Origin of the sequence: Prochlorococcus marinus str. MIT 9401, from assembly GCF_000760095.1 — a bacterium.
Lineage (GTDB): Bacteria > Cyanobacteriota > Cyanobacteriia > PCC-6307 > Cyanobiaceae > Prochlorococcus_A > Prochlorococcus_A marinus_I.
Map to the genome: position 1 here is coordinate 57,672 of NZ_JNAR01000017.1, position 57,671 is coordinate 115,342.

Below are 57,671 nucleotides of genomic sequence, written 5' to 3' on the forward strand. Positions count from 1 at the left end.
ATATTATTCCTGAAGGCTTTAATTTGAAATTAGAAATTATTTTCCCAAAGGGTAAATTTTTAGCTGAAAGAACTAGTAATAAGTCATTTGGTATTGTTAATGGATTATCTATTATTGGTACTTCTGCTGAGACTTATTCGAGTGCTTCACCGGATCAATTAGAAAATGCTAAGACTAATCTAGCAAAGTTAATTAAAAATGATTTTAAAGGGAAAGTTGTTTTTGTTATCGGTGAAAATGGGTTAAATTTAGCCAAAACTTATAATGTTAATTTGCCAATTATCAAAATTGGAAATTGGATAGGCCCATTATTAGTTGATGCTGCGATAAAAAAAGTTAAAACTGTAATTCTTTTTGGTTATCACGGAAAATTAATTAAATTAGCAGGTGGTATTTTTCATACACATAATCATTTAGCTGATGCAAGAATTGAGATTCTTGTTTATTTAGCAGTTAAAGAGAAGGTACCACCTGAAATAATAGTTGAATTATCGCAGTTAAATAATCTTGAGGACGCATTACTGCTTCTTGAAAGATTTAATCAATCTTTAACTGATAAATTATTCAAGAATTTATCAAATACGATTGAAAAGCGTTCCTTTAATTATGTAAATAGGTATGTAAAAACTGATATGGAAATCGCCTCAATTATTTTTGATAGAAAAAGGAAAATAAGGTGGGCTGGAATTCAAGGTAATAAGTATATTTCTTATTTTCAATGAGATTATTTTTGAATCATTATGCTTTTGTAAATAAATTGAGCTAACTTTTATACATGAGTCAAACATCTTTAAAAAAAGAACGAGATCCTTCAATATTAATTTTAGATTTTGGATCTCAATATTCTGAATTGATTGCAAGAAGAATTAGAGAAACTAATGTTTTCTCTCTTGTAGTAAGTAATTTTATTTCAATTGAGGAAATCAATAAAATTAATCCTAAAGGGATCATTTTGAGTGGAGGCCCAAATTCTGTATATGAACAAAATGCTCCTAGATGTGATGAAAAAATTTTTAATTTAGGAATTCCTATTCTTGGCATATGCTATGGAATGCAATTAATGGTAAAAGAACTTGGAGGATCTGTTATTTCAGCAACCAAAAAAGCTGAATATGGAAGAGCACCACTAAATATAGATCAACAATCTGACCTCCTGTTTGATGTCAAAGATAAATCTATAATGTGGATGAGTCATGGCGATTCAATTAATTATTTGCCTGATGGATTTAACAAGATTGCTCATACCGAGAACACACCCCATGCAGCAATTTCAAGTGATGTAAAGAAATTATTTGGCGTGCAATTTCATCCTGAAGTTGTTCATTCAGAGTTTGGAATGACGGTAATCAAAAATTTTGTTTATAAAATTTCTTGTTGTGCGCCTGATTGGACAACCGAAACATATATAGATGAAACTATTCCAAGAATAAGAGAGCAAGTTGGCAACAAAAAAGTATTGCTTGCCTTGTCAGGAGGAGTTGATTCATCAACTCTTGCATTTCTTCTCAATAAAGCAATTGGAAATCAGCTTACTTGTATGTTTATAGATCAAGGTTTCATGAGAAAAGGTGAACCAGAATTTTTAATGAATTTTTTTGATAAGAAATTTCACATTAAAGTTGAATATATTAATGCAAGGGAAAGGTTTATTGCCAAATTAAGAGGGATTACTGATCCAGAACAAAAAAGAAAAATTATTGGTGAAGAATTTATAAGAGTATTTGAAGAAGAAAGTAATAGATTGGGACCTTTTCAGTATTTAGCTCAAGGTACTCTTTATCCTGATGTTATTGAAAGTGCTGGTACTAATATTGACCCGAAGACTGGTGAAAGAATAGCTGTAAAAATAAAGAGTCATCATAACGTGGGTGGGTTGCCAAAAGATTTACAATTTAAATTAGTTGAGCCATTAAGAAAACTTTTTAAGGATGAAGTCCGAAAAGTGGGAGCTGCTTTAGGTTTGCCGGATGAAATTATCAAAAGGCATCCATTCCCAGGACCTGGATTAGCTATAAGAATTTTGGGAGAGGTAAATAATGAGAAACTTGATTGTTTGAGAGATGCAGACTGGATAGTAAGAGATGAAATTAAAAAAGCTGGTCTTTACGATGATATTTGGCAAGCTTTTGCAGTATTGCTGCCTGTTAAAACTGTGGGAGTGATGGGAGATAAAAGGACTTATGCATGGCCAATAGTTTTACGTTGTGTATCAAGTGAGGATGGTATGACTGCCGATTGGTCAAAAATTCCTTTTAAGATTTTGGAGAGGATTGCAAATAGAATCGTTAACGAAGTAGATTCAGTAAATAGAGTTGTTTATGATATAACAAGCAAACCTCCTGGAACTATTGAGTGGGAGTGAAGAATAAAGAGAATAAATATTGACTGAAAATTAGTTTTTTAGTTTTTTAATTTTTTCTAAATTCCATTTATCAAATATTAATTTCATTTCTCTTTCGTAGTATCTTACTTTCTTAGAAAAAGGTAATGTTTGAATAATTATCCCAAAGGGAAATTTTAAAAAAGAAGAAACATAAACAATATAAAACTCGACAAATGAAGGTTTTGGTGGGAGAGGTAAATTTTTTATATATGCCCATTCAATGCATGGTTTAAGTTGCTCATCACTTGCAGTAATATTTTTTCTACATCTCCAGTAAGAGAATAGATAAATTCCTATAAAAATCGGTAGTGGAAGAAGTCGCAACATTAAATATCAAGGATAATTTTTCTCCTCATTAATTCATATTAAAGTGATAGTTTATTTTTTATGAAAATTCCTGATAATACCCTAAAGCAATACCTTTCCTTCTTAAAAATAAAATAAGAGGGCATTTGTTTGCCCTCTTCGAGTCTTATGCACTTCACTGTCCACAAAGTCGATGAAGTACTTTTGACTCCTGAGTTATTTCTACTCCTACTGAATAGAAAAAAGATAGTCGTACAAACCACAAAGCACTTCTACTCGGGTAATAATACTCTATGAATTTATAGTTAATAGGAGGACAATATAGATATAGATCTAGGAGGTCTTATGAAACTATTTAATCAATTCAATGTCCTTCCAAGATACCTAAGTGCATTCAATTATGCAGGGTTAAACTTGAATGAGACTCCACAAGAATTACAAAAATGTACTTCGGAGTTGCAAAACTTTTGGGATAAAGAATGTAGAGAACATCCAACTAATCAAAATTGTTTAATTTACTGTGACTGAGTAATTAATTTTTAGTTTTTTATTAAATAATCTCGATCTAAAAAGTGGTTTAACACGGGTTTCACACGAAATAATATTGAAAATTATGCCTTGAGATGTATTGATATGAATGACTTTTTCTCTTGCATAAATTGCAGGATTATAAATTGGGAATAAACTGATTATAAGAAACTAGTTATAACCTCAATTAATCGGTTTTACGTGGATTTTACGTAGCACTTTTTCTATGTCTCTTAAGAGAAATCGTGTTAAGTCAATTTTCTCTACAATTAGTCCATATTATGATAAACATAATTTATAAGTGTTTATGAAATTACGCCTTTAAATTGATCTGTTGCAGATAATATTGAAATAGCAGGTTTGAGCATTTCTTTGTAGTTTTTCCATCCTCCTATGGAGTTTGGATTAATTGGGGATCGAATTTGTACATCACTTGCAGTTAAAACTGTTCTTTCATTTTTATGAGGAGATAAATAATTTTCATTCCATTGCCATCCCAACCAATTAATTAATGATTTAATTGTTGATTCTGGATTAGTAACTAATAAATCATAATCCATTTCATAAATACTTGAACTGAATAGATTTTTATAGGTGTTCATTACGTTGTTTTGATTTAAATAAACCTTGGTGCAATCTACTAATGAGGAGGAATAGGAATTTCCAGTTGAAAAATTTGCTCTTGTAATAGAGAGAATATTATCTAAAGGGTTTCTTAAACAGTGTATTATTTTTGAATTTGAAATTTGATTAGCAATAATTCCAGCGTAAAGATAATTATATAACCATTTATTTGTAGTAATAGAGGGATTTATCCCTAATTCAGCTATTTTTTTAAAATATAAATCAGTCAAGGAAAGTGCTTGATCATTTTTTATGCTTTCTTGATATGCTTTTTCAAATATATTAATTTCTCCAAGATCTTGTACTTTTTCATTAAGAGAAATAATTGATTCAACTAAAGTTGTTCCACTTCTTGGCATGCCTACGATAAAAATACTACAAGGGTATTTCTTCTCGTTTTTAACATTTTTTCCAGTATTGGATTTATTTAATAAAAAATTTGATCGATTTATCAATGTATCAACATTTGAAGGATAAATCTTAAGTTTTAGTTGATTTGCAATTTGCAAATTTTCAGCACTTTCTTCATATCTTCTTTCTTTATGTAGAACGTTTGATCTTGCGAAGTAAATTTCAATTTTATCTTTCACATTCTTTTGCTCTAAAATTTTCTCTGAAAGTAAATATTTTTGCCAACTAATATCATCGCTATTCAAAGAAAGTTTTGAGAGTGAATAAAATGCTTTAACTAATGATGGATTAATTTCTATTGCTTTTCGAAGTAATTTTTTTGCCTCTGCTAATTGCCCTTTGTTTTTTAAGATATCTCCAAGATTGGCGAGCGCTATACTTGAATTGGGGTCTATTTGTATTGCTTTTCTGAGCATTATTTCTGCTTCTTGGAATTTTTTCAATTCTCTCAAAACATTTCCTAGATTTAAATATGCAAGAGCAAAATTAGGATTAATTTCTATTGCTTTTCGATGATACAATTCTGCTTCATTAAACTTTTTAAGATCTTTTAATATAGATCCAAGATTTGAATGCGCACTATCGGAATTAGGATTAATTTCTATTGCTTTTCTAAGCAATTTTTCTGCTTGTATTAAATTGCCTGAATTTTTTAAGATCAGTCCGCAGTTAGAAAAAATTCTGTAGTCATTAACTCCTGCCTCGATACAATATTTGTAATATTTGAAAGCGTCCTTAATATTTCCTTTTGAATGAGATAAGAATGCTTGACTAATTAGTTTTTCTTTATTTTTATCAATTTTTGATTGTGAATTTTGTTTTTTATTTTCAAATTCATTTCCGAAACCTTTCATTTTTGAATTTTTTATTAACTTATACATTTTCAATTTTCAGTTGAAATTAAAAACGATTTATCTAGAATAAGATCATATTAGTAAAATAGAAAACACAAAATATGGAGTTAACTTGTTTTAGGTGGATTTTATATGATAGTTTTGCAGTCAATCAAGTCAAAGATACCAATTTTTTTAAAGGATTAAAACCGTTGAGTTTTATTGTTTGGAAGTAAGTAAAAATTTTTTAAAAAAATTTAAAGTCTTTTAACTAATATGAGAATTTTCAAAATAGATTTAAAATGTGATGAGTGAGATTATTAAATTAAGTCGATCTACCGTTGAGAAATATCTTAGTTGTCCAAGATGTTGTGTGCTTGATAAAAAACATCAAATAAAACCACCATCATTACCATTTACTTTAAATATCGCTGTAGATCATTTATGTAAAAATGAATTTGACAAATACAGAATAATTCAGAAGCCACATCCTTTATTTATTGAATATGGTATTGATGCTGTTCCTTTCAAACATAAAGATTTAGAACGTTGGAGAAGTAATTTTCAAGGAATACGATATAGGTCGATTAAACATAATTATGATTTTGGTGGAGCTGTGGATGATATTTGGCAGAAAAAAAATGGCGATCTTATCATTATTGATGTAAAAGCAACATCCAGAAATAATTTTGATTGGTCTGAGACTTTTAATAAATATGAATACGCAAAAGCTTATAAGAGACAATTGGAAATGTATCAATGGTTATTTAAAAAAAATGGTTTTAAAGTCGCTAATGAAGCTTATCTTTTATATTTTAATGGCAGGAAAAATGAAGAAGTATTTAATAATCAATTAAATTTTGATGTACATCTAATTAGATTAGAATGTTCTACATTATGGGTGGAAGATAAGATTATTGATACGGTAAATTTATTACGATCAGATACTTTCCCTAAATCTTCACCAAAATGTGAATATTGCAATTATTTAAAAAAGCGTTGGCAGCTTTCTATTACTTAAGAGTAAAAAAACTATTTGATATTTCTGGAAAAATAGTGAATAAAAGATAATCTTTAATTAGATTATTAATTTATCCTTTTGATTAAATCGAAAAATTCTGAAAGAAACATAACCAATCATCTTCAACAAGATGTAGTCAAAGTATCAGGTAAAACAATTTTTATTAACCCTTTTTTGTATTGGCGGAGGTTTGATGAAAATACCAATAGGTGGCTTAGAGAACCTGGTCAAATGTCAGAGGATCAAATTCAGCTTAATAGGAATCGTTTTTATCCAGAAATAGAATGGGCTGATTTAAGTCATGAGCAAAAGCTTATAAAAGACGCAACTGTTGAAATGTTTTTAAAGACACTTGAGTTGATAAGTACATTTCATCCTTATCTTAATTCTGGACAGCTATTAGAAGTTGAGAGAAAAATGGCGATTATAAAAAAGATCCCTTTTGAAAAGTGGGTTACAAAAGCTTTCGCCAAAAAAGCAAGATTATTAGAAAATGAAAAAAGAAAATTTCAAAGAGAAAGGTTTTTTAGTAGCTGGAGGGAATGGTTTAGTCTTGAAAATACTCAACAAGCTATTTTGCCATTGATTGTTACGATATTTATTTCATCATTTATTGGCTGGTCTTTAGGAATTTCAAAAAATAGTTGTAATCCTTATTTTGAACAAAATATAGATCAAATAAATTAAATGGTTTATGATAATTCTTCCTTATAGTACTTAGAGTTAAAATTATTTTGAAAAATTAAATTTTTTATTTAAAATTAGATTATTAGAAATTGTAATCTTAAAAAATCAAGAGTGTTATGAGTGAAAATTTGAATTCAAATAATATTAAAAATGATGATTTAAATTTGAGCGTTGAAGATAGTGATTATAAAAATTTAATAACTAGACTTAAAGAGATTAAAAAAACCATCACATTATTGGAAAAAAAAATTAAATAAATTTATTATTTTTGACAAAAATTAATCCTAATAAAAAACTGATTTCATTTAAAAGACAACCTTTAGTATTACTTGTTTTTTCTTCTATCTCTTTTTTATTGATTTTATTAAGGTTAATTTTTCTACAACTTTTAAATTATGAAACTTTTAAAGAATTGTCTGATGAAAATAGGATTAGACTAATTGCTTCGCAACCAATAAGAGGAAGAATATTGGATAAAAATGGTTATGTAATGGCAGATAGTAGAGTTCAATACTCCTTAATAATTAAGCCTCAATCTGTTAGTAAAAGCAATTGGGAAACACAGAAATTATTCATTTCCAATTTGTTAAATGTCGATAGTAATGAAATTCAAAATAAATATTTTAATGGTCTCATAAACCAAAAACTCTCAGTAACTATTCTTGATGATTTAAATGGAGATGAATTAATTAAATTTAAGGAAAATGAAGATAATTTATCTAGTTTTGAAGTGGCGACGAAAGTAATTAGAAATTATCCTTATCAATCTGTTGCTGCTCATGTAATTGGTTACACTCAGCCAATTACTGAATCAGAATATAAATTTTTAGCTAAGAAGGGTTATAAATTAAATGATTTAATAGGAAGAACTGGAATTGAATATGTTTACGAAGATTATATAAGAGGTGAATGGGGTGGAGAAATGGTTGAAGTAAATTCTTTAGGCAATTTTCAAAGATCATTAGGTATAAAACCTTCAATACAAGGTAATGATATTGAATTGACAATTGACATGAATTTACAATTAGTTGCTGAGGAAGTTCTCAAAGATAAAAAAGCTGGAGCGATAATAGTTATGGATCCAAGCGATGGTGCAATAAGAGCGATGGCTAGTAAACCTACTTTTGATTTGAATTTTTTTTCGAAGGACTTTAAGCCTGAAAAAGAATACAATAAGATATTTAATTCTCCTCAAAAACCTCTTTTAAATAGAGCTTTAAATGCTTATGATCCAGGAAGTGTTTGGAAAATTGTAACTGCTTTAGCTGGCTTAGAAAGCGGCAAATTTCCTATTGAAACTAAGTTAGAAACGAAACCATGTATCACTTATGGGCGTCAATGTTTTAGAGAGCATAATGATTTAGGTTTTGGGGTGATAGGTTATGAAGATGCTTTAAGAGTTTCAAGTAATACATTTTTTTATCAAGTGGGATATGCTGTTGGAGTTGACCAAATTCATGAAGTCTCTAAAAAGCTTGGTTTTAATTCTTTATCTGGGATTGAAATCTCTGAACAAGAAAATATAGGTTTAGTTGCCAGTAGTCAGTGGGCAAAGGGAGGAAGAGGATGGGGAGAGCCCGGAAGAACTCCGTGGGTGCCAGAAGATATTGCTAGCATGTCTATAGGACAAATGGTTGTTCAAGTAACCCCAATGCAAATAGCAAGGGCATATGCTGCGATTGCTAACGGAGGTTATTTAGTAACTCCTTACTTAACCAAACAATATAAAGAATCTTTGTCTGATAAATCAAGAACTAGACTTGATATTGATCCTAAGCATATCCAGTTATTAAAAAGTGGTTTGCGAAAAGTTGTTGAATCTGGAACAGGTGTAGGAATTAATACTGGAGTTTCTAATCTTCCTCCAATCTCTGGCAAAACGGGAACCGCTGAAGATTGGAAGACTGGTTTGGACCATGCTTGGTTCGTTTGCTTTGCTCCTTCGGAAAAGAGCGAGTTGCTTATAGTAGCTTTTGCACAAAATACGCCTGGAGGAGGTGCAGTACATGCCTTGCCAATGGCAAAAGAAATTTTAAAAGTTTGGAATAAGAAAAAATGAGATTAATTTTTAGCCACTAAAAGTTTATGTTTTTAATTTTTTCATTTGTAAAAGTCTTTGAATAATATCTTCAATAGTTTTTGTATCTATAGGTTTACTATATGATGACAAAAGTTGTCTTCCTAATACTTGACTTCCTAAATGCACTAATTGAATTCGTAATGAGGTCAGTAGTTCTAACCCTATGCCACCAGAAAATGTTGCAATTGCAATCGGTTGACCATTAAATAAATTCCTAAAGTCATCGCCCGAAATAGAAAGCCATGCTATGAAGTTGGAGAGAATGGGAGGTATAGATCCATTATATTCAGGCGCACAAATAACCCATCTTTCAATCTTGAAAAGCTTTTTTTTTAATTCTTCTATTTCATTTGGAATATTTTCCTTGCTGTGAATTCTTGGATTAAATAATGGAATATCGAGAGTAGTAAGATCTAAAATTTCAGAACTTATTTTAAGTTCATTACTTTTTTCAAGAAATTTTTCAGCAAGTTCTAGATTTTTACCACAACTAGCCGTAATGATTATAAGATCTTTTGTTTCAGTCATAAATTAGATAAATAAATTTAATAATTAGCACCTGTTTTGCGGTGATGAACTGCCGTTAGACTATCGGATTTTAGTATATTACCGTGTAAAACTTCGGCGTAAATTACCCAATGATCTCCACATTCCATTCTCTCTTTTACAGAAGCATCTAACCATGCGAGCGATTCAGGAATGATTATCTGTTCATTAGGAGTTAATTTAATATTTATTCCTTCAAATCTATCTTCTCCAGGTGCAAAGGGTTTTGTGAATCTTTTTAAAGGTTCTTTAAAATCTTTTTCACTAAGAATATTTAATGCGAAGGAATCTCCTATTTGCAGAAGAGACTCTACCGATCTATCTTTGGCAACTGCAATACTTAACCCAGGCGGAGAAAAACTGGCTTGACTAACCCAAGAGGCAAGCATGGCACCTTTGATATTATTCTCATCTTTGCCTTTAGAGGCTGTCAGGACACAAAGTGAACCAATTACTCTTCCAAGGGCCTGTAGCTTTGGATCAGTTTTGCTAGTAATCATCCCAGTATCTGATTTTCTGGGTTTTTTCTTTCCTTTTTTTATAATTTTTCTTCCAAAGTGAGTTCCTATTTCTTCTAACTCTTTAATCTTTGGTTTATTTGGACTGAATTTAATCCTAATAGGGTCAAAACTAAATTTAAAACCACCGTCTTTTAATTTTGTTTCAAGTAAATCTATAGCTTCGCCGCTCCAGCCAAAACTGCCAAAAATTCCAACAGGCTTATCTCTATTGCCCTCTGCTAACAATGTTCCTAGCGCACTAACTATTGGAGTTGGGGCGTGACCACCCAATGTGGGTGAGCCTATTAAATATCCATCAGCATTTTGGATGGATTTTACAAGTAAATTATTAGGTGTAAATTCACAATTAATACTTTCAACTTCTACAGAGGTTCTATTTATTCCTCTAGCCAACGCATCGCCTATAGAGGCTGTGTTTCCATATGCACTTGCATATATCAGAGCGATCTTATGGTTATTAGTTGAAAGATTCTCTCCCCATCTAATATAGTCGTTTAAGAAGCTTTTTAAGCTATATTCGATCGCGGGACCATGTAATGGTGCAATAGTTTTAATGTCATAATCTGCAATTTTTTCAGTTATTGATACTACTTGATTAGACATTGGTGCAATCAAGCAATCATAAAAATGTTTCCTATCAATTTCTGTACTAACTCGATTTGTTTCAGACCAATAATTAGATGCAATATGTGCAGAGAAAATTTTCTCACTAAGAAGTATTTCTTGATTACGTTCATAAATTATCAGGCCACCAGGCCAACGTGCTGTTGGAATAGGAATTAACTCTAGTGAGATGTTATCTAATTCTAAATTAAGTTCTTTTTTGATTATGTTTATTTCAGGTAATTGAATTTCAATAAAGTTTTTTAAGGTAGGATTCCTTTGATTCCAAAGTTCACTAATAAGTTTATAACCTGGATTAGAGCAAGTAATAGTTGTGTTTTGAAATTGGGTACTTATACACTTTATAGTTTCAATAATTTGGGGATTAATATGACCAGAAATGAAGTTGATTTTACCTAATTTAAATTGATCGCAAAACTTAGAAATTACTCTATTAAAAGAATCTAAATATTGTTTCTCAGGTGGATGAATAATAAACAGTTCTTCATGATTTCTAATGAAAAAAGTATTAAAAGAGGTTCCTTTTTCAAGGTTAAATTCAAGTTCAAATCTTTCTTTATTTTGGTCTAAGAATCTTATACAAGAAAAATTTTCAGTAATTTTAAATTCTGATAAATTTTGATTTTCTGCAAGGAAACTTATATTTGACATTTCAAAGACTTATTTTCTAATAATGATTAGCAACTTTTCTGTGATGAACTGCTGTTTTACACGATAAGTCAGAAACATTACCATTTTCAACAATTCCGTAAATTATCCAATGGTCTGGAGTCTCCAGTCTTGAACTGACTTTACAATCTAAAAAGGCGAGTGAATCTGAGAGAACTGGGCCTCCTTCAGCGATGTTGCTAATTACATCTACATCCGCAAATCTATCAGCTCCAGGGGCAAATCTTTTTAAAAAATGTCTGAACATTTTTTGATAGTTATCTTCTCTTAAGATATTCACAACAAAACCTTTCCCAACTTGCATATATGATTCAATAGCTCTATCTTTTGCAACTGCAACTGTAATACCTGGTGGAGAAAAACTTGCTTGACTAACCCAACTTGCGACCATTGCACTTTGTCTAAATGTCGAGCCTTCCCCTTGGCTCGCTGTTACTACATATAATCCTCCACTTAATCTACCTAACGCTTTATCTAAATTTGAATCAAGACTTTTCATAGAGGCAATATTCTTTTTTTTATTGATTAATTGACCCAAGTCAGTTCCAGCTTCTTCGAATTGTTGATAAATAATGGGATCTGGAATATTTTTAACTCTTAAAGGGGAGAAAGCTTCTTTTTGGCCAAGTTCTCTTAATTTATTTGCTAAGGAATCTATTGGTTCATCATTTCCACCAAATGCATCATAGACTGCAGTAAATTGTTTTGGTTTAAGTGCAGCAAATAAAGTACCGAGAGATTCTTTTAATTCATTATCTGAGTCCACTGGCCATGTGGGAATGACTACCGCTTTTGATTCGGAAATTAAACTTGTTAGTTCTTGCGGGTCAGAAGATCTTAAATCTATTAATTGAACTTGTGCATCTGCTTTACTTATTCCATGAGATATAGCTTGACTTAGTCGATCACAAAAACCATAGTCGCTTATGTAGCAAACTGACACAAAATCATTACCTTTGCTTTTATTGCTACTCCATTCTAGATATTTTCCTTTCCAAAAATTGACCTGATTATGTAGCAAAGGTCCATGACCAACAGCAATTGTTTTTAATTCAGGTAGTTTATCTATTCTTTTAATTGCTTGCAGAACGCTTCTGGCGTTTGGACCCATAAGGCAATCGTAATAAAACCGGAAATCTTCGTATATTTCTTTTTGATCAGTGTCATAAAATTCATCAGAACAATAATGGAGTCCAAATGCATCGCATGTATAGAGAACATGCGTGCTGTGATCATATGAAAATATGGTATCTGGCCAATGTAAATTTGGTGCACTTATGAATTCAATATTATGTTCTAAACCACTATTAGGATTAGTTCCGAGATTTAAAAACTCTCCACTCTTAACCTCTAGACGCTTAAAGGGAATATGTATTTGGTCTTCAATAAATTTTAGGGCTAATTTGGATCCAACTATTGTGATATTTTGGTTTAATTCTAGAAGATTACCTATTAAGCCAGAATGATCAGGTTCTGTATGGCTTGTAATTAAATAATCAACTTCTTGTGGATTTATATTTTTCAGTAATTCTTCAAACCATAATTCTTCGAACTTTGCGTGACTAGTATCAATTATTGCTAGTTTTTCGCCTTTAATAATAAAACTATTGTAAGTAGTTCCATTTCTTAAACCAAATTCAATATCAAATCTATTGCGATCCCAATCCAAAGATCTTATGGCACAAGAATCATCGGCAAAGTTTTGAGATTGAACCGTCAGCTTGTTATTAGTTTGTGCCAATTTAGAATTACTTGTCTGGGCAGAGGTTATCATAAAATAATTAGCTTTATATTTTAACTTTAGTTATATAGAATATAAATTCGCGTGATTGTTTTTGCGAAATAACCGAAATTACGCTTTTCTTTAATTTTTAATCTACTTATTCTGGATAAATGACATCTCAACTAATTAAAAAAATAGTTACTGGAGATGAGATAAGAAATGCTTTTTTAAAATTTTACAGTGACAAATTACATAAAATCATTCCAAGTGCATCTTTGATTCCAGATGACCCAACAGTTATGCTCACAATTGCTGGAATGCTACCTTTTAAACCAGTTTTTTTAGGTTTAAAAGAAAGACCATCAAAAAGGGCTACATCTAGCCAAAAGTGCATCAGAACAAACGATATAGAAAACGTTGGAGTTACAGCTAGACACCACACTTTTTTTGAAATGCTTGGTAATTTCTCTTTTGGAGATTATTTTAAACGAGAGGCTATTCAATGGGCTTGGGAATTAGTTACTAATATTTATCAACTTTCTGTTGAAAATATAATTGTGAGTGTTTTTCACGAAGATGAAGAGTCTGCAAAAATTTGGAGAGATGAAATTGGTATTCATCCAGATAGGATAGTGAAACTAGGTGAGGAAGATAATTTTTGGTCATCTGGTAAAACAGGTCCATGTGGACCTTGTTCAGAACTTTATTATGATTTTCATCCTGAAAAGGGTCTGCATAATATTGATTTAGAAGATGGAGATCGTTTTATTGAATTTTATAATCTTGTTTTTATGCAATATAATCGTGATCATAATGGAAAATTGACAGATTTAAAATTTAAAAATATTGATACAGGAATGGGTCTTGAAAGGATGGCTCAAATACTACAAAAAAAGCAAAATAATTATGAGACAGATTTAATTTTTCCTATTATTCAAAAAATTTGTGAAATTGCAAATATTGATTATTTTTCTTCAGATGATAAAAACAAAATTTCTTTAAAAATCATTGGTGATCATACAAGAGCTGTTATTCATTTAATTTCTGATGGAGTAGCAGCAAGTAATCTCGGCAGGGGATATATATTAAGAAGGCTTATTAGAAGAATGGTCAGACATGGCAGATTATTAGGTATAACAAATGAATTTTTACCTCATATTGCTACTGTCGGGATCGATTTAATGCAAAATAATTATCCTGATTTAAAAAATAATAATGATTTAATTTTGAATGAAATAAAAATTGAAGAAATAAGATTTAGGGAAACTCTTGAAAGAGGAGAGAAATTGCTAGATGAGTTAATTTCTTCAGGGCAGAAATTAATTTCTGGTTTTAAAGCTTTTGAACTTTATGATACTTATGGATTTCCTCTAGAACTTACTGTAGAAATTGCTGAAGAAAATAGTATCAGCGTTGATTTAAAGGGTTTTGAAGAAGAAATGAATGCACAAAAAGAGAGAGCTAAAGCTGCTTCAAGTAATATTGATTTGACGTTAGAGGGATCATTAGAGCGAGAAATAGATCTTTTTAATAAAACTGTTTTTAATGGTTATAGTTCACTCCTTTCGGAAGCTGAAATAAAGGGTATATTCTTGGATTCAACATTAGTTAAGCAAGCAAGTGAAGGTCAGAAAGTTTTAATTGTTCTTGATCAGACAACTTTTTATGGAGAATCTGGCGGGCAAGTTGGTGATATTGGAACGATATTTTCAAAAGATGTGGAGGTCTTGGTTGATAATGTTATGCGAAAGAAAAATGTTTTTTTACATTATGGAACGGTCAAAAAAGGAATATTAACTATTGGACAAAAAGTGAAGACTAATGTTAGCTCCTCTAATAGAGCTAAGGCTGCTGCAAATCATACAGCTACTCATTTATTACAATCTGCACTTAAATCAGTTCTTAATGAAAGTGTTGGACAAAAAGGGTCATTAGTAGCCTTTAATAAATTACGATTTGACTTTAATTCCTCTAATCCTATTTCTAAAGATCAAATTTCTAAAATTGAGACTTTAGTTAATTCTTGGATTATGGAAAATCATGCCCTAGAAGTAAAAAATATGTCTAAGAGTGAGGCTCTTGAAAAGGGCGCAGTCGCCATGTTTGGAGAAAAATATGATGATGAAGTGCGTGTCGTTAATGTACCAGGAGTTTCTATGGAACTTTGTGGTGGCACACATGTTAAAACTACATCCGAATTAGGTTCTTTCAAAATAATTAGTGAGGAAGGAATCTCAGCTGGAGTCAGAAGAATCGAAGCATTATCAGGTCAATCAGCATTAGACTATTTCAGTAATAGAAATGCTTTAGTTAATCAACTAAGTGATTTGTTAAAAGCAAATCCTAATCAACTTTTTGAAAGGGTTAATAATTTGCAAGCAGAGCTTATTAATAAGAATAAAGAGATACAAAAAATGAAAGATGAAATTGCATATTTCAAATATTCTTCTATAAAATCATCCGCAGAAATAGTAAATTCTTTTTCAATTTTAGTAAATCAGATTGATGGCTTAGATGGGAATTCTTTGCAATCTGCAGCACTTAATTTAACTTCTCATTTGGGAAATAAAGCAATAGTGATTCTTGGGGGAATACCAAATCCACAAAATAGAAAGTTGTTATTTGTAGTTTCTTTAGGTGATGAAGCAGTAAAAATAGGATTGCATGCAGGTAAATTAATTAATGAGATTGCAAGAATTTGTTCGGGAGGTGGAGGAGGAAAGCCTAACTTTGCTCAAGCAGGTGCTAAAGATATTGATAAGTTAAGTGATGCTCTAGATTATGCTAAAAATTATTTGCAAAAAACATTAGATAGTCATTCTGATAAATAACTACTTTTTCTAAGACTAATTTCGATTTGATCCATTAATTTTCTTGCTTCTTCTATAGTCAATTTTTTTTGATCAATTGCTGATTCAGTATTAATTCTTATAGATTCAACCAAAGAAGCTGAACTGTAATCTAATAATTGTAAAATTTCAGATTTACTGTCCTCTCTAATTATATTTTTGACTCTATATGAATCATCTTGATTTATGTCTATATGAACAACATTTGTACTGCCAAATAAATTATGCAAGTTTCCTAATGCCTCTTGATAGGCTCCAGTCATAAAAATTCCAATTAGATAATCTTTATCTTCCTCTGGCTTATGTAAATTTAGTAAAGATTTAATTTTCCCATCATTAATAAAATTATTTAGTTTTCCATCTGAATCACAAGTTAAATCTGCAAAGTTGCCCTTGCAGAACGGCTCCTCTAAGTGCCTATGTATTGGTACTATTGGAAAAATCTGATTTATTGCCCAGCTATCGGGAATAGATTTAAAGATAGATAAATTTGCATAATATGTTGATGCAAGAGTTTCTGTAATTTCAGATAAATCAGGATGATTGATTTCATCATTATTCAGGTTATTAGAAATTTCTTTTGCGCAAGCCCAAGTAAGTTCTTCGGCATAAGCTCTCTCTGCCAAGCTTAAAAATCCTAATCTAAAAGCGACTAAGCAATCTTCTTTAAACTTTTTTGCATCATTCCATAGTTCAATTATTTGAGATAAATTTACTTTTTTATTTTTAAGTTTTTTTAATGCATAGAGAGTTTCAAGTAAATTTGAAATTATTAATTGTTGATTTTTTTTATCAAAAATTTGTAGTTTAGAACTGACATGGCTTGTTCCTAAGACATTAAAAATTAAAACTGAACAATGACTAATTATTGCTCTTCCACTTTCTGAGATTATGGTTGGATGCTTGATATTATTTAATTCACATGAATCCTTAATAGTTGCAATTACATCGTTAGCATAATTTTGAAGAGAATAATTAGTGGAGGTGTTTGAGGAGGTTTTAGTGCCATCAAAATCTATTCCTAATCCTCCTCCAACATCGATATATTGCATTGGGGCTCCTAGTTTGCATAGTTCAACATATATTTGACTTGCTTCTTGCAATGCATCTTTGATCACGGCAATATCACTTATTTGACTGCCTATATGAAAATGGAGCAATTTCATTTCGTTGATAAGATTTGCTTCTTTTAGTTCTTTTATTGTCAACATAATTTCTGGGATTGATAATCCAAATTTGGAATTATCTCCAATAGATTTACTCCACCTACCACTACTTTTACTTGATAACTTTGCTCTAATTCCTATCAATGGAGTCGCTTTAAGTTCTTGAACTGCTTGAATAATTCTTTTTACCTCATCTCTTTGTTCAATAACTATTATTGGATTTTTGCCGAGTTTTCTGGCCAAAGTAGCAATCTCAATATATTTTTTATCTTTATATCCGTTACATACTAATAATGAATTTTGGTTTTCAAGAAGTGCAAGGCCAATTAATAGTTCTGATTTACTTCCTACTTCTAAACCAAAATTCCATTGGCTACCAAACTCTATTATCTTTTCTAGGACATTTTTCTGTTGATTACATTTGACAGGAAAAACGCCTTGATAAATGTTCTTATATTTATAGGTTTTTATTGCTTTTAAAAAAGAGTCATGTAATGCATATATGCGATCTTTCAAGATATCATTAAATCTTATGATTAATGGAGGATTTATTTCTCTACTCTTAAGTTCTTTGACAAGCTTAAAAAGATCAATCTTATTTTCAGATTTGATATCTTTAGTTACTGATATATTTCCTTTGGAATTTATAGAAAAATATTTATCTCCCCATTTGTCTATGTTATAAGTCGAAATACTATCTTCAATAGTCCAAATATTCTTTAATTTTTTCGGCTCAAAATTGGTCAATTTATGTCTTAGTGATTAATAAATGTTTTTGAAAATAACTCAAAACATTATCTTTTATTTTAATGATTACTTGCCAAGTTACCACCCAAAAGTTGAATATACATAGAGTGATTATTAACTAAATGACCAAAGACAGAACCTTTATTGCAATTAAACCAGATGGAGTTCAAAGAGGATATGTTTCTGAGATTATTGGCAGATTTGAAAAGAAAGGATTTAAATTGGTTGGATTAAAGCAATTAATTCCTTCAAAAGAACTTGCTCAAAACCATTATGGAGTACATAGAGAAAGACCCTTTTTTGGTGATTTAGTAGACTTTATTTCAAGTGGGCCAGTTGTAGCAATGGTTTGGGAAGGAGAAGGAGTTATTTTGAGTGCTAGAAAACTAATAGGTGCAACAAAACCTCTAGAAGCAGAGCCTGGAACAATTAGAGGAGATTTAGCTATTGATATTGGGAGGAATATTATTCATGGTTCTGATGGAGAAGATACAGCAAAATTTGAAATTGATCTATGGTTTAATGAAGAGGAATTATGTGAGTGGGAAACTTCTGATTCGAAATGGCGATCTGAAAATTAAAATTTAAATAGAAAATCTATCTAAACTAAATTTTTTTAAAAAGCTTTTTTCTATTTCTTTGAGATTTTTATTTTGGACTATTTTTAAAAGAAGATCACTTGTTATTGCAGAAAATAAAACCCCATTTCTGTAATGTCCTGTAGCTATAAAAAGATTTTCAATTTTTGATTTTCCAATTATTGGTTTTAGATCTGGTGTGCAAGGTCTAAATCCCCACCAATGTTCCATTTGTGGCCAATTAATAGCTTCTGGCAATAAGGAGCGAATGCCTTCTTGCAGTTTTTTTATTCCATTAGGAGTATTACCCGGATTAAATTTTGAATCTTTTTCAACTGTCGCTCCAACTATAATAAGTCCATCATCACGGGGAACTAGATAAGTTTTTGGACCAAAAATAATTCTTTTCAAAAAATTTGTTGGACCTTGTATTGATAGCATTTGTCCCTTTACGGGAAAGACTGGAATCTTATTAAAAATTTTTTTACTCCAAGCACCGCTGCATATAATTGCTTTTTCGCAGTTAATTTTTTTTATTTCCCCAGTTGCACATAACACTGTTGCACCTGTAATTTTGTTTTTTTCGAATATCAAATCCTCTACTTCTGATCCCTCTTGAAATTCGACTCCATGCGAGGAGCATGCTCTCTCAAGAGCACGCATCAGTCTTCTTCGGTTATCTATTTGACCATCTTGTTCGAAAAGTAAACCATGTTTCCAAATAGAATTCATTCCATTAATTTCTGTTTGAAGATCTTTGTGATTTAAATATTTTCCATATTCATAAGTGGGAAACTCTTCAAGATCTTCTTTGTTTTTAAAAGGCACTACTATGCCACATTTTTTTAAGCCGCATTTAATATTACTATCTTGTTCAATATTTTTTATCCACTTTGGAATTAGATTTTGACTTTCTTGGCCAAATTTTAGTAATTCATCTTCGAGCCCTTCGGCATGAGTAGCTAACATTCCTGCAGCAACAAATCCAGCTGATTCATTTCTGTTTTTGCTTAAAACTAAAACTTTGAAGTTGTTTTTAGAAAATTCATAAGCAATAGATAAACCTAAAAGTCCACCGCCAATGATTAATATTGAATTTTTGGTTTCTTGATCCATTTAAGAATTAATATTTTTATTTGTGATTTGGTCCTCTTTTCCTTTATATCCAATATTATTAATAAAGAGACTTTTGATAATGAACAATTTGGAATCTTGGGAAGCTGTGATTGGTTTGGAAACTCATGTACAGCTTAATACGAAAAGTAAAATATTCACATCTGCGTCAACAGCTTTTGGCGATGCACCTAATACGCATATAGATCCCGTAGTTTGTGGTTTACCAGGAACTCTTCCCGTTTTGAATGAGACTGTTCTTGAGTATGCTGTAAAAACTTCTTTAGCATTAAATTTAAACGTTGCAGAACATTGTAAATTTGATAGAAAACAATACTTTTATCCTGATCTACCTAAAAATTATCAAATTTCACAATTTGACGAGCCACTAGCTGAAAATGGTTGGTTAGAGGTTGAAATAATTGAAAAGGACAAAGAACCTTATATTAAAAAAATTGGTATAGAAAGGCTCCATATGGAAGAAGACGCAGGAAAACTAGTCCATTCAGGCAGTGATAGATTAGCTGGCTCTAAGTATTCTTTAGTTGATTATAATCGTGCCGGAATAGCACTTTGTGAGATTGTAAGTAAACCAGATATTAGATCAGGTAAAGAGGCATCTGAATATGCCTCAGAGATTAGAAGAACAGTTAGATATCTAGGAGTATCAGACGGAAATATGCAAGAGGGTTCATTACGCTGTGATGTCAATATTTCAGTTAGAAAAGGACCTAATGCTCCTTTTGGTACCAAAGTGGAAATAAAAAATATGAATTCATTTTCTGCAATTCAAAAGGCTTGTGATTATGAAATAGCCAGACAAATAGAAGTTTATGAAAATGGAGGAAAAATTTTGCAAGAAACAAGGTTATGGGATGAAGCTAAGCAATTAACGAAAAGTATGAGATTAAAAGAGGGTAGCAGTGACTATAGATATTTTCCTGATCCTGACTTAGGTCCAGTTGAAATAACAAAAGCCCAACAAGAAATATGGTTTAAAGAACTACCTGAATTACCTTCAAAGAAAAGAAATAAATATGTAAGTCAATTTGGGTTGTCTGCATATGATGCAAGGGTAATTTCTGATGAAATAAGTATGGCAAACTTTTTTGAAGATACAGTAGCAAATGGTGCCGATGCCAAACTAGCTTCAAATTGGGTAACAAGTGATATTGTGGGCTATTTAAAATCAAACAAACTAAGTTTTAGTGAATTAAAGCTTAGCCCTGAAAATCTTGCTGAAATGATTGGTATGATTTCAAAAAATATAATTAGTGGAAAAATTGCAAAAGAAATTTTACCTGAACTTATTAAAAAAAATATTTCTCCGAAAAAATTAGTTGAAGAAAAAGGGTTGGCAATGATATCTGATTCTTCAAGTATTGTACCAATAATTGATGAACTTATACATGAACATCCAAATGAAGTTCAAGCATTTAAAAATGGCAAAACTAAGTTACTTGGTTTTTTTGTTGGTCAACTTATGAAAAGAACAAAAGGTAAAGCTGACCCTAAACTTGCAAATAAACTTCTTATGGAAAAATTAAATAGCTAAATCCTAAAGAAGCTCTTTTATCTTATTGATCCATTTATTTTGATCATCCGAGTTATCTAGAATAATATCTGAAAATTTTCTTTTTTCTTCAAAACTTAATTGAAAATTTATCAATTCATCTGCTTCTTTTTCGCTAATTTTATCTCTTTTGATAAGTCGGTTTTTTTGTAGTTCTTTAGGACATTTAACTAACCATATTTCAGTACAAATATCTTCAAATTTTGCTTCAAACAATAAAGGAATAACCAATACTATAGTTTGATTATTTCTGTATTGACTGCATTCTTCTATCATTCTTTCTTTAATTAAGGGGTGAAGTAGTTTTTCAATCCATTTCTTGCTTGCTAAATTTTTAAAAATAATGTTCCTTAAAAGTTTTCTGTTTATTTCCCTTTCTGAATTGCTCTTATTATCAATAATTTTATTTCCAAAATAATCTAAAATTTTCTTATATCCATATGTGTTTGGTTTGATTAATTCTCTTGAAAAATGATCTGCATCTAATATTGGTATGTTTTTATTTTTTCTAATGTAATTAGTTATGGTTGTCTTCCCACTTGCAATACCTCCTGTTAAACCAATCCTTCTTTGGTTGTTTTTTGATTTTTGAAGAATATTCATATAATAATAATAATCTAATTACTTGGTTTCTTTAGTATTAAAGAGTGGTTAGTATGAATTAAAATACTAAAAAATTTGAGCCGGTTAGATTCCAATTGGTCGTTTGTTGATGACAGTAAGGTAACACCCAAGGGGTTCCTTTTTGCTGGGATATCTGCTGGATTAAAATCTTCCAATAAGAAAGATTTAGCACTTATACTCGCTCCAGAAGGAAGTATTTTTAGCGGGATGTTTACCCAATCTATAGTTCGTGCATCATGTGTGGATATTTGTGAGAAAAGGATAAAAAAAACTTCGGGCTTCCTAAGAGCAATATTAATTAATTCTGGGCAAGCCAATGCATGCACGGGAGATCTTGGTATTAAACATTTTCAAATTGCTACAGGAAAGATTTCTGAACTTTTAGGAATAAAAGAAGAAGAAGTTTTAATGTGCTCAACTGGTGTAATTGGTGTCCCAATACAAATAAATGATTTAGTAAAAAATTTACCTAATTTAGTAAGCGATTTAAAGGTTAATAATTTTCAAAATGCAGCAGAAGCAATTTTAACTACTGATTTGACTTCGAAAAAAGTGTCAATAGAGACGATAATTCAAGGTAGAAAAATAAAAATAGCAGGATTTGCAAAAGGTTCAGGAATGATTTACCCCAATATGGCGACAATGCTTGCCTTTTTAACCTGTGATGCGGGTATTGAAAAGGCAGAATGGGATAAGATGATTTCTATTTCAGTTAAGAGATCTTTTAATGCCATATCAGTTGATGGAGAGACAAGCACAAATGACTCATTTGTTGCAATAAATTCTGGGGAGAAAATCGATAAAAGTTTTTTCCCAATTATCCAAAAAGGGATTGATATTGTGTGCCAAAACTTGGCAAAAAATATTGCAAGAGATGGAGAGGGAGCAAATTGTTTATTAGAAGTTTTGGTTCAAGGAACAAAAAATACTGATGATGCAATTATGGTTGCTAAATCTATTTGTAATTCCTCATTAGTAAAAACTGCGATACATGGCTGTGATCCTAATTGGGGAAGAATCATTTCTGCTGCTGGTAATTCCGGAGTTAAATTTAACTTAGTTGACGTTGATCTTTATATAGGTAACGATCAGATTTTGGGAAAGGGGAAATTAAAAAAATATGATTCGCAGAAAGTAACAAACTATATTAAGAATAGAATGAAAGGAAAATATTTAGTTGATGATATTGTACAAATTGTGATGAATTTAAATTCTGGCAAATCGGAAGGTACTGCTTGGGGATGTGATCTTTCTAAAAAGTATATTGCAATAAATAGCGAATATACGACGTAGAAAACGTGATCTCTGGAAGCACTTGATATGAATATATAAAGTCTCAAAAAGATTACACACCTTTTGAGACTGTGATAATAATGTGATTATTATTTCTACTCAACTAAGGTAGTTTTATAGTCGCTAAATCTTTTGAATTTGTTTCATTAATCGCTATTTTCTCCAGTCTTTCTAATCTTGCTAAAAGTTCTAATTTTTCAGTTTGGAATTTTGTTATTTTTTTATTTAAAATTTTATTTTCACTTTTTAGATCAGTTATTTCATTAGTTAGTTTTTGCTTATCTTTCATACTTATCAGAGAAGGTTTAACAGACTTTCCTAATTTCCAAACAAATCCTGCCCTTGCAGAAAATGTATCTTCGAAATCTCCTGCATAATCTTGACCTGGCATAGTCATTGATGCTGCATAGTTAATAGAAAGTTTTTCATTAACCTTAGAGGCACAACCCCCAGAAAAAGCGAAATCACCACCATGAGTTCCAGTTCCTAACCCACAAGCAAGGGTTGTGTCAGTTGGAACTGCAGGTAATCCAGTTAGAGCAGCGCTTAATGCTCCTACATTATTTATTGATTGTTCTACATCTCTTCCGTTGATAAGTAATTTAGTTCCATTTGTATAGTCAATTGGAATTGGGTTTCCATTAGCATCTTTTGCGTAAACTTTTTGTCTTCCATTCTCTTCTTTTGTTATCCAAGAATTATCTCCAATATGTATTTCTCCATTACTTTTTCTTTTCACGCTAAGTCTTTGATAAACAGAACCACTTGAATTTGTATATGTTGCTTTCCAAGAAGTACCTTCGTTAGTCCATGTATCAGTATCTAAATCATAAGAATGTGTTTCACCATCAGCATTTTCAAGGAAGAACTTACCTGTTTCAGGGTCTACATATGTATTAGTTCCGATTTCCTGTTTACAAGGATTTATTCCTGATTGAGGAAAGCATTTTGTTGTCCTTAATGTTGCTTCCCCAGTGGCAGAATTAACTGTATAAAACTGTAAACCGGTAGAACTAAGAGCATCTGATGCTTTAATTGCCCAATGATCCCAGGTATCTGCTTTTACAGAGTTCCATCCCATTATGAAACTGGAACTGAGAATTCCAATGGTCACAAATTTTTTCATTTTAATTTTATTTTTATTTTATTTTGACAACTTTTTTATTTTCGTTTTTATCTTTTTATTTTTTTTTAATCAATTAAATAAGAATAACTATCCAACAAAAATTTCCTATATATACCTTTGGCATAAATGTGATTATTCTGTGATTAATCCAAAGATCACATAAATTAATCCTAATTATTTCAATGATTTTTATTCAAAATTCTAAAAATGTGATTATTATTTGCCGGACTGTGACTATGGTGTGATTATTTTCTGGCAATTTGCTCAAGTGATATCAATGGATTACAGCAAGGTGAATATACTATTTGCCCTAGGTGGAAATTAATAGCGAACATATTACTTAGCCCTAAATCCATTGTGGCAGATGCGATAACAAGGGTGCTATAAAACAAGATACCACTAAACTACTATTAGCTTTTTTTATATCAATTATTAAAAATTATTTTTTTCGAGTTCTTTATTCAGTGACTTGAAATTAATTTTATTCGATGCTAAATCTTTGGATTGAATACTTCCAAGTGCGACTTTTTCTAATTTTTCTAATCTTGCTAAAAGTTGTTTATTTGTTTCTTCAAGAGTATTAATTTGTGTCTCGAATTCTTTTTTCTCTTTCATACTAATTAGTGTAGGTTTTACTGGTTTTCCCAATTTCCAAACAAATCCTGCTCTAGCAGAAAAAGTATCTTCAAAATCACCAGCATAATCTTGTCCTGGCATAGTCGTTGATGCTGCATAATTAATTGAAAGTTTTTCATTAACTTTAGAAGCACAACCACCAGCAAAGGCAAAATCACCTCCATGGGTACCTGTTCCAAAACCACAGGCGAGAGTAGTATCAGTTGGAACTGTTGGTAGTCCAGTTAAAGCAGCACTTAATGCTCCAACATTATTTATAGATTGTTCTACATCTCTTCCGTTAATTAATAATTTAGTTCCGTTTGTGTAATCAATAGGAATCGGATTTCCTGCAGCATCTTTTGCGTAAACTTTTTGTCTACCACCCTCTTCTTTTGTTATCCATGAGTTCTCACCAATATGAAGTTCATCGCCTACATATTTCACAAGACTCTTACCAGTTGAACCTCCTTGACTAATTCCATCATTATCTATTCTTAGTAATTCATCATCGCCATCTCCTCCTAAAGATACAAATTTTGTATCTGAAGTATCATCACAATCACTATCAGATGATTCACATTTTTTCTCGATAGTGTCATTTAGTTTCTGGATGACACCCATTAAATGTGGTTCTCCACCTTCAGGTAATCCTGTTATGGTTATGTACCCTTCAAATTCATTATTCTCGATATCATATTTTCTATATCTTCTTGGCAAACCACCACTTCTTTGGTTTTCTAAAAAATAAATTTTCCCTTCGCGCTCATCAACGGTAAATTGGCTTGCAGAAAAAGAGACAGTAGTATTATCTGGAAAAACATCTGATTGTAATCTTGTAACAGATCCATCTGAAGATAATTTATATAATCCAAGTGTATTATTGCTACCATCTCTCGCAACTGTTGGATCTTCCGCAACGAAGAATCCCAAATCTGTTGTGTTAGTAGAAATCTCCCCGGAAAAGGATGCTAAAGGTGATAAAAGTATGGTAGAAGTGAAAAGAGAACTAAAAAGTTTTTTTGTGATTTTTTTCATACCATTGAATAATTAAATAAGACTTATCATACAACAAATAGGTATTATTACGCAGTCACAAAAAATACTATTAATTAAAGGGGATTGTATTAGGTTAATTTCTATAATAATAATATTGATCTATACATTTATGTGCCACCAAGATACCACCGTTCAATTTATCAATGGAGTATCAAAGATTAAAATATACTAATATCACCAAGATACCACTAATTTTGAGAGTCTAAGCTTTGTTAAAGCAATGTTTTTAGAGGCATGCGGAAATAAATAAAGAATTTACTAATTAAGTTTGATTAGCTCTATTGGAAGGTAGTCATTTATAAAAAGAAATAGTATTGTTAAAGTTCCAATTACGGAGCCTATAAAACCTCCAAAAAAATTAACTAATAATCCAGATTTTTTAATTGTTGTTTCTTCGTTTTTTTCTTCTTCAAAATCAGGAGAATCAACTACTTTTAAGCGCTGATTGGTTGTTGGTTGTTTAAGTTGTTGGTGTCGGATGAGGGCTTCGAAATCAGGCATGGAATTTGTGAGGCAATTGAACAATAAGCAGACCAGCCCGTCATTCGACGAGGATCTGATCTACCTAAATCGTCTACAGCTTCAAATACAGCATTTCCCGAGGCTTCTGCTTTGTCAAATGCTGAAAGTAAGGGTATAAATGTATCAAAAACATATAAACCAAAATTTTCTAGAGCTGCTTTTGCTTGTTGCGCTGCTTTTTGTTGTCTAAAATCAACTTTTACTATTACTACTGCATGGTTAACTTTTAAGTTACTTAATAAATTAGCTAGTTCAACAGTTAATTCCACTGATCTTGCTTTTGCAGTTGTGGGTAAGATAACTAAGTCTGAACCATACGCTAAGTGTTTGAGTTCTTCTTGATCACTGCTAGCCTGACCATCGGTTATTACAATTTCTGATGATCTTGATGCTTTTGCAGCTGAACTGACGGGGAAAACTGGAAATGGAAGATTGCCTCGTGATGCATATGCTAATGCAGATCTATTCTTGTCAGCGTCGACTATGCAAACTTTTTTTCTTTCAGAATGCCAAACACTAGCTAGGTGAATACTTGTGCAGGTCTTTGCCACCCCTCCTTTTTGTCCGCAAACGGTAATAAACAATTTTTTATTTTTATTTCTCTTACTTTGAAGAATAATTTCTTAATGTCAAGAGAAATTGATTTTTAATGCTTTAAAACTTATTTTTTGAAATATTTTAAAGAAGTTAATGTTTTTAGATAACCTTATAAAGTTCTTTATTTAAATTGGCTAATGAAGAAAAGAATTGGATTAGGTACGTGGTCTTGGGGGAATAAGCTTTTTTGGAATTACCAATCTACAAATGACGATGATTTACTTGAGACATATAATGAAGCGTTACGAAGAGGTTTCGATTTAATTGATACTGCGGATTCTTACGGAACTGGGAATCTTCAGGGTAGAAGTGAATTGTTGATAGGCAAATTTTTACTAAATACGCCTTCAGCAAAGAAAAAAAGAATTCAAGTAGCAACCAAACTTGCACCTTATCCATGGAGAATAGGTAACAGAGGTTTTAATAAACCTTTTTTGAAAAGTTTAGAAAGACTTAATAACAAATTAGATATAGTGCAATTACATTGGTCAACTGCAAAATACAATCCTTGGCAGGAATTTGGGCTGTTGAATAATCTTTGCGATTTAAAAGATGAAGGCTTTGATTTTCAAATAGGCTTATCAAATATAGGTCCTAAAAGATTAATGAAATTAATTAATTTCTTGGCAAAAAGAAATCAGAGCCTAAGGAGTGTCCAGATACAGTTTTCTTTGCTTGCTCCCGATTTAGGAAAACAATATCAAGTAAAAAAAATTTGCGAAGAAAATAATATTGATTTCTTTGCTTATAGTCCTTTGTCCTTTGGAATACTCTGTATTGATCCAGATAAAAAAGAAAATAAAGAAAAAAGTTTTATTCGTAATGTATTATTTGAAAACTATAAAAAACCAACATATGAATTGCGGAGATGTTTAAAAAGAATTGCAAATAAAAGATCAGTTTCCCAAGCGCAAGTAGCAATTAATTGGTGTTGTTATCAAGGCGCTATTCCACTCGTTGGAATGCGAACAAAATCTCAAGTTATAGATGTATCCAATGTATTCAAGTGGAATTTAAATAAAAGTGAATTTAATGAACTTCAGGAATTTTCAAAAAAATGTTTAAAAAAAATGCCTAAAAATCCTTTTTCAAGTATTTAATAAAATTTTTAGCTAGATATCTTTTTATTTTTTTTCATTTGAAAACTATTATTCCATAGTTCAGTGGGAAATTTTTTGCCAGTGAATCTAATAACTTTAGGTTTCAGATTTATTATCAATTCATCTAGGTTTTTATTTGGTTCCATTTTGCAGGTTTTGGGTTTCTAATAAGATAAATTAATTCACAATCAATCTTCTCAGTATTTATACTCATAAAATTAAAAAATTTTTTTTTAATACAAGCAACTGCAGCAATGTTTACACATCAATAAATTATCTACTACAACTTTTTATTTATTTAAAAAAGTGGAGTCCTTCCAGACTCCGAGCATCATTTGGTTGATAAGGCTGATATGACCCCATCTCCTTAAGGATCAAGCAGCAACTGGTGCTGTTTGACGGGAGAAACTAACGATTTTGTTAGCATTTGTGTTTTTGCTCTAACCGAGCCGGCTTCAGTCACCTTCCTTATGCCCCGTCGAAACCATTACAACCCCAAATAGTGGAGTTGAGCGGAATCGAACCGCTGTCCGAAACATCGGTTGAGATCACCTAGTCCAATTGGACATTTATATTCTGACAGGCAAAATGAGTATTGAATAGTTTTTTTAAGTTTTTATCGTATATGAATGTAGTGGCATCAACTCCAGAGGGACTAGAGAAATATTTAGCTAAAGAAATTTCAAATTTAGGTGGCTTTAATATTAATACTTATAAAAGATTCATTAATTTTGAATGTGATTTTGAAACTTTTTATAGAGTTCATTTTTATTCCAGATTAGCTTTTCGTTTTTATAGAGAAATTTCCAGTTTTAATTGCTATGACAAGCAATCTTTATATGAAGGGGTTAGGGATTCATTTGATTGGTTAAATTGGTTGCACTATGAAAAAACGTTTAATGTTCAAGTCACTGGCAGAACATCTTCCTTAAGTCATTCACATTTTACTGCTCTTGAAGTTAAAAATTCTATAACTGATTTGCAAAAGGATGTTTGGAATAAAAGATCAAATATTTCTTTAGAAAATCCTGATTTTATCATTCATCTTCATTTAAATAATAATAAAGCAATTATTAGTCTTCAAAGCAGTGTGGAAAGCTTACATAAAAGAGGCTATAGACCAGCAGTTGGAAATGCCCCATTAAAAGAAAATTTAGCTTCTGGATTGATAAATATGACTCAATGGAATGGCAAAGTCCCTTTAATTGATTTTATGTGTGGCTCAGGAACTTTTTTAATTGAGGCAGTTAACCAATTTCTTGAAGTTCCCATAAATATTGAACAAGAATATCTTTTTGAGAATTGGTTGGACTTTAAGAGGGATATTTATCTTAATGAAAAAAATAAGGCAAAAAGTAAAATTATAAATTATGAAAAATTACCAAAAATAATAGGGTGTGAAATTAATAAAAAGGTTTTTGAACAGGCAGAAGTAAATATATCATTGGCTGGACTCGAAAATTATATTGAACTTATAAATAATGATTTTTTAGAACTCAATTTAAAATGTATACCTGGGATCATTTTGTGTAATCCTCCATACGGCAAAAAATTGGGAGATGAAAATGAATTGATTTGTTTGTATGAACAAATGGGAGTCTTCCTAAAGAATAATTTTTCAGGTTGGGAATTTTGGCTGCTAAGTGGAAATCCAAAACTAACAAAATATTTGAAAATGAAATCTTCATTGAAAATTCCCGTTAGCAATGGGGGAATAGATTGTAGATGGATAAAGTATTTAATAAGGTAACTTATTTTTTGCCTAAAACGGCTTTTGTTGTTTTGCCTAAACCCTCTAAAGTTTGTGGAAGATAAGGTCCTTTGGCTAATTTTCCTCCAAGCTTCAAACTTAAGCCTGCAAGAAATAAATCGATAAATATTATGAGTAATAAATTATATTCAATATTCCAGCTATAATATTTCGATAGAAAAAGATAAAAAATAATATGTAAGCAGATTAGTACTAATAATAATAATGTGCTGCCAATTGCCAAAAATATTCCACCACTTATTAATCTTCTTTTTTCTCTATCTACTTCTTGAAGAGCTATTCTTACATGCAAATCCATCACTGAACTTGCGATCGCTGAAATTCTGGAGGCGGTATTTGAAAAGCTTTTATTTTTTGGTTTTTCCATATTATTTTCTTCCACTGTTAAGGATACTTCCAATAAGTAAACCAATACCAGCTGCAATAGCAATAGATAATAGTGGTTTTTTTCTTATTGGATTTTCTATTTTTGGTCTAAGTGTATTGTTAAGTTCTTCTAATAATTCTTCTAATTGACTTTCGATAGGTTCAATTTTTTCTGATATTTCCCATTTGTTTTCTTTTATTGAATCAATGATTTCAAATAGTTGGCTTTTTATTCCAATTACTGGGGTTCCACTATGGCTAGCTATTACTTCAACTAAATCATCAATACTCCCTTTTGTCGCTTCAAGGGTTTGTTGTGCAATGTTAGGCCATTTTTCTTTTATTAAAGGTATTAAACTGTCAATTTTTTCAAGTAACCATTTTTCTGAAATAACTTCTTTTTCAGGAAGATCAGAGTTATTTTCTTTGTCTTCTATTTCTTTGGGAGGATGGTAAGTCTCCATTATTCGAACTTATTTATTTTAAGATTAGACCCTATTTTCTTAATTTGGAACCCTTATCTAAAGAATTGTTCGATTTATATAGAATAAAAACATATAAAAGTTTATTTACATTTTATTTATCTACTCTATTCTGCAAGAAGGTTTTGTTAAGCTATTACTGAATTTATTAAATAAGTTTAAATTTCATCATGGATATTACATTTGCATCATTAATTTTTGCATCTCGCACAATCCCTACAGATTTTGGATTAGTAGCTGCAGCTATTGCTGGAGCTGGAAGTTTGCTCTTCATTGCTTTAAGATTTGTTCCTGATGCAAGTAATTAAATAAAAGGGACCATCTTTAATAAAATATATCTTTAGCTCAAATTCGTTTTGAAAATAAATTCGATTTATTTATCAATTAGATTATGAATAAATGGGTTTTGTTGGAACATAAAGTTTATTCTGCTAACTCTTTCGATATTCATTATGATTTTCTTGTTGAAAATGGCATAGATTGTTTAACTTGGAAATTATTAAAACTTCCTTTATTAAATCAAGCCTCTATAGAAATTATTAGGCAGCCAAATCATAGACTTATATGGTTATCCAGATTAGATCATGAACTTTCTGATAATAGAGGGTTTGTAAAAAGAATTGATCATGGAATATTTAAAAGTGTTCATGATAAATTGGAATCGGAATATTATCGATTCATTTTGGATGGTGAACTTCTTTATGGTTTGTTTGAAATTTCGGGTAATTTTTGCAGATTGAGCAAAAATTATTAATACTCATTTATAAATAAACGTAATATTTCTATTGAGAATTTTTGCAAATTAGTTATTCTTATTTAGCTATTGAGACTTGAGATTGGTACATATCAATCAGGTCGAATTTGAAAATTTTAAATCTTTTGGGGGAAATGTAAAAATTCCTCTTGAAGAAGGTTTTACAGTGGTTACGGGTCCTAACGGTTCTGGGAAAAGTAATATTTTAGACGGAATTTTGTTCTGTTTAGGTCTGGCTAATAGTAGAGGGATGAGGGCTGAAAGATTACCAGATTTAATAAATAACTCCAAAGTTAAAGAGGGTAAAGCTTCAGAAACATTTGTATCGGTGAGATTTAATATTCAAGATTGGTCTCCCAGAGAGGACCTTCCGCCTTTGGAATTAGAAGAAGAAGAAATTGCCCTTAATAAAGGTCAAAAAGAATGGCTAGTTTCTAGAAAATTAAGGCTTATGCCAGGTGGTTCTTATGCTTCTACTTATACTTCTGATGGAAAACAATGTACCTTACAACAAATACAGAGAATATTAAGAGATATTAGTGTTGATCCTGAGGGCAGCAATGTAGTCATGCAGGGTGATGTAACAAGAATAGTATCAATGAATAATAAGGAGAGGAGGAATCTTATTGATGAATTAGCAGGAGTAGCACTTTTTGATACAAGAATAGAACAAACTAATGCAAAATTAAATGATGTATTCGAAAGACAAGAAAGATGTGAAATTTTAGAAAATGAATTGCAATCTAGTAAAAATAAGCTTGAAAAAGAATGTGAAAAAGCAAAGCGATATAAAGAGTTAAAGGCAAAACTATTACAAATAACAGAATTAGAGAAAGTTCTTATTTTTGATAAACAAGTTAAGCATGTTGAATCTATAGAAAAAAAGGAAAGTGAAATTGAAAAAAATAAAATTTTATTTAATAAACAAAAAGAATCTATTAGTAAAGAAATATCAGTCTTAGAAGATGCCTTGAAAATACTTGTTGATGAGCTTAAGGATAAAGGAGAAGATAAATTGATAAAAGTGAATTCTGATATTGGAAGTATTAATTCGAGCTTGAGAGAACTTGATAGGATATCAAGTCTTAATAAAGAAGAGGGTATTAAATTACAAAAGCAGAGAGATGAAATTGCAGTTTCTAAGAGGAATATCGAGTCAGAAAAGATGAGGCAAGAAAATTTCGATGATAATTTTTTAAATCAATTGAATTTGCAAATTGATGATCTCACTTTAAAACACAAACTATCCAGAAAAAAACTTTCTGATGCGGCTGGTGAATCTGGAGAATTCTCAAAACAAAGTATTAAATTAAATGCTGAGCTCGAAAGTATAAAAAATCAAATTAATCCTTTGGAAATCAAAAAAAGGAAAATTGAAGAAGAGACTATTCAAAATAATATTCAAAAAGATGAGATATTGTCTCAGATCGACTCCTTAAACTTAGAAAAGCAGAAACTGTTTGAGGGAAATCAAAGAAAAAAAGAGACATCCGATATAAATAATAAAAACTTGGCAAGTAATCGCGAAGAAATTAATTCTTTAAAAAATGAAATTGATTTATTAATTAAAACTAAATCAAGGCTAAATATCGAGCAATTAAGGCTTGAAAAGGATTTATCTAGATTCGAAAGCAGAAAGGAAGCTTTAAACGAATCTAGAGGTTCATATGCTCTCAGAATTCTCTTAGAAGCAGGGTTAGAGGGTATACATGGTTATGTAGCTCAACTTGGAGAGGTCAGTGAGAAAAATAGATATGCATTAGAAATTGCTGCTGGAAATAGATTAGGACAAATTGTTGTTGATAATGATCATATTGCTGCTAAAGCAATTGAAATTCTTAAAAAAAAGAAAGCGGGAAGATTAACTTTTTTACCTTTAAATCGAATTAAAATTCAAAAAAAGAATTATGCAATTTCAAGATTTGAAAATAACAGGGAGAATGGATTTATTGATAAAGCTATTAATCTAATTATTTTTGATGAAGTCTATTCAGATGTTTTTCGGTATGTTTTTGGAGATACTTTGGTTTTTTCAGACTTATCCTCTGCTAGGTTATCTACACAAAAAAATAGGTTAGTTACCCTAAGTGGTGAATTATTAGAAGCAAGTGGTGCTATTACAGGAGGCAGTAAGCTAAATAAAGATTTGGCTTATAGGTTTGGAATTAACAATGATATTGATGATTCCAGTCCTGTAAAAGAAAGATTATTAGTTATCGAAGAAGCTTTAAAAGAGTCAAATAATGATTTGATAATAAAAAACAACATACTTAGTAAATTAAATTCTAACCGCAATCAAATAATTGAGAATTGTGCTTCATTTAATAAAGAAATTGAGGTCAATCAAGATTCTCTTAAGGTTGTCTCGCAAAGAATTGATGATTGTAAATCGAGATTAAATAAACTTGATAATGCTAATAATTTATTAGTTAAGGAGTTGAATGATTTAAAAAATGAATTAAAGCCTTATTATGATAAGTCTAATCAATTACAAACCATTCAAAAGGCAAATTATGAAAAAAATCAAAAATCCTCATTAATAGCTTTTAATAACGATTTTAATAATCTTGATAAAAAACTTGAATTACTTATTCAGGAGAGAGATACATTAATAGATAAAAAGAATCAATTTGCTTTAAATAAAGAGCGCATCGATAATTCATTGAAAATTACTTTGCTGCAAGAAAAAAACTTGCAGAAATCTATTAAACAACTCGCAATTGCTCATAGTGAATGGATAGAAAAAAGAGATGAATTTAAAAAAGAGCTTTTAGATCTCAATAATCAAAAAAATTCCCTTGAAAAGAATTTAGGTTTATTGAGAAGGAAAAGAGATGAATTAAACTCTTCAATTTCAAATAAAAGGCAAGAATATAATAACTATCTGTTGAAGCTTGAATATCTTGAAAGGGATATGCATTCTCTTAAAGAAGAGATGAGGAGCGAGAAAATAAAATTAGAAAATTATAAAAAAGATCTACCGAATCCTTCTCCGAAGTTTGGAGAATATGAAGGGAAGAGTCTTGAATCTTTGCAATCAGAAATTTCGATCATAAATACAAAATTACAAAGTTTAGAACCTGTTAATATGTTGGCTCTTGATGAACTAGAAGAACTAATTGAGAGATTAAATGGTTTGCGGGAAAAATTAGAAATTCTATCTAATGAAAGATCTGAATTATTGCTGAGAATAGAGACTGTATCTACGATGCGTCAGGAGGCTTTTATGCAAGCATTTAAAGAAGTTGATAGACATTTTAGAGAAATTTTTGCAAATTTGTCTGATGGTGATGGATTTCTTCAACTTGAAAATCCTAATTTTCCTTTAGAAGGAGGGTTAACTTTAGTGGCTCATCCTAAGGGAAAAAATGTTAGAAGATTAGCCTCTATGTCAGGTGGTGAAAAATCTTTAACTGCTTTAAGTTTTTTATTTGCTTTGCAAAAGTATAAACCTTCTCCTTTTTATGCTTTAGATGAGGTTGATAGTTTTTTAGATGGTATTAATGTTGAAAGGTTGTCAAAACTAATATCAGATCAGTCATCAAATGCTCAATTTATAGTCGTAAGTCATAGAAGGCCTATGATTAGTGCGTCTGAACGAACAATTGGGGTTGCGCAAGCAAGAGGTGCTAACACTCAAGTTCTTGGGTTACCAAATGCTGCATAAACACACTTTTTTAAATTTATACGTCAGAATGATAAAAAGAAATTTATGAGCTTGTCTAACACATCTGCTAATAAGAATCTCCCTAATTCAGTTCCAAGTGAACGTTTATGGTTAAGATCAGAATTAATGGGAACACAAGTTATAACTACTGATACTGGTAGGCGGCTAGGCGTAGTTGGCGAAGTTGTTGTTGATATCGATAGAAGAGAAGTGGTCGCTTTAGGACTCAGAGATAATCCACTTACAAGATTTTTACCAGGTTTGCCAAAATGGATGCCTTTAGAAAGTATAAAGCAAGTTGGAGATGTCATATTAGTTGACTCACTAGATTCTTTGAGTGAGAGTTTTTCTCCAGAAAGATATGGGAAGGTAATTAATTGTCAAGTGATTACAGAGTCTGGACAACTTTTAGGAAGAGTTCTTGGCTTTTCTTTTGATATTGAGACTGGGAATTTGATATCTCTTGTTATGGGTGCTGTTGGTGTTCCGCTTTTAGGAGAGGGAGTTTTAAGTACTTGGGAAATACCTGTTGAGGAAATTGTAAGTAGTGGCACTGATAGGATTATTGTTTATGAAGGTGCGGAAGAGAAATTGAAGCAACTAAGTAGTGGACTACTTGAGAAACTTGGAGTCGGTGGTTCTACATGGGATGAAAGGGAAGCAAATGGATACTCAGCAAATCTTGTACCTGTTGAGAATCAGTTACTTTCAGGTTCTGAATCAGAACAGCAAAACAATTTGGTTGAGGAATATGAAGAAGTTGTTGAACAAGATGATTATGAAGATGATTATGAAGATGAACTTGAATATGTTGAAATAAAGGCTTCTGCAGAGGAAACAAATAACAGAAAAAAGCTATACATGGATAATGATTATTTTGATCAGATTGAGAATCAAAAAAGTGATAATCAAATAGATGAAAAAAACAATATTGAGTTTAAGCAAAAGAAACAATCAACTACTAATTTAGCTTCAAAAAGACCAATTCAAAATGCAACTGAAACTCTAGATATTGAACCAATAGATGATCAAAATTCATTTCTTGATAATAAAAAATCAGAAAAGTTTGAAATTGATGATCCCTGGTAATTCTTAAAGTCTTTTTATTGAATTAACAATTATAGAAGCAAGTTTTTTGGCAGCACCTTTATCGCCTCTTTCTTTGTGTAGCTTATCCCTAATACTTTTTAATTGATCTCTATTTTTAATAAGAAATAATACTTCTTTTGCAATTTTTCTTGGCGAAATATTACCTATCCTTTCAGGGACAATCATTCTTTTAGCTTTAATATTAGGCCAAGCAAAAAACTTCTTTTTTTTAAAATAAAAATTTTTAATTATAAAAGTTAGGAATCTATTTATGAATGAAATTTTTCCAACTACTCCAAAAATACCATCCCAGGCATTCATCATATTTAAATGTTGAGTTGGTAGAACAACTAACATTGGAAGAGAAATTGCTGCTAATTCTGCAGTATTTGCTCCTACAGTTGTAATTGCAAGGTCACATTCTTTTAGTATTTCATAGCAAGGATGTTTCTTGATTAGATAAATCTTTGTATTTTTTGATGTTTCAATTACATAATCAAAACGAGAGTCTTTGAAGTTTTTAATTGTTTTGATTTTTGATGAGTAATATTTCGCAATTGGATTTTTGTTGCTTTGAAAAAATAAATATTCACTTTTATCAGTAGTTGGGGCAATGGGAATTATAAAATTTATATTTTGATTTTCTTCAGCGATATGATCTGCAACTTCTAAGAAGAAAGGAATTCCAATAGAAAGCTTTGCTTTCTTCGAACCAGGTAACAATGCTATGTAATGTTTTTCTTTATTTTTAAATGATATTTCGCTATTAAGTTTGATATCTGCCATCAAATCGCCAATTACTTTACATTTATATTTATATCTTTTAGGTATAAACTCTTTTACTTTCACATTCATAGCAGCAATTTCGTTAGTCCATTGAGGCCATCGCGAAACCCATTCAGCATAAGTGATATTTAAATAACCTAATCTTTTAGCTAATAAAATGCTCCATAATTGATCCCCACCAAGGAAAATAACTACCCCTTTTTTTGGCCAATTAGCAAAAGAATGTGGTTTTATTAATAATTTCCAAAAACTTTTGGATTTTGTAATTAATTCGAATTTATTCCATGAATTTGCAACTAAAAATTCTTTACCAGTGGAATTTGGGCAAGGGACAAGGACTAATCTAAGAATGAAATCTTGTTTATCGTAATCATATAGTGATTTTTTTATTTTGTTGAGCTCATCCACTACAGGATTTACCCATGTAGTTAATTCACCAGGTCCATTGGAAATTATAACTACTGCAACTGTTTGTTTTTTCATTGCAGTTAAAGCAGAATACATTAAATGCGGACGGCGAGACTTGAACTCGCAAGGCCGAAGCCACACGCTCCTTAGACGTGCGCGTCTACCAATTCCGCCACGTCCGCAAAGGGTTTTCAGCAACCAGGGGCTACTTAAACATTAAAAATATAATACATTATTGACTGAAATAAGCATGTAGTTCTAGAAGAGTATTTTTGAATGTAATGAATAATTTTTCTATTGCATAAAACAAATATTTTTACATATATAACGTTTTAGGCTGTATTGTAAAAAATGTCCTCTGATCAGTAAAAAATTTTGTTGAATACTTTGGCAAATCTTTTTTTATTTTAAGTCATTTCATTTCTTCAATTTAATTTTCATAATGGTTGAAAAAGTTTTAATTGCTAATCGTGGAGAAATAGCTTTACGAATTGTCAGAAGTTGTAGAGAACTAGGTATTGCAACCGTTGCAGTTTTTAGTACTGTAGATAAAAAAGCATTGCATGTTCAGCTTGCTGATGAAGCGGTTTGCGTTGGAGACTCGTTAAGTAATAAGAGTTATTTAAATATTCCAAATATACTTGCTGCTGCTACATCGAGAGGAGTTGATGCAATTCATCCTGGTTATGGATTTCTTGCGGAAAATGATAAATTTGCTGAGATGTGCAACGATCATGGCATAGTTTTTATTGGCCCATCTCCTAAAGCTATTAGATCTATGGGAGATAAATCTACAGCTAAAGAAACTATGGAAGCAGTTGGAGTCCCAACAGTACCTGGTAGTAAAGGCTTGTTATCAAATGTTGATGAGGCTTACAAATTGGCAGATGATATTGGCTATCCGGTAATTATTAAAGCTACTGCTGGAGGAGGTGGAAGAGGTATGAGGTTGGTTGAAAACTCTGATAATCTCGAAAAAATGTTTAAAGCAGCTCAAGGCGAAGCAGAAGCAGCTTTTGGTAATGATGGTTTATATATGGAGAAATTTATAAAGAAGCCAAGACATGTAGAAATTCAAATTTTGGCTGACAGGTCGGGTAATGTTGTTCATTTAGGAGAGCGAGATTGTTCAGTTCAAAGAAGACATCAGAAGTTGCTAGAAGAATCTCCTAGTCCTGCAATTAACACTGAGCTAAGAAAAAAAATGGGGAACGCAGCTATTGCTGCTGCAAAAAGTATCGGCTACGAAGGAGCGGGGACAGTTGAATTTTTAGTAGATGATGATAATTTTTATTTTATGGAGATGAATACTAGGATTCAAGTTGAACATCCTGTTACTGAAATGGTTACAGGAGTTGATTTAATAGCTGAGCAAATTAAAATCGCAAGCGGCGCAAATTTGGAATTTAATCAGGATGATATCCATTTAAACGGTCATGCCATTGAATGTAGAATTAATGCTGAAGATCCTTCTCACAATTTCCGGCCATCACCTGGAAAAATAACTGGGTGGCTTCCTCCTGGCGGCCCTGGTGTAAGGGTGGATAGTCATGTTTATACAGGATATGAAATACCTCCTTTCTATGACTCATTAATTGGTAAATTAATAGTCTGGGGAAAAGATCGTAATACTGCAATTAAACGTATGAACAGGGCTTTAAATGAATGTGCAGTAACTGGTATTCCTACAACAATTAACTTTCATCTAACCTTACTGAATAAATCTAAATTTAAGCAGGGTAAGATACATACTAAATATGTAGAAGAAGAATTACTGCCAAATTACTGAGAAATAATTAAATGATTTCTATGAAATATTTGTATGCAATGCAAGTTTAATAAGCCCTTGCTGACCGACTAAAATTTCTCTTAAAAAGCTTATAACTCCGATCCAAATTACGGGTCCAACATCAACGCCTCCAATAGGAGGAATTAGTTTTCTTGTTAAATTTAGAACAGAGCTTGATGGTATTGAAATTAATAACCATAAACCTTTACTTAAATCAATTTTTGGGTACCAAGTAAGTATTAATCTTATTAGAAAAACTATAGTTAGATATGAAAGAGAAATTCCTAAACTAATATCTAAAATTTGAAGAAAGTGTACAAGCAAGGAAATCACAATTATTTAATTCATCTTAATAAATAACCCATTGAAACGTATTTAATTCGTATTATAAATTGAGAATTTAATATTTAAAAAGTGTTTCAAATCTCAAATTTATTACTAGCCGCAGATTTTTCTGCTGAAGTTGCAAATAATTCCGCAGTTGGAATGATAGGTAGTTTTATTGCCGCTGCCTTACTTATTGTTATTCCAGCAACTGCATTTTTGATTTTTGTCAGCCAGAAAGATTCCCTCGATCGTACTTCTACTGGAAGACGCTAGTTTTTGTAGAAGTTTTAAGTACACTATATATAGGGGGATATAAGTAACCCTTTTAAAAAATAAATTTTGGAGAAAGAATGTGGTCAATGCTAGTCTCAATTGGGCCAGTATTGTTGGTATTGTCCTCGCGGTATGTGGAGGAGGCCTTTATTTTTTGAGGTCCTTTAAGCCTGCCTTGGCGAGGGATTATGATGTTTTCTTCGCAGCAATTGGGCTTTTGTGCGGAGGAATATTATTTTTTCAAGGCTGGAGGTTAGATCCTATCCTTCAGTTTGGTCAGTTTTTATTAGCTGGAACTACAGTTTTTTTCGCATATGAAAGTGTGCGTTTGAGGGGAGTTGCTACTGATCAAGCTAGAAGATCATCTTATTTTGATGATGATCCTATTTCTGATGTTCCCAGAAATTCTAGAGGCCGATTTAATGATGATTATGATAGGTTTGCAGAACCTGAAAGACCATCCAGAAGATTTAAACCTCAAGAAGATGAATTTGAAGAAGACTATGCGGAGGGCAGATCTCGTAGGAGGAATGTTTCAAGAGCTATACCCTCTGCTGCAGCAAGTAGAAGTAGGCCATCTACAAGGGAAATAAGTCAGTTTGAAAATGACGAACCTGTAAGGAGAAGAAGACAGACTTCTGAAGATAGAAATAGTAAACAACCAAAAACAAATAATTTTGGTGAGAGAAGAAATTTATCTCGTGATGAAGTTAAAACAGGGTCAAGACCCAGAATGAATCGTACAGTTTCTAGACGAGATAATACCTCTACTCCTGATGATTCTTCTCCATTACGAAAGAAACCTAATAGATCCCCTATTAGGCAGCAAACTTCAACAACTCAAGTAGAAGATGCTTTATTTAAAGATGCTAATCAAGCAAAAAAACCACGTGAGACTCGTAGAGTAAGCTCTTCAGCTAGATCAAGTGTAAAAAATCAAAATAGTAGATATAACGTTGGAACAAACAAGAAGAAACCAAGAGATAACAGTTCTAGATTTGATGATTAATTATAAGATTCCTGCCCATTTTAAAAAGGATTGTTTACTAAATAATTCAATCAATATTATTGCAAGGAAGCCAATCATTGCGAATCTGCCATTAGTTATTTCAGAATAACTGCTCCATCCAAACTTATATTCATCCTTAATTTCAATAGATTTTTTATCTAATTTATTGTCTCCAATTTGTTCATTGATGTAATTTGGATCTTTCTGCTGTTCTATCAAACTCTCATTCTCTACATTAGTTGCTTCTGAATTTGTTTGCTCTTCTTTAGAATTCATTTTTTTTGTTAATCCTTAAAATTATACTTATCAGAAGTCAATAATTTCCAGTCTCCTTGTCCATTTAATTCTAAAATATTCTCGTGAAAATCTTTTAAACTAGGCCTATGTCCTACGCTTATAAGAGAAAGTTCTCGTTCTTTTAGTAAACTATATAGTTTTTTTTCAGTGTTAATATCTAAAGCACTTGTTGCTTCATCAAGTACTGCAAATCTTGGAGAATTTAGTAAGAGTCTCGCAAAAGCTAATCTTTGTTGCTCGCCCAGGGAAAGAATTCGTGGCCAATCTTGTTTGATATCAAGATTAGGATACCGATCTACTAAGGTTTTTAAATTTACTTCATGAAGTACAGAAGTAAGGTGTTCATCAGTAAACTTCTTAACTTCTGTGGGATAACATAATTGTTCCCTTAAAGAACCAAGTAACATATATGGTTTTTGAGGTATGAATAATAATTCCCCAATTTTTGGTTTTTTAATTACTCCCTGATCGGGTTCCCATAAACCACTAATCATTCTTAGTAAAGATGTTTTTCCGCACCCAGATGGTCCTACAACCAAAAGTGATTGGTTATTGTCGATGCTCAAATTTAAATTTTTAATTATTGTTTTATTTGATCCTGGTGGGCAAAGGTCAGCATTATTGATAAGAATTGAGGGGTAATCTGAAATAACGTTTTGATTGCTTGTCGGGTTGGTTTGACTAATGGATTCAACTTTTGATTGGAATCCTTCTAATCTGCCAATACCAGCAGTAAATTTTGCGAGTTCTTCGATTTGATTAACAATGAAAAATAACGAACCTTCAACCATTCCAAATGCAAAACTTGCCTGAATAAAGCGTCCATAATCAATATCACCTTTAAAGTAAGGGATTGCCATTATTAAATATGGAAAGAAATTTCCAGCATAATTAATGGATCTTCTCATGACGTCTATTATTACTCTCCATATAATCAGTAAATTAAAGTTTCTCACTACTTCTCCTAAGCGTCTTTCAGTTTCACTTCGCTCAGGATTCTCCCCAGAGTAAAAGGCTATTGATTCAGCATTATCTCTAATATGTACTAAGCCATATCGAAAGTCTGCTTCATATCTGAGTTGATCAAAGTCAATCTTTACAAGATTTTTCCCAGCAATTAAAAGGATAGAAGTTGCAAATGCAGCGTAACCAAATAAAGAAAAAGTAAGTGTTGTACTAATACTCCATAAAATAAGAATATTAAGTGAAAATGTTAGTAGGGCATCAAAAATACCTAATGTGAACGAGAGACTTTGCCCGGTAAAAGCTCGGGTATCATCTGTGATTCTTTGATCAGGATTATCTACATCGGTTTGTTCTTCATCATTGGGATTTAATTGGTAATAAGCTTTATTAGTCATGTAATCTTTGACTAAACTTTTTGAAAGCCATTCTCTCCAAATTATTCCTAACTTATATGTAAAAAATATTTGGGAAACACGTATTGGTAGTGCCACAGCAAAACAACAAGCGTAAATCCCCAATATCCGATAAAACCCATCTTCTTGTTTTTCTACTAAAGCATTTGTTAAATCTCTCGCAATGAATCCAATACCTGCGTTTATTCCGTTTACAGCTAAAAGCATTAATACAATTATCGCAAGGAATAACCAATGTAACCATCTACGGTTTTTTAATTGACGTCTTAAGCTAAAAAAGCTTCCTGATCCAATTAGAAATAATGCAGAGAAAAGCAATCCCCAGCTACCAGCCCATATTGAATTGACAGTACTTACTACACCTCCGAAATACTTTTCAAGAAAAATTGGTTGAAAGCTTTCAAAAAAACTTATTATTCCTGTAAGACCAACAAGTACTACTCCACCAACGCAGAATAAAAGAGAAATCAAAAGCCATATGAATTGAAATCCATTACATTGGTCTATCGGAAGAAAAAATGGCTGAGATAACTTCCTTAATTTTTGTAATTGGTACAGTATTTTGGATTTATTATTAACTGCTTTATTCATCACTCGACAAGTTTTATAAAGTAAATTATAACTTTTAGCAGTCTATTGACCAAAGCCAATAAATGAAAGTGCCCAGTCAGGTAAATTTAAGTAATTCAAAATTGTTATGTCAAATTGGTGAACTTTTGGAGAAGATTTATCTAATACCCACCATAAAAGAAAAGGTAGATTAAATAAAATTTGTAATTGCCATTTATAAGTTAAAACTCTCCAAATTTTAATTAACTTAGATTTAAGTGAATCGTCTAGCTCTTCCCAATTTTTTGATATTAAATTGAAAAAATTTTTGGAATCTGTATTTAAGGAATCGGGTGTATTCATTTTGTTTTTATTTATTTATAACCCATAAACATTTCTTTCGAGAGTTTTAACCTGGGGGCCAATTCATTTTTCTTCCAGATAAAAAATGAATATGTAAATGAAAAACTGTTTGTCCTGATTCTGCTCCAGTATTAATTACTGTTCTCCAATTAGTTAAATTTTTTGATTTAGCTACTTTGCTACCAACAAAAAGTAAATGCCCTAGTAAATTTGTATCTTCTTCAATACAATCTAATAAACTAATAATTTGCTTTTTTGGAATCACTAGAAAATGGACTGGCGCTTGCGCTTGGATATCATTAAAAGCAATACAAAACTCATCTTCATAAAGCTTATCGCAAGGTATTTCTTCATTAATTATTTTTTGAAATATTGTAGTTTCAGTCATTAGATTAATAAAGAGAAATCACATCTTTTTTGTTAAACCCTTCTTTTATAAGTTCTTTGTTCAATTCATCTTTTGATGTAACTCTATCTACAAATAATATTCCGTTTAAGTGGTCCATTTCGTGTTGAATACACCTCGCCAGAAGTCCATCTGCTTTCATTTTACGCGGTCTTCCCATCTCATCTCTAAATTTTAATTTTATAGTTGATGGTCTTACTACATTCAAATAGACACCTGGTATACTCAAGCAGCCTTCTTCGTATGAATTAAGGGTTGTTCCGTAGTCGGTAATTTCTGGATTGATTAATATTAAAGGTTCTGCTGCTGAATCTTCAAAATTTACATCTATGACAAGAAGCTCTTTGTTGATACCAATTTGAGGTGCAGCAAGTCCAATTCCTTTAGCTGCATACATGCTTTGAAGCATTTCTCTAGAAAGTTTTCTAATCGATTCGTCAACCTTAGTTATTCTTTTGGAATTTTGTCTTAATACGTCATCACCAAGTTTATAAATGTCTAGAGATGGTTTACCTGTTTGTTCTTTTGCAATTTTTTCTGAGCTTCCATTTGTTCTTGACTTTTTTGCAAGTTGTGAAAAATGGTTTGCCACGTTAAAAAAGTTTTTAATTAAGAGTTTAGCTATAAAAATACTAGCACTTTAATTTACTTTCTTTATATTTTTTTTAAATGATTAATGATGATAAGTTAAAAGTTAGGCAAACTGAATCTAAAAAAAATGCTTTCAATGAATTAACTATTATTAGGGATATCATTTTTTGGATTGATGTTGTTGGTGAAGGTCAAAATGAAAATGCTATTTTTGCAAGACCATTCAATGTCAAAGAAGCGTTTCCCCAGCAATTAACAAGTAAAAAATATAATATTAAGAATAATTTTCATGGATATGGTGGTAAATCTTATAAATGTATAAATTTTAAAAATAATTTTTATTTAATATGGATAGATCAGATTACTAAGGCAGTATGGTTTCAAATTTTTAAAGAGGCAGCGTCAACTTTTAGAAGCCAAAATAAATATCTCATTTCAGTTCAAGAACCTAATCAACTATCTAAATCAATTGATGGAAATTTTGATTCTTCATTTGTCATTTCTGAAAAAAACTTATTGTATGGAATTTGCGAAATAAATAATAGAGATTATTTATTTTCTTTAAATTTAAAAAAAACTAAACAAGATATTCATCGAATAAAAAAATTTAAAAATTTTGCTGGAGAATTATCCTCTAATACATCTGCTAACTTACTTTCTTGGATAGAGTGGGATTCTCCTTATATGCCCTGGGAAAAAAATGAGCTGTTTTTTGCTCAAATAGATTTAGATGGCGAGATACAAAAAATAAAAAAATTCTCAAATAAGCTGATCAATTCCAAAAAAAACGTTTCTTTTTTTCAACCCTATTGGATAAGTGAAACACATTTGGTATGTTCGGAAGATAGTTCTGGATGGTGGAACTTATTGTTTTTAGATGTTAGTCAAATTGAGAATATTTTTATTAAGAAAAGGGTAGAGAGAAATTTGATTGAATATGGAGCACCACAATGGGTCACTGGAATAGCATTTTTTTCAGGGACTATAAAAAATTTATTTTGTGTAGCAAAAAAAGAAAATAGTTTAATACTGGAACAATATAAAGATCTTGAATTTGTTGAAGAATTTTCTACTCCTTTTACCTCAATAAGTGATTTCAGTGTTTTTCGGAAAAAAGTTCTTTTAAAAGGTTATGGATCTGATTTTTTGGGAATTGTATTTGAAATTGATTTTGCAAAAAAAGTTTTATCAAATTTTTCAGAGCAGATATTTTTTGATCAAATAAAAGATTGTTCAAAACCTGAAACATTTTGGTTTAAAGGTTTTGAGGATCAATCTACTCATTCTTTTCTTTATAAGCCCCTTGTTGAAAATTTTAGAAAGCCACCGCTCCTTGTTAGAGCACATAGCGGACCAACTTCATGTTTTGATGGATCATATAATTCTGAAGTTCAATATTGGACTTCGAAGGGATTTTTTGTTGCTGAAGTCAATTATGGAGGATCATCAGGATTTGGCAAAGTATATAGAGAGAGGTTGAATTATAAATGGGGTATTGTTGATTCTTATGATTGCAAAGCACTAGCTCTTGAATTGATTAAATCAAATCAAGTTGATAGTGAAAAAGTAGTAATTTTTGGGAGTAGTGCTGGTGGGTTAACTGCCCTGAATTGTTTATTATATGGGTCTATTTTTAAAGCAGCAATTTGTAAATATCCCGTTATTGATTTGAAGGATATGCATTACAACACTCATAGGTTTGAAAAAGATTATTTAAATTCTTTGGTAGGAAATTATGCAAAAAACCATGATGATTATATAAATAGATCACCGATAACTCATATTCACAAAATAAAAAAACCTATTTTATTGTTTCATGGAAAAAAAGATAAAGTTATTTCTTATAAACAAACTTTAAAAATTCAAGAAATTTTGATTAGGAATAATAAATATTCAGAAGTTATTTTTTTTGATAATGAAGGACATGGTTTTAGAAATATTGAAAATAAAGGAGTAGTAATGCAAAGATCTCAGGAATTTTTAAAAAATGCTTTGAATATTTAAGAATTGATTTTCAGAAAATCAATAGTATCTTTTAATTTTTCTATAAACATATCAATTTCTTCCTTATTGGTTGTGAAATTCATGCTGATTCTAGCGGTTGATTTAATTCCAATGTATCTGTGAAGAGGTTGACAGCAATGGTGGCCACTTCTGATGCAAATTCCTTTTGAATCAAGAATTTCAGCAATATCATTTGAATGTATATTTTTTATATAAAAGGTGGCAAGTGAGGCTCTGTCTGGATCTATCTCCGGCGATGGTCCTATGATTTCAATATTTTTAATTTGATTTAATTTTTCAAATAAATACTTAGTAATAGTCTTTTCATATTTATGAATTTCATTCAATCCAATATTGTTAATATAATTAATTGCTTCTGCAAGACCTATTGCTTCTGCAATGGCTGGAGTTCCAGCTTCAAATTTGTGTGGTAGCTCTGCCCAAGTACTTGTCTCTTCAAAAACATCTTGAATCATTTCGCCACCTCCAAAGAGAGGAGGAATTTTTTCTAGGATTTCTTTTCTTGACCAGAGGAATCCAATACCTGTAGGACCGCATAGTTTATGTCCTGATCCAGCTAAAAAATCTATATTAAGATCAATCACATCCAGTTTTTGATGAGCTAAACTTTGGCATGCATCTATTAATACTAAAGAACCTTTTTGTTTGGCTAATTTAGTTATTTCTTTGATTGGATTACAGCAACCTAAAGTATTACTAACATGTACTAGGCTAACAAGTTTAGTTCTAGATGTAAGTTTTGATTTAAAGTCATCTATATCTAATTTCCCATCTTTATCTATACCTATAAATTTTAATTTGCATTTATTTTTTGCTGCAATCATTTGCCATGGAACAATATTGCTATGATGCTCCATTATTGATAAAAGAATTTCATCGTTTTCTTTTAATGAATATTCGCCCCATGATCTAGCTACTAGATTGATTGCCTCAGTAGCATTTCTTGTGAATATAATTTCTTTTGCTGAATTTGCTTTTATATATTTGCTAATTAAATATCGTGCATTTTCAAATTCTTCTGTTGCTTTAGCACTTAATTGATGTGCCCCTCTATGTACATTGGCATTAAAGTTTTTGTAATATTCATCAATTTTTTTTAAGACTTGTATTGGTTTTTGTGTCGTTGCAGCATGGTCTAAATAAATAATTTGCTTATTACTTTTTAAGTTCTTATTTAAAAGAGGAAAGTCTTTTTTCGTTATTTCAGGAAAATTTTGAATCGTTTCCATTAATTCTCATTTAAAAGTTTATCAAGCAAATCCCATTTATCTTTTGAAATGGGAATAAATGAAATTATTTCTTGAAAGTAAGAACTTAATTGTAGTTTACTTGCTTCTGTTAACGTGATCCCTCTTGTTCGCATATAAAAAAGTTCTTCTTCATTTAATTGCGAAATTGTAGCTCCATGTTTGCATTTGACATCATCAGCAATTATTTCTAATTGAGGTTTGGTATCTATTTGTGCGAGATTTGATAAAAGTAAATTTCTGCTTAATTGGGAAGCATCAGTTCTCTGGGCAATTTTCGGAACTATTATTGAACCTTCAAATATTGCATGTGATTTATCATCAGCAAGTGATTTATTTATTTGATCTAGAAATCCATTTGGACCATTAAATTCTATTTTTGTATAAGTTGATATTTGCTCATCTTTTTTTGTTATTTGCATACCTTTGATATTTGTTTTAGCGTTTCCCGCAGATTGTTTAATACTAATTTCAAATCTTGCGTAATTGAATTTGAAATGTAAAGATCCTAAGTTGTATGCACTATTCTTTTGTTGAATTACATTGAGAGAATTTAATAGATTGGATCTGTTTTCACCGTAAGAAACAACACCATGATTTACGGAACTATTTTCTTTCAAGCAAAAGAAAGTTGATTGAGATAATGAAGAGTTTTCTTTACCAAGATTTACTTGTAATAATTCAACATCACAATTCTTTTCTAAAAATATTACGAGGGTTTTTGCGTTTAAAGAATTAATTGATGCATGACTAAAAATTTCAATAGGAGGAATTTTTGATCCATTTATTTTTAATCCCAAAATATTATTTTTACAACTTAAAGACAGATTTAGTAGGTCACTCCAATTTTCGTTTTGCTTAAAAAAAGATATCTGTTCCTTGATATATTTTTGTAATTCATCCTCACTTAATTGCTGTATTGAATAATTTTTCTCTGTTAAATTAATTTGGAAATTTTCACCGATGATTAATCTAATAGTACTTTGAGAATTTTTCGGATATGGCATATCAAATTTTGAATCTTTTTCATTAACTGAGTAATCTAAAAAGTTTGATAATTTTGATTTATTTGAAAGCCTCCATAGTTCACTTTTAGGATTAGGGAGGGGGCTCGATTGTAATTTGTGAAGACAGATTTTTTGTATTTCTGTTAGGTTATCGTCGGATTTATTATTTTTTATTTTTTCAATAATTTCCATTTTTTTAGGTCTCTTTTATAAAGTTATCAGTCCATTCATACCCTTTTTTCTCAAGCTCTAGAGCTAGATCACTTTCTCCAGTTTTTATGATTTTTCCGTCTGACATTACATGGACATAATTTGGTTTAATTTCATCTAATAATCTTTGATAGTGGGTAATAAGTATAATTCCAGTTTGTGCATTAGATATTTTTTTAATTCCTGATGCCACTATTCTTAGAGCATCAATATCTAGACCAGAATCGGTCTCATCTAATATTGCTATTTTGGGCTCAAGTAAAGCCATTTGCAGAATCTCATTTCTTTTTTTTTCACCTCCGGAAAAGCCTTGATTTACACTCCTTGATAAGAATGCGTGATCCATTTTCACAATTTCTAACTTTTCTTTAACTAATTCTTCAAAATCAAAAGTATCTAATTCTTCTTTGTTGAGGAATTTCCTTCTAGCATTAGTTGAAACTCTAAGAAACTCAAGATTACTTACACCTGGAATCTCAATTGGATATTGAAAACCAAGAAAAATTCCTGATTGAGATCTTTCTTCAGGTTCTAGTGAGTTAATGTTTTCACCTAAAAATTTTATGTCGCCATTTGTAATATTATAAGAGGGATGTCCTGCAATAATTTTCGAAAGAGTACTTTTGCCACATCCATTTCTTCCCATAATGGCATGAATTTCTCCAGGATAGACAGTAAGTGAAACCCCTTTTAAAATTGGAAGATTATCGGTAGATGCAAAGAGATTTTCAACTTCTAAAATTGGATCTGATTCTTTCATTTTACTTTGCATTGCAGTTTAGAAATTGATTGATTAACCTACTGAACCCTCTAGTTTAAGTGCCAGTAACTTATCTGCTTCAGCAGCAAATTCCATAGGTAATTGATTAAATACATCTCTGCAAAATCCGCTGACCATCATAGATACTGCCTCCTCAAATTCTATACCTCTGCTTTGGAGATAAAAAAGTTGGTCTTCTGAGATTCTACATGTGCTTGCTTCATGCTCAATTTCAGAATTGGATTGTTGAGATTTGATGTAAGGAAATGTATTTGCAGAAGCTTGATCCCCTATTAACATTGAATCACATTGACTGTAATTTCTTGATCCTTTAGCTTTTGTTCCCATTTTGACAAGACCTCTATAGCTATTTTTTGAGTTACCTGCACTAATACCTTTGCTAACAATAGTTGATTTGGTCTTAGGACCAATATGGATCATTTTTGTGCCGGTATCTGCTTGCTGAAGATTATTGGTGAGAGCCACTGAATAAAATTCTCCTACAGATTCTTCTCCTAAAAGAAGACAGCTAGGATATTTCCATGTAATTGCAGACCCTGTTTCAACTTGAGACCAACTAATTTTACTTCTCTTACCTAAACATTTTCCTCTCTTGGTGACAAAATTAAAAATTCCGCCAATACCTTCTTCGTCACCAGCATACCAATTTTGCACTGTTGAATATTTGATTGAGGCGTCGTCTAATGCTATGAGCTCTACAACTGCTGCATGTAAGGTATTTGTATCAAACATTGGAGCTGTACAACCTTCTAGATAACTTACAGAACTTGATTCTTCAGCAATGATTAGTGTTCTTTCGAATTGTCCTGAATCTCCACTATTAATTCTGAAGTAGGAAGATAGATCCATAGGGCAGGCAACACCTTTTGGGATATAAACAAAAGAACCATCACTAAAAACTGCAGAATTTAGTGCTGCAAAATAATTATCACTAGCTGGAACTACTGTACCTAAATATTTTTCAATCAAATCCGCGTGATTTTTTACTGCTTCACTAATTGAACAAAAAATAACTCCATGTTCAGCAAGTTCTTCTCTGAAAGTTGTGGCTATAGAGACACTATCAAAGACAGCATCTACTGCTACATTTGTCAGTTTTTTTTGCTCTGTGAGGGGTATCCCTAATTTATCAAAAGTCTCAAGAAGTTTGGGATCAACTTCATCTAAGCTAGAAATTTTCTCTTTTTGCTTAGGAGCAGAGTAATAAATAATATCTTGATAATCAATTTTTTTATATCCTAATGCTGCCCAATCAGGCTCTTTCATTTTTTGCCATCTTTTAAAGGCTTTTAATCTAAAATCAAGAAGAAATTTTGGCTCTTCTTTTTTCTGTGAAATTAATTTTATGATATCTTCATTTAGTCCCTTTTCTATTTTTTCAGTTTCAATATCAGTAATAAAACCATATTTGTAAGGCTCTTTTACTACATCTTTAACTAAATTTTTGTTGACCATGTTATCAAGAATAACTTATTACAATTAGCTTTATATACTCTAACGAAAGATACCCCCAATATTGAGTTTTTTTCCTTTATTAAAACTAAAAATTAATGTCTAATCATCTTGATCCCTTGTCTAATCCATTAAACATAGAAACTATTCAAGAAATTGATAATCTTGATCTACCTATAATGCAGAAACACCATTTAAGAATACTCGCTCATTGCCTTCAGATTTTAAAAAGTATCAATGTAGATAATAGTTTGGAAAATCAAAATAAAAATCTCTTGAGAGAATGGTGTGATAACCAATCCAAAAAGTTTGATGATAAAAAATTTAGTGATCTTTTTTATGAGCAGTTAGAGTCTACTTCGAAAAAATTAAGTACTTTTTCAAAAAAAATAGGTAAAAGTATTGAGGATTTAGAGATAGATGATTTGGTACTTCTAATTGAACAACGTTGAATTCTCTCTTTTTTAAGTGATCCCGAAGAAAAAATATATTTTTGTTGAGTCGTTAACAAATTCAGGTAATAAAATTTAAAAAAAAAGAAAATTAATTTACATTTCATAAAGATCTGAAAATCAATTAATTGCTTTGATACCAACTGTTTTGAAGAGAAATATCAATTTTCAGAATTTTTGAGTAGTCAGAGGATCCTGACGACAGGCCAAAAAGACACACAATTCCAAAAAAAAAAGAACATACTGATCCCAAACAAAAACGGAGAATTTAAAGTGGCTGATGGGATCATGAATAAAGATCAATTACTCTCACTAACCCTCAGACAATTACGTCAAGAAGCAAGTAAACTTTCGGTTCCGCTATACAGTCGCAAAACAAAAGCTGTTTTAGTTGATTTAATACTCAAATATCAAGAAAAATCTACAAAAAAAACATACACGACACCACCTGAGTCAAAATTCGAAGGAACTTCTGAGTCCAATAATTACAACAGTAGTGAAGAAGTTAAAACAAATGTAGTTTTCCTACCCCGAGATCCAGATTGGGCTTATGTTTTTTGGCAAATTTCTGATGCAGATAGAGAAAAAGCACAATCTTTGGGAGCTAGTAAATTATGTTTACGATTATTTGATGCATCTGGTTCTAAAGAAAGCAACTTTAATCAAGGAACCTTAAGGGAGATAGCCGTTGATAGTTACAGTACCGAGTGGTACTTGCCAATCCCACTTGCTGATAGAGATTATAAAGTTGAATTAGGTTACAAATATGGTTTCAACTGGATGTCATTGGCATTTTCTTCGATAAGCCATGTTCCTGGGTCTCATCCCTCTGAGCAAATTCTTGATAAATTTGTACCTTTTAATTTAGATTCTACTTCTGAGTCAATCCCAGATATTTCTAATCCTGTTGTTTCAGAACAAAATGGTATGCATGAAAGGTTATACCAAGCAGCAACTAACATTCCTCTCAGAAGAAAAGTGGGTTCTGAAGAGTTCATGGAAAATTTAAATTCAGCAAATTCCAATAATAATCTTACAGACTCAGGTGCTGGTAAATGGTCTTCAGGCTTAAATGATTCCGGGAGCGGAATTGTTAAAAATAGATCTTTTTGGCTCGTTGCTGATGCTGAATTAATTGTTTATGGAGCTACAGAGCCTTCTGCAAAACTGACAATAGGTGGAGAGGATGTACCTCTTGCCGCAGATGGTACTTTTAGAATTCAAGTTCCATTTAGAGACGGGACTCAAAAATATGATATTAAAGCTATTGATGTATCTGGTGAGCAAGAAAAAAGTATTTCAATGAAATTTGATAGAACTACACCACTTGACGATACTAATGAAAAAGATAATGCTGAGACTGAATGGTTTTAATAGATAAAACTGATGCTGAAAAAAATTGTAGCTTTTACTCCATTGTTTGGGGCATTAACTTTTCCGCTAATAGTTCCAATTACAATTTCTAAATTTGGTGTTAACTATGGAATTCTTAGTGCATTATTAATTTCTTCATTATGGTTTATCGCTATGTTAAGAACTTCCGAAATGCCTCATTAATTTAGTTAGATTTTTGGAAGTTTCTTAAGAATATGAATCAAGTTAGTGTAATTAATATTAATTCTCCTTTTCTAGATCAAAAACCAGGTACCTCTGGATTAAGAAAAAGTACTTTAAAGTTTCAGGAAGAACATTATCTAGAAATTTTTATTGAAGCAATCCTCCAATCGTTAGAAGATTTAAAAGGTTCAACATTAGTAGTTGGTGGTGATGGCAGATATGGCAATATTGAAGCAATAAAAAAAATTGTCCAAATATGCATTGCTCATAAAGTTCAAAAGATTATTGTTCCAAAATACGGTTTATTATCTACTCCTGCGGCATCAAATTTAATTAGAAAAGAAAATGCAATTGGTGGAATTATTCTTTCTGCAAGCCATAATCCTGGTGGGATTGATGGCGACTTTGGAGTGAAATTGAATATCTCTAATGGTGGCCCTGCTCCTGAGATAATTACTAATAAGATTTTTAAGGCTTCACAATTACTCACTAGTTATAAAATTTGTAAAATCCAATTACCTGATTTTAGTGAATATGGAATTTATTCTTACGACGAAACTACTTTAGAAATTATTGATGGATTAACAGATTATTCTAATTTGATGGAGAAAATTTTTGATTTTGATCAAATTAGTGATTTTTTAAAAAAAGACTTCTCGTTAATCTTTGATGCAATGAATGCGGTTACAGGCCCATATGCAAATAATATTTTTGTTGAAAAAATGGGTCTTGTACCTGATTGTGTCATGAATGGTAACCCATTAAAAGATTTTGGAGGTTTACACCCTGATCCTAATCTTACTTACGCATCCCATTTGGCTGATTTGTTATTAAATAAAAAATCTTATAGTTTTGGTGCTGCATGCGATGGAGATGGAGATAGGAATATGATTTTAGGAAGTGGATGTTTTGTAAATCCTAGTGATAGCCTTGCAGTTATCACTGCTAATACAAAATGTGTCCCTGGTTATAAAGATGGTATTACAGGTGTGGCACGATCCATGCCAACCAGCTCAGCTGTTGATAATGTTGCTCGAGCATTAAATATACCTTGTTTCGAGACACCTACTGGCTGGAAGTTTTTTGGAAATCTTTTAGATTCTAATTTAATTACTTTATGTGGAGAAGAAAGTTTCGGAACAGGCAGTAATCATGTTAGAGAGAAAGATGGGCTGTGGGCAGTTTTGTATTGGTTACAAGTTTTAGCTGAGAAAAAATGTTCGGTAAGTGATTTGATGCAGAATCATTGGAAACAATTTGGTAGGAATTATTATTCAAGACATGATTATGAGGCAATTCCCTCAAATATTGCTAATCAAATCTTCGGTAATCTAACTTCTATGCTCGAAAATTTAAAAGGAAATAGTTTTGCTGGGCATTTAGTTAAAGTTGCAGATAACTTTTCATATTTAGATCCCGTTGATAATTCTATAAGTGAAAATCAAGGTTTAAGATTGGTCCTTGATGATAATTCGCGAGTAATTGTGCGCCTTTCTGGAACTGGAACTAAAGGTGCAACATTAAGACTTTACTTTGAGAAATTTTTCGATCCTCAACAGAATCTTTCGTTAAATCCTCAGATCGCTTTGAAACCTCTAATAGATGATTTAGATACTTTATTGAATATTTCAAAACTTACTCAAATGGAAACTCCTACAGTAATTACATAGAATTGAAAGTAATGATTTTTTGATTTTATTTATATGCATTCAGAAAATTTATTTACTAATTATTCTCAAATAGAAAATAATGCTCCTTTGGCAGATAAATTAAGACCAAAGAATTTGGAGGATTTTTTTGGTCAACAACCAATCCTGAATGAGAATTCGCTTTTAAGAAGTGCAATATTAAACGATAAGATTAGTAATTTTATTTTTTCTGGCCCGCCGGGTGTTGGAAAAACTACTCTAATTGAAATTATTTCTTTTAATACGCGGTCAAAATTAATTAAGTTAAATGCAGTATTTTCAAGTGTCAAAGAATTAAGAAATGAAATCGCTAATGCAAAAGATAGATTAATCAATTCAAAAAGAAAAACAATTTTATTTATCGATGAGGTTCATAGATTTACATCAGTTCAGCAAGATGCTTTATTACCTTCAATAGAAAATGGAACTATAACTTTTATTGGTGCTACAACTGAAAACCCTTTCTTTGCTGTTAATAAGGCGCTTGTTAGTAGGTCTCGTATTTTTACATTACTTCCTTTGGCAGAAAATGATTTGCAGAAAATAATACAAAAAGTCATCACTCACTATTCAAAACAAAAAGATTCAAAAAAGGTTTATTTAACTCAAGATGCTATAAGTCATTTAATTAAATATTCTGGCGGAGATGCAAGGACATTAATCAATGCGCTAGAGATGGCCATAGAAACAACTGCTGAAAATAATGCTAAAGAAATCGCCATTAATCTCTCAATAGCAGAGGATGCACTACAAAAGAAAAATATTGTTTACGATAAAAATGGTCAAAATCATTACGATGTAATAAGTGCCTTCATCAAGTCCATTAGAGGTTCTGATCCAGATGCAACTTTATTCTGGCTTGCGAATATGGTGGAGGCTGGTGAAGATCCAAATTTTATTTTTAGAAGACTACTTATATCTGCCAGTGAAGATATTGGAATAGCAGATCCTAATGCCATAGTAGTTGTACAATCCTGTTGTGATGCTTTTGATAGAGTTGGTTTTCCAGAAGGATTATATTTTTTAACGCAAGCTTCTTTATATTTAGCTATTTCTCCAAAAAGTAATAGTACGAAAAGTATTTTTAAAGCAATTGAAAAAATCAAATCTACAAATGTTTTTGATGTTCCACTTCATTTAAAAAATAATTCCAATAGTTATGTCAATCCTCATAATTATCCAGATAATTGGGTCGTACAAGAATATCTTCCTAAATCTTTAAGAGGTTTAAAAATATGGGAACCAAATAATAATGGATGGGAAAAAACTCAATATGAAGAACTGCTTAGAAGAAAAAAAAATTAAAAATTTTTCGAACAGCAAATAATCTCAGGATTAAAAGAAGTTTTTTCTTCGTAGGCTAAAGCTATAGTCCAATTATGGAAGTTTATCTGTGAATAATTTAAATGTATATTTTTCTTCTTGTGAATTAACTCTTTTGGCTTTTCAAAAAATTGCCAATATTGAATGTCGTTAGCTATTTTTCCATGATCCCATTTTATAGCCGCTTCAACAGCACACCATTGATTTAATATCATATTTTTTGTTAAATAATTATTATGGTTTGATTTATTGGTATGAAAAAAATATTTTTTTGCAAATTTTGTATGGTTAAAATCTCTATCTGTTCTCTCAATATCAATCCCTATTTTGCCTTTATGCCAGACTATAATGATGGCATCCTTGCAATGACTTAAACTGATATTACCCATACCTGAAGGTAAACTTGGAGGTTTTCCAGGTTGAGCATTAATTGGAATTTCTAGGGGGTCTAAATCAAAAAGTGTTGAAAGTGATTGTCGTAAATAAGCTCTTGTTTCTAAGAAAATCTTTGATCTTGAATTTGTTAGTTTTTTTGCAGTTTTAATTTCTTCTATAGTTGCGACATCTTGCACACCTTTAATCTCATAAAACCAAATTTTTGGTATTTTATATTCATACTCATTTAATAATTTCAATGGCTCTTAAGGTTGGCGACAAAGCACCAGAATTTAAATTAAAAGATTCTTTTGAGAAAGAAGTTTCTCTTAGTGATTTTAAAGGTAAAAGAATAATACTATATTTTTATCCAAAAGATAATACTCCTGGATGTACTAAAGAAGCATGTAATTTTAAAGAGAATTGGGATTTACTCCAAAAAAATAATATTGTTGTCCTCGGTATTAGTAAAGATAATGCATCCTCTCATCAGAAGTTTATAGAAAAATTTAATTTACCTTTTATTCTTTTAACTGATCCTGAACCTTTTAAAGTTTCTTCTGATTACGATAGTTATGGACTGAAAAAATTCATGGGAAAAGAATATATGGGAATGATGAGAAATACTTTTTTAATTGATACTGAAGGTAACATCGAAAAAATTTACTTAAAGGTAAAAGCTGCAATAATGGCTGATCATATAATTGCAGACCTTGGGTTAAGCTAATTTTTTTATGGACAAGTGGTGAATAATCATCCCCTCCATAACTAAATTAGGAGCTTTGATAATATTTTCTTTTTTAGTTTTTAGAGATTTTGTGATTAATTGAGAGTCTCCTCCACAGATTATTAAAATATCCTTTTCGGGATTAAATAAACTATTAATTACGCTAGTAATAGAGTTGATTACTCCTTTTAAGATTGCATCTTCTGTATTAATTAAAAAATCTTTGAGCGGAATATCATATTTTTTGGGAACTTTAAGATTTTTTGTATTTTGTTCCATTGATTTTAATTGTGTTAGAAAACCTGGAATAAGTTGACCTCCAATAATAGACCCATTTGAATTTAATTTTGTTATTGAAAATATTGTTCCAAAATCTGCAATTAGCAAATCTTTTTTGCAAGGGTTTTCAATAATTTTTAAAGCGGCAATAGAGGCAAGAGCTCTATCAACTCCAAAATAATCAGGAAGATTTGATAATTGGATATCTTTAGTTTTTATTTCATTTTCTTTTTTCAGCAAAAAATTTGGTAATTTTCCTACGGAAGCCCAAATTAATTGATCAAGATCTATATTTTCGGGAACTTCTTGCTCTTTATTGGTATG

52 protein-coding genes and 1 tRNA gene (2 of these 53 cut by a window edge) are annotated in these 57,671 nt (G+C 31.1%); 26 read left to right on the forward strand and 27 right to left on the reverse strand.

Annotation, left to right across the window (positions count from 1 at the left end; translation table 11 throughout):
* Both cbiD and guaA read left to right on the forward strand, forming a co-directional pair.
* Positions 1 to 722, forward strand: partial view of a cobalt-precorrin-5B (C(1))-methyltransferase CbiD gene (cbiD, locus tag EV01_RS00570; RefSeq protein WP_032518073.1) — the 3' portion only. The gene continues 391 nt to the left of window position 1, outside the view; 722 of the gene's 1,113 nt are visible here — the last part of the coding sequence; its start codon lies beyond the left edge, outside the window; it ends in the stop codon at positions 720 to 722.
* 53 nt (positions 723 to 775) lie between these two features.
* Positions 776 to 2,362 carry a glutamine-hydrolyzing GMP synthase gene (gene guaA, locus EV01_RS00565; protein WP_032518074.1) on the forward strand — a complete coding sequence of 529 codons (1,587 nt, stop codon included), beginning with the start codon at positions 776 to 778 and terminating at the stop codon, positions 2,360 to 2,362.
* 30 nt (positions 2,363 to 2,392) lie between these two features.
* Here guaA and EV01_RS00560 read toward each other — a convergent pair whose 3' ends face one another.
* Positions 2,393 to 2,710 (reverse strand): hypothetical protein, encoded by a 318-nt coding sequence (locus tag EV01_RS00560; RefSeq protein ID WP_032518075.1) that lies wholly within the window; start codon positions 2,708 to 2,710, stop codon positions 2,393 to 2,395.
* A gap of 324 nt (positions 2,711 to 3,034) precedes the next feature.
* On the opposite strand from EV01_RS00560, the gene EV01_RS09435 reads away from it, so the two are divergent.
* Positions 3,035 to 3,217, forward strand: coding sequence for a hypothetical protein (locus EV01_RS09435; protein WP_032518076.1), 183 nt, complete (start codon positions 3,035 to 3,037; stop codon positions 3,215 to 3,217).
* Positions 3,218 to 3,522: 305 nt separating this feature from the next.
* On the opposite strand, the gene EV01_RS00555 is transcribed toward EV01_RS09435, so the two are convergent.
* Positions 3,523 to 5,106 carry a tetratricopeptide repeat-containing sulfotransferase family protein gene (locus EV01_RS00555; protein WP_032518538.1) on the reverse strand — a complete coding sequence of 528 codons (1,584 nt, stop codon included), beginning with the start codon at positions 5,104 to 5,106 and terminating at the stop codon, positions 3,523 to 3,525.
* 286 nt (positions 5,107 to 5,392) lie between these two features.
* On the opposite strand from EV01_RS00555, the gene EV01_RS00550 reads away from it, so the two are divergent.
* The 3 genes from EV01_RS00550 (at position 5,393) to mrdA (ending at position 8,852) form a co-directional block, all read left to right on the forward strand.
* Positions 5,393 to 6,106, forward strand: a complete 714-nt coding sequence (locus tag EV01_RS00550; protein WP_032516872.1) for a PD-(D/E)XK nuclease family protein — start codon at positions 5,393 to 5,395, stop codon at positions 6,104 to 6,106.
* Positions 6,107 to 6,184: 78 nt separating this feature from the next.
* On the forward strand, positions 6,185 to 6,793 hold the full coding sequence (locus EV01_RS00545; RefSeq protein ID WP_032516870.1) for a hypothetical protein: 609 nt from the start codon (positions 6,185 to 6,187) through the stop codon (positions 6,791 to 6,793).
* 268 nt (positions 6,794 to 7,061) lie between these two features.
* Positions 7,062 to 8,852 (forward strand): penicillin-binding protein 2, encoded by a 1,791-nt coding sequence (gene mrdA / locus EV01_RS00540; protein ID WP_072013455.1) that lies wholly within the window; start codon positions 7,062 to 7,064, stop codon positions 8,850 to 8,852.
* A 24-nt stretch (positions 8,853 to 8,876) separates the two neighbouring features.
* Here the strand turns inward: mrdA and EV01_RS00535 are convergent, their stop codons facing one another.
* From EV01_RS00535 to EV01_RS00525, 3 genes are read right to left on the reverse strand one after another with little or no spacing between them, the layout of a single operon-like run.
* Positions 8,877 to 9,401, reverse strand: coding sequence for an NAD(P)H-dependent oxidoreductase (locus EV01_RS00535; RefSeq protein WP_032516869.1), 525 nt, complete (start codon positions 9,399 to 9,401; stop codon positions 8,877 to 8,879).
* A 17-nt stretch (positions 9,402 to 9,418) separates the two neighbouring features.
* Positions 9,419 to 11,215 carry a diflavin flavoprotein gene (locus tag EV01_RS00530; RefSeq protein ID WP_032516868.1) on the reverse strand — a complete coding sequence of 599 codons (1,797 nt, stop codon included), beginning with the start codon at positions 11,213 to 11,215 and terminating at the stop codon, positions 9,419 to 9,421.
* 16 nt (positions 11,216 to 11,231) lie between these two features.
* Positions 11,232 to 13,007: a diflavin flavoprotein gene (locus EV01_RS00525; RefSeq protein WP_032516867.1), complete on the reverse strand. Its 1,776-nt coding sequence runs from the start codon at positions 13,005 to 13,007 to the stop codon at positions 11,232 to 11,234.
* Between the two features lie 119 nt (positions 13,008 to 13,126).
* On the opposite strand from EV01_RS00525, the gene alaS reads away from it, so the two are divergent.
* Positions 13,127 to 15,787, forward strand: a complete 2,661-nt coding sequence (gene alaS, locus EV01_RS00520) for an alanine--tRNA ligase (protein ID WP_032516866.1) — start codon at positions 13,127 to 13,129, stop codon at positions 15,785 to 15,787.
* Here the strand turns inward: alaS and speA are convergent.
* Positions 15,772 to 17,718 (reverse strand): biosynthetic arginine decarboxylase, encoded by a 1,947-nt coding sequence (gene speA, locus EV01_RS00515; RefSeq protein WP_032516865.1) that lies wholly within the window; start codon positions 17,716 to 17,718, stop codon positions 15,772 to 15,774. The genes alaS and speA overlap by 16 nt on opposite strands.
* Before the next feature lie 122 nt (positions 17,719 to 17,840).
* Between speA and ndk the strand changes: the two genes are divergently transcribed.
* Complete coding sequence (gene ndk, locus EV01_RS00510; protein ID WP_032516864.1) at positions 17,841 to 18,299, forward strand: nucleoside-diphosphate kinase; 459 nt, start codon at positions 17,841 to 17,843, stop codon at positions 18,297 to 18,299.
* Between the two features lie 3 nt (positions 18,300 to 18,302).
* Here the strand turns inward: ndk and thiO are convergent, their stop codons facing one another.
* Positions 18,303 to 19,412 carry a glycine oxidase ThiO gene (gene thiO, locus EV01_RS00505; RefSeq protein ID WP_032516863.1) on the reverse strand — a complete coding sequence of 370 codons (1,110 nt, stop codon included), beginning with the start codon at positions 19,410 to 19,412 and terminating at the stop codon, positions 18,303 to 18,305.
* Between the two features lie 79 nt (positions 19,413 to 19,491).
* On the opposite strand from thiO, the gene gatB reads away from it, so the two are divergent.
* A complete protein-coding gene (gatB, locus tag EV01_RS00500; protein ID WP_032516877.1) occupies positions 19,492 to 20,964 on the forward strand; it encodes an Asp-tRNA(Asn)/Glu-tRNA(Gln) amidotransferase subunit GatB in 1,473 nt (490 codons plus the stop codon).
* Positions 20,965 to 20,967: 3 nt separating this feature from the next.
* Here the strand turns inward: gatB and coaE are convergent, their stop codons facing one another.
* The gene (gene coaE / locus EV01_RS00495; RefSeq protein ID WP_032516862.1) at positions 20,968 to 21,585 is read right to left on the reverse strand and encodes a dephospho-CoA kinase; all 618 of its coding nucleotides are present in this window, start codon (positions 21,583 to 21,585) and stop codon (positions 20,968 to 20,970) included.
* 75 nt (positions 21,586 to 21,660) lie between these two features.
* On the opposite strand from coaE, the gene argJ reads away from it, so the two are divergent.
* Positions 21,661 to 22,899 carry a bifunctional glutamate N-acetyltransferase/amino-acid acetyltransferase ArgJ gene (argJ, locus tag EV01_RS00490; protein WP_032516861.1) on the forward strand — a complete coding sequence of 413 codons (1,239 nt, stop codon included), beginning with the start codon at positions 21,661 to 21,663 and terminating at the stop codon, positions 22,897 to 22,899.
* A 103-nt stretch (positions 22,900 to 23,002) separates the two neighbouring features.
* On the opposite strand, the gene EV01_RS00485 is transcribed toward argJ, so the two are convergent.
* The 3 genes from EV01_RS00485 to EV01_RS00475 all read right to left on the reverse strand — a co-directional run bounded on the left by EV01_RS00485 (position 23,003) and on the right by EV01_RS00475 (position 26,805).
* On the reverse strand, positions 23,003 to 24,025 hold the full coding sequence (locus EV01_RS00485; protein WP_032516860.1) for a YadA C-terminal domain-containing protein: 1,023 nt from the start codon (positions 24,023 to 24,025) through the stop codon (positions 23,003 to 23,005).
* Between the two features lie 432 nt (positions 24,026 to 24,457).
* Positions 24,458 to 25,678, reverse strand: coding sequence for a YadA C-terminal domain-containing protein (locus EV01_RS00480; RefSeq protein WP_032516859.1), 1,221 nt, complete (start codon positions 25,676 to 25,678; stop codon positions 24,458 to 24,460).
* A 455-nt stretch (positions 25,679 to 26,133) separates the two neighbouring features.
* Entirely contained in the window at positions 26,134 to 26,805 is a 672-nt protein-coding gene (locus EV01_RS00475) for a ParA family protein (protein WP_032516858.1), read from the reverse strand.
* Between the two features lie 150 nt (positions 26,806 to 26,955).
* Between EV01_RS00475 and EV01_RS00470 the strand changes: the two genes are divergently transcribed.
* Both EV01_RS00470 and EV01_RS00465 read left to right on the forward strand, forming a co-directional pair.
* Positions 26,956 to 27,918: an aldo/keto reductase gene (locus tag EV01_RS00470; protein WP_032516857.1), complete on the forward strand. Its 963-nt coding sequence runs from the start codon at positions 26,956 to 26,958 to the stop codon at positions 27,916 to 27,918.
* Positions 27,919 to 28,543: 625 nt separating this feature from the next.
* Positions 28,544 to 29,668, forward strand: a complete 1,125-nt coding sequence (locus EV01_RS00465) for a THUMP domain-containing class I SAM-dependent RNA methyltransferase (protein ID WP_032516856.1) — start codon at positions 28,544 to 28,546, stop codon at positions 29,666 to 29,668.
* Position 29,669: 1 nt separating this feature from the next.
* Here EV01_RS00465 and EV01_RS00460 read toward each other — a convergent pair whose 3' ends face one another.
* Positions 29,670 to 30,056 carry a phage holin family protein gene (locus EV01_RS00460; protein ID WP_032516876.1) on the reverse strand — a complete coding sequence of 129 codons (387 nt, stop codon included), beginning with the start codon at positions 30,054 to 30,056 and terminating at the stop codon, positions 29,670 to 29,672.
* 1 nt (position 30,057) lies between these two features.
* The gene (locus EV01_RS00455; RefSeq protein ID WP_032516855.1) at positions 30,058 to 30,519 is read right to left on the reverse strand and encodes a DUF883 C-terminal domain-containing protein; all 462 of its coding nucleotides are present in this window, start codon (positions 30,517 to 30,519) and stop codon (positions 30,058 to 30,060) included.
* Positions 30,520 to 30,707: 188 nt separating this feature from the next.
* Here EV01_RS00455 and EV01_RS09555 point away from each other — a divergent pair, with 188 nt between their 5' ends.
* The 4 genes from EV01_RS09555 (at position 30,708) to EV01_RS00440 (ending at position 36,047) form a co-directional block, all read left to right on the forward strand.
* Positions 30,708 to 30,845 carry a hypothetical protein gene (locus EV01_RS09555; protein WP_002806908.1) on the forward strand — a complete coding sequence of 46 codons (138 nt, stop codon included), beginning with the start codon at positions 30,708 to 30,710 and terminating at the stop codon, positions 30,843 to 30,845.
* A gap of 83 nt (positions 30,846 to 30,928) precedes the next feature.
* Positions 30,929 to 31,291, forward strand: coding sequence for a hypothetical protein (locus tag EV01_RS00450; RefSeq protein WP_032516854.1), 363 nt, complete (start codon positions 30,929 to 30,931; stop codon positions 31,289 to 31,291).
* A gap of 76 nt (positions 31,292 to 31,367) precedes the next feature.
* Complete coding sequence (gene smc / locus EV01_RS00445; RefSeq protein WP_032516852.1) at positions 31,368 to 34,958, forward strand: chromosome segregation protein SMC; 3,591 nt, start codon at positions 31,368 to 31,370, stop codon at positions 34,956 to 34,958.
* Positions 34,959 to 35,003: 45 nt separating this feature from the next.
* Positions 35,004 to 36,047 (forward strand): PRC-barrel domain-containing protein, encoded by a 1,044-nt coding sequence (locus EV01_RS00440; protein WP_032516851.1) that lies wholly within the window; start codon positions 35,004 to 35,006, stop codon positions 36,045 to 36,047.
* Between the two features lie 3 nt (positions 36,048 to 36,050).
* Here EV01_RS00440 and EV01_RS00435 read toward each other — a convergent pair whose 3' ends face one another.
* Together EV01_RS00435 and EV01_RS00430 are read right to left on the reverse strand one after the other, a co-directional pair.
* On the reverse strand, positions 36,051 to 37,337 hold the full coding sequence (locus EV01_RS00435) for a hypothetical protein (protein WP_032516850.1): 1,287 nt from the start codon (positions 37,335 to 37,337) through the stop codon (positions 36,051 to 36,053).
* 4 nt (positions 37,338 to 37,341) lie between these two features.
* A tRNA-Leu gene (locus EV01_RS00430) sits at positions 37,342 to 37,423 on the reverse strand.
* Positions 37,424 to 37,683: 260 nt separating this feature from the next.
* Between EV01_RS00430 and accC the strand changes: the two genes are divergently transcribed.
* Positions 37,684 to 39,030 carry an acetyl-CoA carboxylase biotin carboxylase subunit gene (gene accC / locus EV01_RS00425; protein WP_032516849.1) on the forward strand — a complete coding sequence of 449 codons (1,347 nt, stop codon included), beginning with the start codon at positions 37,684 to 37,686 and terminating at the stop codon, positions 39,028 to 39,030.
* 18 nt (positions 39,031 to 39,048) lie between these two features.
* Here the strand turns inward: accC and EV01_RS00420 are convergent, their stop codons facing one another.
* Positions 39,049 to 39,354 carry a YggT family protein gene (locus tag EV01_RS00420; RefSeq protein ID WP_032516875.1) on the reverse strand — a complete coding sequence of 102 codons (306 nt, stop codon included), beginning with the start codon at positions 39,352 to 39,354 and terminating at the stop codon, positions 39,049 to 39,051.
* Positions 39,355 to 39,444: 90 nt separating this feature from the next.
* Between EV01_RS00420 and psbX the strand changes: the two genes are divergently transcribed.
* Positions 39,445 to 39,630, forward strand: coding sequence for a photosystem II reaction center X protein (gene psbX / locus EV01_RS00415; RefSeq protein WP_025905805.1), 186 nt, complete (start codon positions 39,445 to 39,447; stop codon positions 39,628 to 39,630).
* A gap of 79 nt (positions 39,631 to 39,709) precedes the next feature.
* Positions 39,710 to 40,639 (forward strand): Ycf66 family protein, encoded by a 930-nt coding sequence (locus EV01_RS00410; RefSeq protein WP_032516848.1) that lies wholly within the window; start codon positions 39,710 to 39,712, stop codon positions 40,637 to 40,639.
* On the opposite strand, the gene EV01_RS00405 is transcribed toward EV01_RS00410, so the two are convergent.
* Genes EV01_RS00405 through def form a run of 5 tightly spaced genes read right to left on the reverse strand, consistent with a single transcriptional unit; the run spans position 40,640 to position 44,225 of the window.
* The gene (locus tag EV01_RS00405) at positions 40,640 to 40,915 is read right to left on the reverse strand and encodes a chlorophyll a/b-binding protein (RefSeq protein WP_032516847.1); all 276 of its coding nucleotides are present in this window, start codon (positions 40,913 to 40,915) and stop codon (positions 40,640 to 40,642) included.
* An 8-nt stretch (positions 40,916 to 40,923) separates the two neighbouring features.
* Complete coding sequence (locus EV01_RS00400) at positions 40,924 to 42,906, reverse strand: ABC transporter ATP-binding protein/permease (protein WP_032516845.1); 1,983 nt, start codon at positions 42,904 to 42,906, stop codon at positions 40,924 to 40,926.
* A 42-nt stretch (positions 42,907 to 42,948) separates the two neighbouring features.
* Entirely contained in the window at positions 42,949 to 43,227 is a 279-nt protein-coding gene (locus EV01_RS00395) for a hypothetical protein (RefSeq protein ID WP_032516844.1), read from the reverse strand.
* A 46-nt stretch (positions 43,228 to 43,273) separates the two neighbouring features.
* On the reverse strand, positions 43,274 to 43,615 hold the full coding sequence (locus EV01_RS00390; protein WP_032516843.1) for a histidine triad nucleotide-binding protein: 342 nt from the start codon (positions 43,613 to 43,615) through the stop codon (positions 43,274 to 43,276).
* A 4-nt stretch (positions 43,616 to 43,619) separates the two neighbouring features.
* Positions 43,620 to 44,225 (reverse strand): peptide deformylase, encoded by a 606-nt coding sequence (gene def, locus EV01_RS00385; protein WP_032516842.1) that lies wholly within the window; start codon positions 44,223 to 44,225, stop codon positions 43,620 to 43,622.
* 77 nt (positions 44,226 to 44,302) lie between these two features.
* On the opposite strand from def, the gene EV01_RS00380 reads away from it, so the two are divergent.
* On the forward strand, positions 44,303 to 46,228 hold the full coding sequence (locus EV01_RS00380; RefSeq protein WP_032518524.1) for an alpha/beta hydrolase family protein: 1,926 nt from the start codon (positions 44,303 to 44,305) through the stop codon (positions 46,226 to 46,228).
* Here EV01_RS00380 and EV01_RS00375 read toward each other — a convergent pair.
* The 4 genes from EV01_RS00375 to sufB are packed head-to-tail and all read right to left on the reverse strand — an operon-like array spanning position 46,225 to position 50,949.
* Positions 46,225 to 47,478 carry an aminotransferase class V-fold PLP-dependent enzyme gene (locus EV01_RS00375; protein WP_032516840.1) on the reverse strand — a complete coding sequence of 418 codons (1,254 nt, stop codon included), beginning with the start codon at positions 47,476 to 47,478 and terminating at the stop codon, positions 46,225 to 46,227. The two genes, EV01_RS00380 and EV01_RS00375, sit on opposite strands and share 4 nt — an antisense overlap.
* On the reverse strand, positions 47,478 to 48,695 hold the full coding sequence (locus EV01_RS00370) for a SufD family Fe-S cluster assembly protein (RefSeq protein WP_032516839.1): 1,218 nt from the start codon (positions 48,693 to 48,695) through the stop codon (positions 47,478 to 47,480). Before EV01_RS00370 ends, EV01_RS00375 begins: the two co-directional genes overlap by 1 nt.
* Positions 48,696 to 48,699: 4 nt before the next feature.
* The gene (gene sufC / locus EV01_RS00365) at positions 48,700 to 49,485 is read right to left on the reverse strand and encodes a Fe-S cluster assembly ATPase SufC (protein WP_032516838.1); all 786 of its coding nucleotides are present in this window, start codon (positions 49,483 to 49,485) and stop codon (positions 48,700 to 48,702) included.
* A 21-nt stretch (positions 49,486 to 49,506) separates the two neighbouring features.
* Positions 49,507 to 50,949 carry a Fe-S cluster assembly protein SufB gene (sufB, locus tag EV01_RS00360; protein WP_032516837.1) on the reverse strand — a complete coding sequence of 481 codons (1,443 nt, stop codon included), beginning with the start codon at positions 50,947 to 50,949 and terminating at the stop codon, positions 49,507 to 49,509.
* A gap of 95 nt (positions 50,950 to 51,044) precedes the next feature.
* On the opposite strand from sufB, the gene EV01_RS00355 reads away from it, so the two are divergent.
* The 5 genes from EV01_RS00355 (at position 51,045) to EV01_RS00335 (ending at position 55,948) form a co-directional block, all read left to right on the forward strand.
* A complete protein-coding gene (locus EV01_RS00355) occupies positions 51,045 to 51,398 on the forward strand; it encodes a hypothetical protein (protein ID WP_032516836.1) in 354 nt (117 codons plus the stop codon).
* Positions 51,399 to 51,671: 273 nt separating this feature from the next.
* Positions 51,672 to 52,772 carry a DUF4912 domain-containing protein gene (locus EV01_RS00350; RefSeq protein ID WP_080725740.1) on the forward strand — a complete coding sequence of 367 codons (1,101 nt, stop codon included), beginning with the start codon at positions 51,672 to 51,674 and terminating at the stop codon, positions 52,770 to 52,772.
* Positions 52,773 to 52,784: 12 nt separating this feature from the next.
* Entirely contained in the window at positions 52,785 to 52,955 is a 171-nt protein-coding gene (locus EV01_RS09560; RefSeq protein ID WP_011375642.1) for a hypothetical protein, read from the forward strand.
* A 32-nt stretch (positions 52,956 to 52,987) separates the two neighbouring features.
* Positions 52,988 to 54,625 (forward strand): alpha-D-glucose phosphate-specific phosphoglucomutase, encoded by a 1,638-nt coding sequence (locus EV01_RS00340; RefSeq protein ID WP_032516835.1) that lies wholly within the window; start codon positions 52,988 to 52,990, stop codon positions 54,623 to 54,625.
* Positions 54,626 to 54,658: 33 nt separating this feature from the next.
* Positions 54,659 to 55,948: a replication-associated recombination protein A gene (locus EV01_RS00335; RefSeq protein WP_032516834.1), complete on the forward strand. Its 1,290-nt coding sequence runs from the start codon at positions 54,659 to 54,661 to the stop codon at positions 55,946 to 55,948.
* On the opposite strand, the gene EV01_RS00330 is transcribed toward EV01_RS00335, so the two are convergent.
* Complete coding sequence (locus EV01_RS00330) at positions 55,945 to 56,601, reverse strand: 4'-phosphopantetheinyl transferase family protein (protein ID WP_032516833.1); 657 nt, start codon at positions 56,599 to 56,601, stop codon at positions 55,945 to 55,947. The genes EV01_RS00335 and EV01_RS00330 overlap by 4 nt on opposite strands.
* Between EV01_RS00330 and bcp the strand changes: the two genes are divergently transcribed.
* Positions 56,601 to 57,068, forward strand: a complete 468-nt coding sequence (gene bcp / locus EV01_RS00325; RefSeq protein ID WP_032516873.1) for a thioredoxin-dependent thiol peroxidase — start codon at positions 56,601 to 56,603, stop codon at positions 57,066 to 57,068. The genes EV01_RS00330 and bcp overlap by 1 nt on opposite strands.
* On the opposite strand, the gene EV01_RS00320 is transcribed toward bcp, so the two are convergent.
* On the reverse strand, positions 57,060 to 57,671 hold the 3' portion of the coding sequence (locus tag EV01_RS00320) for a type III pantothenate kinase (RefSeq protein WP_032516832.1). Its footprint extends 84 nt past the window's final position; the window shows 612 of its 696 coding nt (coding positions 85-696); its start codon lies off the right edge, out of view; it ends in the stop codon at positions 57,060 to 57,062. The genes bcp and EV01_RS00320 overlap by 9 nt on opposite strands.

What these genes read in the sequence shown, in the direction of transcription:
- EV01_RS00465 (WP_032516856.1), top strand. Translation starts at nt 28,544, where the DNA reads ATGAATGTAGTGGCATCAACTCCAGAGGGACTAGAGAAATATTTAGCT.
- EV01_RS00435 (WP_032516850.1), bottom strand. Translation starts at nt 37,337, where the DNA reads ATGTATTCTGCTTTAACTGCAATGAAAAAACAAACAGTTGCAGTAGTT.
- bcp (WP_032516873.1), top strand. Translation starts at nt 56,601, where the DNA reads ATGGCTCTTAAGGTTGGCGACAAAGCACCAGAATTTAAATTAAAAGAT.
- EV01_RS00560 (WP_032518075.1), bottom strand. Translation starts at nt 2,710, where the DNA reads ATGTTGCGACTTCTTCCACTACCGATTTTTATAGGAATTTATCTATTC.
- EV01_RS00395 (WP_032516844.1), bottom strand. Translation starts at nt 43,227, where the DNA reads ATGAATACACCCGATTCCTTAAATACAGATTCCAAAAATTTTTTCAAT.
- EV01_RS00480 (WP_032516859.1), bottom strand. Translation starts at nt 25,678, where the DNA reads ATGAAAAAAATCACAAAAAAACTTTTTAGTTCTCTTTTCACTTCTACC.
- EV01_RS00380 (WP_032518524.1), top strand. Translation starts at nt 44,303, where the DNA reads ATGATTAATGATGATAAGTTAAAAGTTAGGCAAACTGAATCTAAAAAA.
- EV01_RS00555 (WP_032518538.1), bottom strand. Translation starts at nt 5,106, where the DNA reads ATGAAAGGTTTCGGAAATGAATTTGAAAATAAAAAACAAAATTCACAA.
- EV01_RS00400 (WP_032516845.1), bottom strand. Translation starts at nt 42,906, where the DNA reads ATGAATAAAGCAGTTAATAATAAATCCAAAATACTGTACCAATTACAA.
- EV01_RS00550 (WP_032516872.1), top strand. Translation starts at nt 5,393, where the DNA reads ATGAGTGAGATTATTAAATTAAGTCGATCTACCGTTGAGAAATATCTT.
- EV01_RS09435 (WP_032518076.1), top strand. Translation starts at nt 3,035, where the DNA reads ATGAAACTATTTAATCAATTCAATGTCCTTCCAAGATACCTAAGTGCA.
- EV01_RS09555 (WP_002806908.1), top strand. Translation starts at nt 30,708, where the DNA reads ATGGATATTACATTTGCATCATTAATTTTTGCATCTCGCACAATCCCT.
- EV01_RS00470 (WP_032516857.1), top strand. Translation starts at nt 26,956, where the DNA reads ATGAAGAAAAGAATTGGATTAGGTACGTGGTCTTGGGGGAATAAGCTT.
- EV01_RS00335 (WP_032516834.1), top strand. Translation starts at nt 54,659, where the DNA reads ATGCATTCAGAAAATTTATTTACTAATTATTCTCAAATAGAAAATAAT.
- EV01_RS00460 (WP_032516876.1), bottom strand. Translation starts at nt 30,056, where the DNA reads ATGGAAAAACCAAAAAATAAAAGCTTTTCAAATACCGCCTCCAGAATT.
- EV01_RS00535 (WP_032516869.1), bottom strand. Translation starts at nt 9,401, where the DNA reads ATGACTGAAACAAAAGATCTTATAATCATTACGGCTAGTTGTGGTAAA.
- EV01_RS00450 (WP_032516854.1), top strand. Translation starts at nt 30,929, where the DNA reads ATGAATAAATGGGTTTTGTTGGAACATAAAGTTTATTCTGCTAACTCT.
- alaS (WP_032516866.1), top strand. Translation starts at nt 13,127, where the DNA reads ATGACATCTCAACTAATTAAAAAAATAGTTACTGGAGATGAGATAAGA.
- EV01_RS00370 (WP_032516839.1), bottom strand. Translation starts at nt 48,695, where the DNA reads ATGGAAATTATTGAAAAAATAAAAAATAATAAATCCGACGATAACCTA.
- thiO (WP_032516863.1), bottom strand. Translation starts at nt 19,412, where the DNA reads ATGGATCAAGAAACCAAAAATTCAATATTAATCATTGGCGGTGGACTT.
- coaE (WP_032516862.1), bottom strand. Translation starts at nt 21,585, where the DNA reads ATGAATATTCTTCAAAAATCAAAAAACAACCAAAGAAGGATTGGTTTA.
- EV01_RS00355 (WP_032516836.1), top strand. Translation starts at nt 51,045, where the DNA reads ATGTCTAATCATCTTGATCCCTTGTCTAATCCATTAAACATAGAAACT.
- accC (WP_032516849.1), top strand. Translation starts at nt 37,684, where the DNA reads ATGGTTGAAAAAGTTTTAATTGCTAATCGTGGAGAAATAGCTTTACGA.
- EV01_RS00340 (WP_032516835.1), top strand. Translation starts at nt 52,988, where the DNA reads ATGAATCAAGTTAGTGTAATTAATATTAATTCTCCTTTTCTAGATCAA.
- ndk (WP_032516864.1), top strand. Translation starts at nt 17,841, where the DNA reads ATGACCAAAGACAGAACCTTTATTGCAATTAAACCAGATGGAGTTCAA.
- EV01_RS00375 (WP_032516840.1), bottom strand. Translation starts at nt 47,478, where the DNA reads ATGGAAACGATTCAAAATTTTCCTGAAATAACGAAAAAAGACTTTCCT.
- EV01_RS00390 (WP_032516843.1), bottom strand. Translation starts at nt 43,615, where the DNA reads ATGACTGAAACTACAATATTTCAAAAAATAATTAATGAAGAAATACCT.
- sufC (WP_032516838.1), bottom strand. Translation starts at nt 49,485, where the DNA reads ATGCAAAGTAAAATGAAAGAATCAGATCCAATTTTAGAAGTTGAAAAT.
- EV01_RS00405 (WP_032516847.1), bottom strand. Translation starts at nt 40,915, where the DNA reads ATGAATTCTAAAGAAGAGCAAACAAATTCAGAAGCAACTAATGTAGAG.
- EV01_RS00525 (WP_032516867.1), bottom strand. Translation starts at nt 13,007, where the DNA reads ATGATAACCTCTGCCCAGACAAGTAATTCTAAATTGGCACAAACTAAT.
- EV01_RS00440 (WP_032516851.1), top strand. Translation starts at nt 35,004, where the DNA reads ATGAGCTTGTCTAACACATCTGCTAATAAGAATCTCCCTAATTCAGTT.
- EV01_RS09560 (WP_011375642.1), top strand. Translation starts at nt 52,785, where the DNA reads ATGCTGAAAAAAATTGTAGCTTTTACTCCATTGTTTGGGGCATTAACT.
- guaA (WP_032518074.1), top strand. Translation starts at nt 776, where the DNA reads ATGAGTCAAACATCTTTAAAAAAAGAACGAGATCCTTCAATATTAATT.
- EV01_RS00455 (WP_032516855.1), bottom strand. Translation starts at nt 30,519, where the DNA reads ATGGAGACTTACCATCCTCCCAAAGAAATAGAAGACAAAGAAAATAAC.
- EV01_RS00530 (WP_032516868.1), bottom strand. Translation starts at nt 11,215, where the DNA reads ATGTCAAATATAAGTTTCCTTGCAGAAAATCAAAATTTATCAGAATTT.
- gatB (WP_032516877.1), top strand. Translation starts at nt 19,492, where the DNA reads ATGAACAATTTGGAATCTTGGGAAGCTGTGATTGGTTTGGAAACTCAT.
- EV01_RS00485 (WP_032516860.1), bottom strand. Translation starts at nt 24,025, where the DNA reads ATGAAAAAATTTGTGACCATTGGAATTCTCAGTTCCAGTTTCATAATG.
- sufB (WP_032516837.1), bottom strand. Translation starts at nt 50,949, where the DNA reads ATGGTCAACAAAAATTTAGTTAAAGATGTAGTAAAAGAGCCTTACAAA.